This window comes from Gordonia sp. DT219 (assembly GCF_049847065.1).
Lineage (GTDB): Bacteria > Actinomycetota > Actinomycetes > Mycobacteriales > Mycobacteriaceae > Gordonia.
Window position 1 is genome coordinate 1 of sequence record NZ_JBNCNR010000019.1, and the last position, 56,831, is coordinate 56,831.

General features: G+C 67.8%; 52 protein-coding genes and 1 riboswitch (1 of these 53 running past the window's edge). Of the genes, 29 read left to right on the top strand and 23 right to left on the bottom strand.

The features are described from left to right. The first annotated feature begins 517 nt into the window (after positions 1 to 517). The 3 genes from ACPXB3_RS17730 (at position 518) to ACPXB3_RS17740 (ending at position 2,539) form a co-directional block, all read left to right on the top strand. Positions 518 to 760 carry a hypothetical protein gene (locus tag ACPXB3_RS17730; RefSeq protein WP_425706578.1) on the top strand — a complete coding sequence of 81 codons (243 nt, stop codon included), beginning with the start codon at positions 518 to 520 and terminating at the stop codon, positions 758 to 760. Between the two features lie 67 nt (positions 761 to 827). Next, entirely contained in the window at positions 828 to 1,403 is a 576-nt protein-coding gene (locus tag ACPXB3_RS17735) for a phosphatase PAP2 family protein (protein ID WP_425728819.1), read from the top strand. Positions 1,404 to 1,405: 2 nt separating this feature from the next. Beyond that, complete coding sequence (locus ACPXB3_RS17740) at positions 1,406 to 2,539, top strand: FAD-dependent monooxygenase (RefSeq protein WP_425728866.1); 1,134 nt, start codon at positions 1,406 to 1,408, stop codon at positions 2,537 to 2,539. 26 nt (positions 2,540 to 2,565) lie between these two features. Here the strand turns inward: ACPXB3_RS17740 and ACPXB3_RS17745 are convergent, their stop codons facing one another. Further along, positions 2,566 to 4,002 (bottom strand): carotenoid oxygenase family protein, encoded by a 1,437-nt coding sequence (locus tag ACPXB3_RS17745; protein WP_425728826.1) that lies wholly within the window; start codon positions 4,000 to 4,002, stop codon positions 2,566 to 2,568. 73 nt (positions 4,003 to 4,075) lie between these two features. Here ACPXB3_RS17745 and ACPXB3_RS17750 point away from each other — a divergent pair, with 73 nt between their 5' ends. Next, positions 4,076 to 4,630, top strand: coding sequence for a TetR/AcrR family transcriptional regulator (locus tag ACPXB3_RS17750; protein ID WP_425706581.1), 555 nt, complete (start codon positions 4,076 to 4,078; stop codon positions 4,628 to 4,630). Between the two features lie 10 nt (positions 4,631 to 4,640). Here ACPXB3_RS17750 and ACPXB3_RS17755 read toward each other — a convergent pair whose 3' ends face one another. After that, a complete protein-coding gene (locus tag ACPXB3_RS17755; protein WP_425728828.1) occupies positions 4,641 to 5,495 on the bottom strand; it encodes an alpha/beta fold hydrolase in 855 nt (284 codons plus the stop codon). 96 nt (positions 5,496 to 5,591) lie between these two features. On the opposite strand from ACPXB3_RS17755, the gene ACPXB3_RS17760 reads away from it, so the two are divergent. Continuing rightward, positions 5,592 to 6,167: a TetR/AcrR family transcriptional regulator gene (locus ACPXB3_RS17760; protein ID WP_425728830.1), complete on the top strand. Its 576-nt coding sequence runs from the start codon at positions 5,592 to 5,594 to the stop codon at positions 6,165 to 6,167. Positions 6,168 to 6,186: 19 nt separating this feature from the next. On the opposite strand, the gene ACPXB3_RS17765 is transcribed toward ACPXB3_RS17760, so the two are convergent. Then, entirely contained in the window at positions 6,187 to 6,435 is a 249-nt protein-coding gene (locus tag ACPXB3_RS17765) for a DUF2530 domain-containing protein (protein ID WP_425728832.1), read from the bottom strand. 22 nt (positions 6,436 to 6,457) lie between these two features. Here ACPXB3_RS17765 and ACPXB3_RS17770 point away from each other — a divergent pair, with 22 nt between their 5' ends. Further along, positions 6,458 to 7,990, top strand: coding sequence for an NCS2 family permease (locus tag ACPXB3_RS17770; protein WP_425728833.1), 1,533 nt, complete (start codon positions 6,458 to 6,460; stop codon positions 7,988 to 7,990). 97 nt (positions 7,991 to 8,087) lie between these two features. Next, a complete protein-coding gene (locus tag ACPXB3_RS17775; protein ID WP_425706627.1) occupies positions 8,088 to 8,465 on the top strand; it encodes a MarR family transcriptional regulator in 378 nt (125 codons plus the stop codon). A gap of 21 nt (positions 8,466 to 8,486) precedes the next feature. On the opposite strand, the gene ACPXB3_RS17780 is transcribed toward ACPXB3_RS17775, so the two are convergent. Continuing rightward, positions 8,487 to 9,728 carry a GNAT family N-acetyltransferase gene (locus tag ACPXB3_RS17780; protein ID WP_425706586.1) on the bottom strand — a complete coding sequence of 414 codons (1,242 nt, stop codon included), beginning with the start codon at positions 9,726 to 9,728 and terminating at the stop codon, positions 8,487 to 8,489. Between the two features lie 181 nt (positions 9,729 to 9,909). Here ACPXB3_RS17780 and ACPXB3_RS17785 point away from each other — a divergent pair, with 181 nt between their 5' ends. Together ACPXB3_RS17785 and ACPXB3_RS17790 are read left to right on the top strand one after the other, a co-directional pair. After that, the gene (locus tag ACPXB3_RS17785; RefSeq protein WP_425706628.1) at positions 9,910 to 10,764 is read left to right on the top strand and encodes a TrmH family RNA methyltransferase; all 855 of its coding nucleotides are present in this window, start codon (positions 9,910 to 9,912) and stop codon (positions 10,762 to 10,764) included. Next, positions 10,761 to 11,222, top strand: coding sequence for a DUF2537 domain-containing protein (locus tag ACPXB3_RS17790; RefSeq protein WP_425706587.1), 462 nt, complete (start codon positions 10,761 to 10,763; stop codon positions 11,220 to 11,222). The genes ACPXB3_RS17785 and ACPXB3_RS17790 overlap by 4 nt, the downstream gene beginning before the upstream one ends. Positions 11,223 to 11,235: 13 nt before the next feature. Here ACPXB3_RS17790 and ACPXB3_RS17795 read toward each other — a convergent pair whose 3' ends face one another. The 4 genes from ACPXB3_RS17795 to ACPXB3_RS17810 form a co-directional block, all read right to left on the bottom strand. Then, the gene (locus tag ACPXB3_RS17795; RefSeq protein WP_425706588.1) at positions 11,236 to 12,084 is read right to left on the bottom strand and encodes a DUF6928 family protein; all 849 of its coding nucleotides are present in this window, start codon (positions 12,082 to 12,084) and stop codon (positions 11,236 to 11,238) included. An 8-nt stretch (positions 12,085 to 12,092) separates the two neighbouring features. Continuing rightward, a complete protein-coding gene (sepH, locus tag ACPXB3_RS17800; RefSeq protein ID WP_425728835.1) occupies positions 12,093 to 13,130 on the bottom strand; it encodes a septation protein SepH in 1,038 nt (345 codons plus the stop codon). Positions 13,131 to 13,380: 250 nt separating this feature from the next. Beyond that, positions 13,381 to 14,523 carry a phosphoserine transaminase gene (gene serC, locus ACPXB3_RS17805; protein ID WP_425706590.1) on the bottom strand — a complete coding sequence of 381 codons (1,143 nt, stop codon included), beginning with the start codon at positions 14,521 to 14,523 and terminating at the stop codon, positions 13,381 to 13,383. Between the two features lie 157 nt (positions 14,524 to 14,680). Then, complete coding sequence (locus ACPXB3_RS17810) at positions 14,681 to 15,808, bottom strand: citrate synthase 2 (protein WP_425706591.1); 1,128 nt, start codon at positions 15,806 to 15,808, stop codon at positions 14,681 to 14,683. Positions 15,809 to 16,012: 204 nt separating this feature from the next. On the opposite strand from ACPXB3_RS17810, the gene pdxH reads away from it, so the two are divergent. Then, complete coding sequence (gene pdxH, locus ACPXB3_RS17815) at positions 16,013 to 16,708, top strand: pyridoxamine 5'-phosphate oxidase (protein ID WP_425706629.1); 696 nt, start codon at positions 16,013 to 16,015, stop codon at positions 16,706 to 16,708. 41 nt (positions 16,709 to 16,749) lie between these two features. Next, positions 16,750 to 18,018, top strand: a complete 1,269-nt coding sequence (locus ACPXB3_RS17820) for an MFS transporter (protein WP_425706592.1) — start codon at positions 16,750 to 16,752, stop codon at positions 18,016 to 18,018. An 11-nt stretch (positions 18,019 to 18,029) separates the two neighbouring features. Here the strand turns inward: ACPXB3_RS17820 and ACPXB3_RS17825 are convergent, their stop codons facing one another. The 3 genes from ACPXB3_RS17825 to ACPXB3_RS17835 form a co-directional block, all read right to left on the bottom strand. Continuing rightward, complete coding sequence (locus tag ACPXB3_RS17825) at positions 18,030 to 19,058, bottom strand: oxygenase MpaB family protein (RefSeq protein WP_425728837.1); 1,029 nt, start codon at positions 19,056 to 19,058, stop codon at positions 18,030 to 18,032. 146 nt (positions 19,059 to 19,204) lie between these two features. Next, a complete protein-coding gene (locus ACPXB3_RS17830; RefSeq protein ID WP_425728839.1) occupies positions 19,205 to 20,077 on the bottom strand; it encodes a biotin-dependent carboxyltransferase family protein in 873 nt (290 codons plus the stop codon). Continuing rightward, on the bottom strand, positions 20,074 to 20,727 hold the full coding sequence (locus tag ACPXB3_RS17835; protein ID WP_425728840.1) for a 5-oxoprolinase subunit B family protein: 654 nt from the start codon (positions 20,725 to 20,727) through the stop codon (positions 20,074 to 20,076). Before ACPXB3_RS17835 ends, ACPXB3_RS17830 begins: the two co-directional genes overlap by 4 nt. A 124-nt stretch (positions 20,728 to 20,851) precedes the next feature. Between ACPXB3_RS17835 and ACPXB3_RS17840 the strand changes: the two genes are divergently transcribed. The 3 genes from ACPXB3_RS17840 (at position 20,852) to ACPXB3_RS17850 (ending at position 23,643) form a co-directional block, all read left to right on the top strand. After that, complete coding sequence (locus tag ACPXB3_RS17840; RefSeq protein ID WP_425728842.1) at positions 20,852 to 21,796, top strand: carbohydrate kinase family protein; 945 nt, start codon at positions 20,852 to 20,854, stop codon at positions 21,794 to 21,796. A gap of 66 nt (positions 21,797 to 21,862) precedes the next feature. Beyond that, complete coding sequence (locus tag ACPXB3_RS17845; protein WP_425706597.1) at positions 21,863 to 23,185, top strand: citrate synthase; 1,323 nt, start codon at positions 21,863 to 21,865, stop codon at positions 23,183 to 23,185. An 89-nt stretch (positions 23,186 to 23,274) separates the two neighbouring features. Beyond that, entirely contained in the window at positions 23,275 to 23,643 is a 369-nt protein-coding gene (locus tag ACPXB3_RS17850; protein WP_425706598.1) for an FKBP-type peptidyl-prolyl cis-trans isomerase, read from the top strand. Positions 23,644 to 23,728: 85 nt separating this feature from the next. Here the strand turns inward: ACPXB3_RS17850 and ACPXB3_RS17855 are convergent, their stop codons facing one another. Continuing rightward, a complete protein-coding gene (locus tag ACPXB3_RS17855) occupies positions 23,729 to 24,769 on the bottom strand; it encodes an Lrp/AsnC family transcriptional regulator (RefSeq protein WP_425706599.1) in 1,041 nt (346 codons plus the stop codon). Between the two features lie 127 nt (positions 24,770 to 24,896). Here ACPXB3_RS17855 and ACPXB3_RS17860 point away from each other — a divergent pair, with 127 nt between their 5' ends. Continuing rightward, entirely contained in the window at positions 24,897 to 26,357 is a 1,461-nt protein-coding gene (locus tag ACPXB3_RS17860; protein WP_425728844.1) for an MFS transporter, read from the top strand. A 9-nt stretch (positions 26,358 to 26,366) separates the two neighbouring features. Here the strand turns inward: ACPXB3_RS17860 and ACPXB3_RS17865 are convergent, their stop codons facing one another. From ACPXB3_RS17865 to ACPXB3_RS17885, 5 genes are all read right to left on the bottom strand, one after another. Further along, a complete protein-coding gene (locus ACPXB3_RS17865; RefSeq protein WP_425728846.1) occupies positions 26,367 to 27,587 on the bottom strand; it encodes an ABC transporter permease in 1,221 nt (406 codons plus the stop codon). After that, positions 27,584 to 28,495: an ABC transporter ATP-binding protein gene (locus tag ACPXB3_RS17870; RefSeq protein ID WP_425728848.1), complete on the bottom strand. Its 912-nt coding sequence runs from the start codon at positions 28,493 to 28,495 to the stop codon at positions 27,584 to 27,586. The genes ACPXB3_RS17865 and ACPXB3_RS17870 overlap by 4 nt, the downstream gene beginning before the upstream one ends. Then, on the bottom strand, positions 28,492 to 29,136 hold the full coding sequence (locus ACPXB3_RS17875; protein ID WP_425706602.1) for a hypothetical protein: 645 nt from the start codon (positions 29,134 to 29,136) through the stop codon (positions 28,492 to 28,494). Before ACPXB3_RS17875 ends, ACPXB3_RS17870 begins: the two co-directional genes overlap by 4 nt. 52 nt (positions 29,137 to 29,188) lie before the next feature. After that, on the bottom strand, positions 29,189 to 29,485 hold the full coding sequence (locus ACPXB3_RS17880; RefSeq protein WP_425706603.1) for a helix-turn-helix transcriptional regulator: 297 nt from the start codon (positions 29,483 to 29,485) through the stop codon (positions 29,189 to 29,191). An 80-nt stretch (positions 29,486 to 29,565) separates the two neighbouring features. Then, positions 29,566 to 30,714 (bottom strand): NAD(P)-binding domain-containing protein, encoded by a 1,149-nt coding sequence (locus ACPXB3_RS17885; protein WP_425728868.1) that lies wholly within the window; start codon positions 30,712 to 30,714, stop codon positions 29,566 to 29,568. A 126-nt stretch (positions 30,715 to 30,840) separates the two neighbouring features. Here ACPXB3_RS17885 and ACPXB3_RS17890 point away from each other — a divergent pair, with 126 nt between their 5' ends. Together ACPXB3_RS17890 and ACPXB3_RS17895 are read left to right on the top strand one after the other, a co-directional pair. After that, the gene (locus ACPXB3_RS17890; protein ID WP_425706604.1) at positions 30,841 to 31,572 is read left to right on the top strand and encodes an enoyl-CoA hydratase; all 732 of its coding nucleotides are present in this window, start codon (positions 30,841 to 30,843) and stop codon (positions 31,570 to 31,572) included. A 129-nt stretch (positions 31,573 to 31,701) separates the two neighbouring features. Beyond that, positions 31,702 to 33,540 (top strand): purine-cytosine permease family protein, encoded by a 1,839-nt coding sequence (locus tag ACPXB3_RS17895; protein WP_425706605.1) that lies wholly within the window; start codon positions 31,702 to 31,704, stop codon positions 33,538 to 33,540. Here ACPXB3_RS17895 and ACPXB3_RS17900 read toward each other — a convergent pair. The 4 genes from ACPXB3_RS17900 to ACPXB3_RS17915 form a co-directional block, all read right to left on the bottom strand. Next, positions 33,508 to 34,608: an XdhC family protein gene (locus ACPXB3_RS17900; protein ID WP_425706606.1), complete on the bottom strand. Its 1,101-nt coding sequence runs from the start codon at positions 34,606 to 34,608 to the stop codon at positions 33,508 to 33,510. The genes ACPXB3_RS17895 and ACPXB3_RS17900 overlap by 33 nt on opposite strands. 180 nt (positions 34,609 to 34,788) lie before the next feature. Beyond that, positions 34,789 to 36,120, bottom strand: a complete 1,332-nt coding sequence (locus tag ACPXB3_RS17905) for a D-arabinono-1,4-lactone oxidase (protein ID WP_425728850.1) — start codon at positions 36,118 to 36,120, stop codon at positions 34,789 to 34,791. Next, positions 36,117 to 37,379, bottom strand: coding sequence for an alanine racemase (locus ACPXB3_RS17910; RefSeq protein ID WP_425728852.1), 1,263 nt, complete (start codon positions 37,377 to 37,379; stop codon positions 36,117 to 36,119). The genes ACPXB3_RS17905 and ACPXB3_RS17910 overlap by 4 nt, the downstream gene beginning before the upstream one ends. Continuing rightward, complete coding sequence (locus ACPXB3_RS17915; RefSeq protein WP_425706609.1) at positions 37,376 to 38,014, bottom strand: TetR/AcrR family transcriptional regulator; 639 nt, start codon at positions 38,012 to 38,014, stop codon at positions 37,376 to 37,378. Before ACPXB3_RS17915 ends, ACPXB3_RS17910 begins: the two co-directional genes overlap by 4 nt. Before the next feature lie 233 nt (positions 38,015 to 38,247). Here ACPXB3_RS17915 and ACPXB3_RS17920 point away from each other — a divergent pair, with 233 nt between their 5' ends. The 3 genes from ACPXB3_RS17920 to ACPXB3_RS17930 are packed head-to-tail and all read left to right on the top strand — an operon-like array spanning position 38,248 to position 42,271. Next, positions 38,248 to 39,429: an MBL fold metallo-hydrolase gene (locus tag ACPXB3_RS17920; protein WP_425728854.1), complete on the top strand. Its 1,182-nt coding sequence runs from the start codon at positions 38,248 to 38,250 to the stop codon at positions 39,427 to 39,429. Next, positions 39,426 to 41,963: an HAD-IC family P-type ATPase gene (locus ACPXB3_RS17925; RefSeq protein WP_425706611.1), complete on the top strand. Its 2,538-nt coding sequence runs from the start codon at positions 39,426 to 39,428 to the stop codon at positions 41,961 to 41,963. Before ACPXB3_RS17920 ends, ACPXB3_RS17925 begins: the two co-directional genes overlap by 4 nt. Positions 41,964 to 42,007: 44 nt before the next feature. Continuing rightward, entirely contained in the window at positions 42,008 to 42,271 is a 264-nt protein-coding gene (locus ACPXB3_RS17930) for an antitoxin (protein ID WP_425728856.1), read from the top strand. A 15-nt stretch (positions 42,272 to 42,286) separates the two neighbouring features. Here the strand turns inward: ACPXB3_RS17930 and ACPXB3_RS17935 are convergent, their stop codons facing one another. Further along, entirely contained in the window at positions 42,287 to 42,889 is a 603-nt protein-coding gene (locus ACPXB3_RS17935; RefSeq protein WP_425706613.1) for a DNA-3-methyladenine glycosylase, read from the bottom strand. A gap of 21 nt (positions 42,890 to 42,910) precedes the next feature. Here ACPXB3_RS17935 and ACPXB3_RS17940 point away from each other — a divergent pair, with 21 nt between their 5' ends. Together ACPXB3_RS17940 and ACPXB3_RS17945 are read left to right on the top strand one after the other, a co-directional pair. Beyond that, entirely contained in the window at positions 42,911 to 43,348 is a 438-nt protein-coding gene (locus ACPXB3_RS17940) for a type II toxin-antitoxin system Rv0910 family toxin (protein WP_425706614.1), read from the top strand. Positions 43,349 to 43,440: 92 nt separating this feature from the next. Further along, complete coding sequence (locus ACPXB3_RS17945; protein WP_425728858.1) at positions 43,441 to 45,369, top strand: substrate-binding domain-containing protein; 1,929 nt, start codon at positions 43,441 to 43,443, stop codon at positions 45,367 to 45,369. Positions 45,370 to 45,505: 136 nt separating this feature from the next. Here ACPXB3_RS17945 and ACPXB3_RS17950 read toward each other — a convergent pair whose 3' ends face one another. Then, complete coding sequence (locus ACPXB3_RS17950) at positions 45,506 to 47,677, bottom strand: glutamine synthetase III (protein WP_425706616.1); 2,172 nt, start codon at positions 47,675 to 47,677, stop codon at positions 45,506 to 45,508. A gap of 256 nt (positions 47,678 to 47,933) precedes the next feature. Between ACPXB3_RS17950 and ACPXB3_RS17955 the strand changes: the two genes are divergently transcribed. The 7 genes from ACPXB3_RS17955 to ACPXB3_RS17985 all read left to right on the top strand — a co-directional run. After that, entirely contained in the window at positions 47,934 to 48,767 is an 834-nt protein-coding gene (locus ACPXB3_RS17955) for an SDR family NAD(P)-dependent oxidoreductase (RefSeq protein WP_425706631.1), read from the top strand. A gap of 55 nt (positions 48,768 to 48,822) precedes the next feature. After that, positions 48,823 to 48,902: riboswitch (ZMP/ZTP riboswitch) on the top strand. A 19-nt stretch (positions 48,903 to 48,921) separates the two neighbouring features. Further along, positions 48,922 to 50,328, top strand: coding sequence for an NAD(P)/FAD-dependent oxidoreductase (locus ACPXB3_RS17960; protein WP_425706617.1), 1,407 nt, complete (start codon positions 48,922 to 48,924; stop codon positions 50,326 to 50,328). A gap of 403 nt (positions 50,329 to 50,731) precedes the next feature. Further along, the gene (locus tag ACPXB3_RS17965; RefSeq protein ID WP_425706618.1) at positions 50,732 to 51,886 is read left to right on the top strand and encodes an LLM class flavin-dependent oxidoreductase; all 1,155 of its coding nucleotides are present in this window, start codon (positions 50,732 to 50,734) and stop codon (positions 51,884 to 51,886) included. Further along, positions 51,886 to 53,514: an ABC transporter substrate-binding protein gene (locus ACPXB3_RS17970; RefSeq protein ID WP_425728860.1), complete on the top strand. Its 1,629-nt coding sequence runs from the start codon at positions 51,886 to 51,888 to the stop codon at positions 53,512 to 53,514. Before ACPXB3_RS17965 ends, ACPXB3_RS17970 begins: the two co-directional genes overlap by 1 nt. A gap of 5 nt (positions 53,515 to 53,519) precedes the next feature. After that, positions 53,520 to 54,536, top strand: a complete 1,017-nt coding sequence (locus ACPXB3_RS17975; RefSeq protein ID WP_425706620.1) for an ABC transporter permease — start codon at positions 53,520 to 53,522, stop codon at positions 54,534 to 54,536. Next, positions 54,529 to 55,413 carry an ABC transporter permease gene (locus ACPXB3_RS17980; RefSeq protein ID WP_425706621.1) on the top strand — a complete coding sequence of 295 codons (885 nt, stop codon included), beginning with the start codon at positions 54,529 to 54,531 and terminating at the stop codon, positions 55,411 to 55,413. The genes ACPXB3_RS17975 and ACPXB3_RS17980 overlap by 8 nt, the downstream gene beginning before the upstream one ends. Further along, on the top strand, positions 55,410 to 56,831 hold the 5' portion of the coding sequence (locus ACPXB3_RS17985; protein WP_425728862.1) for a dipeptide ABC transporter ATP-binding protein. The gene runs 153 nt beyond the window's last position; the window shows 1,422 of its 1,575 coding nt (coding positions 1-1,422); the start codon lies at positions 55,410 to 55,412; its stop codon lies off the right edge, out of view. The genes ACPXB3_RS17980 and ACPXB3_RS17985 overlap by 4 nt, the downstream gene beginning before the upstream one ends.

Consider the following 56,831-nt stretch of genomic DNA (forward strand, 5'->3'; position numbering starts at 1 on the left):
CGGAAAGAGTGGTGGTGTCGTCGATCATGGATTCCCCCCTGGATGATCTTGCGATAAGTCCAGTGTAGCAGAATATTCGTTCGACGCGCAGGTGTTCGACGATTGATTAACAAGGGCGGCAACCGGTTTCGCCCCACCAGTGAACAGTTGTCCCTGCGGTGCACAATTTCCCCTGCGGTGAACAGCAGCATCACGGCGCCGCCGACCGGCGGGAAATGCGGTTTCCGCCGATGACAAATCTGGCCTTTCCTCACTGACAGAATTCATCTCATGGAACGTCGGCGTCCGTCGTAGGCGGGCGATGGAGGATGTGCCGAGGAAATCCTCATTCGAGGGAAGGAGATCTGTGGGATTGAAGTGCCCGAGGTGAATTCACCAAACCCGATATCGATCCTGATGTCATCTCGGCTCTGCTGGAGAACCCTGCCGGCCGCGTGGTCGATCACCAGTTGGATGAGTGGGATGTCAGGTCGCAGTTGAAAGTCCACAGGCCTATCCCATTGAAGATGGTTACCGGATGACCGCTGATGGACTCGATGCGGGTTTTGGTCCATCGAACAAGATTCTGCTGCCCTGGATCGACAAGGACCGCCCCCCGACGCTCCGTGCTGGCGATCGCCCCTGGTTGATGTCGGCGGCCGGCACGAGGAAGTGGTTCGTGTGCACCGGCATCCGTCGCGGATCGGTGAGTCTCTCCGCGATCACCAACGCCCACGCCACGCCCTGGAGCCGGCAGGTCAAACGAGTCGTTCCGCAGTGACCGGCTGACTTCGAAGGGCCGGTAGAGCCACCGACTTCCCGCCGCACCACCTCGGTAAGGTGGCGCCATGACAGCCACACTCGCCTTCGATCGCCTTCGCGTCGACGACGACGTGACCGGCTGGATGGTCGACGGGCGCACGCAGCCCTGGGTCGGGCTGGCGCACGCGGTGACCTTTCTCGGCAACACGCTCACCCTGACTATCCTGTGCGTCGTCGTGGCAGTCGCGTTACTGGTGCGACGGCGTGTCGACGAGGCAGTATTGCTCGTCGTCGGCTCACTGCTGGGATGGGTGATCATGGTGGCGCTCAAAACCGTCGTCGGTCGCGATCGCCCGCCGCCTTCCGGACGGCTACTGCATATCGAGAGTTTCTCCTTTCCGTCCGGCCACGCCATGATGTCGATGGTTGTGTACTGCCTGCTCGCGGTCGTTGCCTATCGAAGCAGTTCGTGGGTACGCCACCATGATTGGGTGCTGATCGCCGCGCCGCTGCTGTCGATGGCCATCGGGATCACGCGCGTGTATCTCGGGGTGCACTGGGCGACCGATGTTCTCGCCGGCTGGATGTGCGGTGCGCTATGGGTGCTGGTCTGTGTGTGGGCATCGACCCGGATCGCGCTGCGTGGCAAGAAGGCCGGATGACGATGCGAGTTCTGGTTGTGGGAGCGGGCATCGGTGGTCTCGGGCTGGCCGCCGGGTTGACGCGGGCGGGGATCGAGGTCGAGGTCGTCGAGCAGGCCGAGCAGGTCCGCGCGCACGGCTCCGGTGTGACGTTGTTCGCCAACGGATTCGGCGCCCTCGACGCACTCGGGATCGGTGACGACGTACGCACGGCCGCCGGAGCCGCGGGCACGTACTCATCGGGAAGCCGACGCCCGGATGGTTCGTGGCTGATGCGTCTGGGTGGCGCTGCCGAAAACCTGCGGGTGATCGACCGGGCCGAGCTCTACCGGGTCCTGCTCGCGGCGGTCCCGCGTGACTCCGTGCGCACGGCGAGCCGGGTGGTCGGTCTCGGCGACGGTGGGGTCGTGCTCGAGGGCGGCACCGAACTCGCCGCCGATGTGGTCGTCGGCGCCGACGGGCTACGGAGTCGGGTGCGAGCCGACGCATTCGGCGATCCGGGCATCCGCTACGCCGGATACGGCGCCTGGCGGGGGATCACCGAGCATCCGGTACCGATCGACGCGGCCGGCGAGACACTTGGCCGCGGAGCACGTTTCGGCATCGCGCCGCTCGGCGACGGCCGCATCTACTGGTTCGCATGCGTCTCGGTCGCGCCCGCATACCGTGCCGGCGGCCTCGACGAGGTACGTCGACGCTTCGGTGACTGGCATGACCCGATCGGTGCCCTCCTCGACGCCACCGATCCCGCGGCCGTCTCCTACGCGCCGATCGAGGAGCTGGCCCGAAGGCTGCGGACCTTCGCTTCCGGAAGATGTGCCCTACTCGGGGACGCCGCCCACGCGATGACACCCAACCTCGGACAGGGGGCCAATCAGGCTCTCGAGGACGCCGCCGTGCTGAACCACCTCCTGGGCCGCGACCTCGGCAGCGCGCCCGACATCCGGAGCATCACCGCAACACTCGCGCGATACGACGCCCTCCGACGGCCCCGCACGCAGCGCATCGCTCGTCAGGCCCGACTGCTCGGAACCGTGATGCAGTGGCGCCATCCATTTCTCGCGACCGTGCGCGACTCGGCGATCCGGCTGGCGCCCACGGCACTCGCCGACCGGCAGGCACGCAACCTGCAACAGTGGTCGCTGCCCGCGCCGTAACCTCCGACGACGCGACGGCGCCGGACCTACGCCGGACGGAAGGCCCCGTGAAAGGTCATCGGAATGTGGTGGGTGAGGGTGGCGGTGGCGACGGGCCCGTCGTCGGGCCGGTCCGCGCGCAACACCAGCAGCGCCGAGGTGCGTCGCGCCGGCTGATGAAGAACGGTCAACAGCCAGCCGTCGCCCTCGGCCGGCGACGTCGGGTCGGCGACGAAAAGTGGTTCGCAGACAGTGCTTTCGCCATCGGTGCGGTACGCGCGGTGCCTGTCGTCGGCATGGTCGATGGTGGTGATCATGTCGGGATTGCCGCCCGGGCGCGTGGATTGGGCCAGATAGGTGAACCGGTGTGCCGCGGCCGTGCGTCGTTGATCGAGTTGCGGGAACTCGCCGCCGAGGTCGCTGAGTTCCTCGGTGCGAACCGTCTGACGCCGTCGGTCGATCACCAGGCGCGTCAGCGTTCCGCCGAACGCCGGGCCGGGATTGTCGCGATAGTCGCGCAGATGCCCATTCCATCGCGTCCATCCGCCGTCACCGTCATGCGCCACGAGTTCGACGGTCGTTGCGTCGTCGGTGTCGTAGGCGTTGGTCACGTGGAAGTGAAAGAGCGAGTCGTGTTCGACCCTGACGTGCTCGCCCCCGTCGCGTGGTACGAGGACGATCGTGGTGCCGAGGTCCGGCTGGTAGGAGAGCGCGTGATCGAACGGGCGCAGACCGAGGGCGACCGGGATCGGATGCCGGACGACCAGCGGACCGAGTACGAAGACGAGGTACCGGTCGGTGAGCGCGAAGTCGTGGATGAAGCCGAGCCTGGGGATCGGGATCGTCGAGATCGTGGTCAGCCGCCCCTGCGGGGTGAGGCGATAGCACCGGATCATCGGGCGCGGGAAGAAGTCGAGACCGAAGTTGAACACCTCACCGGTGCGGGGATCGGTCTTGGGGTGCGCGGAGAAGGCGCCGAGCCGCTTGAGCGCTCCACCGAACGACTCCGTCCCGTGGGTCGACAGCGTGTCGAGGTCCAGCCGATGTGGCCGGCCGCCCTCCCACAGTGCGTAGAGCTTGTCGTCGTGGATCAGCACGTTGGTGTTGGCCATGTTCTCCGGGAACCGCAACGCATTGGCGAGGGCGCCGCCCGCGCGTTGGGTGCCGAAGCCCTTCGGCGGCAACGAGGTCCGGTTGGAACGCCCATGCGCTTTGGTTTGGACGTATCGGTTGCGGAAGTGCACCCCACGGTCGGTGATGTCGAAGCGTGACACCATGCCGTCGCCGTCGAAGATGTGCTCGATCGGGTGGTTGCCCACCTCGAACCGGCCGGGACCGATCCGGTAGAGGGTGCCGCGCAACTGCTCGGGGATGGCGCCCTCGACGTCACTGACGGCGTAGTCGAACTCGTGGAGCTGGGTATCCCAGGGCGAGGTTCCCGAAATGTTGGAGACAGGGACACCGTCGATCCGTGAGACCCTCATGGCAAAAAGTGTCTCAAACTAGAGTCGCAATACGCAATAGATGTCCGACCATTGGGCGATTAGACTCCTCGTCGTGTCCGGAAGCGATGACGTCCTCGCCGCGGCTCGCCGGGTGGTGGGGCGGGTCGGTGTCGGCGCGCTGACCCTGGCGGCGGTGGCCCGCGAGGCCGGTATCGGCCGGGCGACGCTGTATCGGCGGTTCGCCTCGCGCGACGCGCTCATCGCCGCGCTGGTCACCGCGGAACTCGACGAACTCGAGCGATTGGTGCGCAGCCGACTGCGATTCGCCGACGAGCCGCGTCAGACCGTTCACATGCTCGTTCGGGAAGTGCTCGACCACAATTCGCGAAATGAGGTGCTGGGCGCGGCGCTGCGGATCGATGCCGCGGATCTGCTCGGCTGGCTCATCCGCAGTGGTTCGCAGCCGACCCTCGTCGACGTCGTCACCGAGCGCGCACTGGCCTATATCGTGGATTCGCCTCTGGCCCAGCACCTTCGGCCGAATCCGGAGGCGGCCGTCGAATTCATGGTCGGCGCCATCTACGCCGACCTCCTCTCCCCGGGGAGGTATCTGACCCACGCCCAGCTGGCCACCTACATCACCGACGCCATCTGTGTCGAGCCCTAGCCGGTAGCGATCACGATCGGGTGAGAAACGCCGAGATCTCGCGGCCGACACCTGCCGGGTCGTCGATCGACAACAGCACTGCGGCGCCGGGGATCTCGGCGTAGCGGGCGCCGGGGATCAGCTCGGCGAGCCGGTGGCCGTGTGCCGGCGGCATGACCCGGTTGTCGGGGGACCACAGCACCAGCGCCGCACCGTCGAACCGGGACAATGCCTCGGTGTCGCGAACGAGTTCGGCCGACTCGAAATGTGTTGAGGCATAAGCGGCCAAGTCGTCCGCAATGCCGGGGATGGACAGCGCCGGCTCGGTCCAGTGGCGGGCCAGCTCGTCGGGAATCGGCTGGCGTGTCATCCATCCGAATACCACAGGCAGACGGCGGAGGAGGCGACTGCGGATGTTGCGGGCGGCGAGGGTGAGGCCCCCGGGGAGACGCGCGGCGATCTCGGCCATCTTTCCCGGCAGGCCGGGCGGAAAATTGTCGAATGCCTCGCACGGCAGGATCACCATCGCACCCACCCGCTCGTCCCGGCCGATGGCGGTGAGGAAAAGTCCGCCGCCCCAATCGGAATGGACGAGGGTCGCCTCCTGCAGATCCAGAGCGTCGAGGAAGTCGGCGAGCACGTGCACCAGGCCCGTCAACGAGAGGTCGGCTCCCGGATTCATCGGGATGCGGTGCGCACCGAGCGGCAACACCGGGCGCAGATAGCGCAAGCCCGTCGGCAGGTAGCGCATCACCGGATCCCATAGGCGCTCGTCCATGAAGAGGCCGTGTAACAGGACGACGGGAGCGCCGGCGCCCTCGTCGAGGTATTCGATGATTCCGGCGGAGATCTCTATCCGGCGTCGCCGGGGCGTTGCGGTGGTCATCGGGTCTCCCGTCGACGGACTGGACTTGTGGAGCGAGCGCTGTGGAGTGGATGCTCTAGAGTGCCCACTCTAGAGCAATTGATCTACGCTGGGAAGGTGCGAAACGACGAGCGGATCACGACGGCGATGGGGGAGTCGCTACGACGCAACGGGTATGCCGGCACCGGGATCAAGAACGTCCTCGACGCCGCCGACGCTCCCAACGGCTCGCTGTATCACCACTTCCCGGGCGGCAAGCGTGAGCTGGCGGCGGCCTCGCTGCGACAGATGGCCGCGGTCTACCTCGAACTCGTCGTCGGACTGCTCGCCGTCGAGGGCGAATTGCCCGCCGTCCTCGCCGCGGCGTTCGACGAGGCCGCCGACGCCATGGCGGGCTCCGGCTGGCTCAACCTGTGCCCGGTCGGCACCGTGGCCGGCGAGATCGCCGACGCCGAACCCGGGCTCCGAGAGGTCACCGCCGAGATCTTCATCTCCTGGATCGATGCCGGGACCGCGCTGTTCGTCGCGCGCGGGCTCACCGACGACGACGCGACGACGCTCGCATCAGCGACGATCGGGGCCCTGGAAGGTGCGTTCGTGCTCGCGCGGACGCTGCGCTCGCCGACCCCGGTGCATGCCGCGGGGGCATCGGTGGCCGCACTCGCTGCGACCCTCGTCCGGGTGCGCGCATAGGGCCGACGTCACGGGCGGTTCAGTCGAGCCCGCGTTGTGCGCTCCGCGAGCCGCGGCGCGAAGCGGCCCGCTGGACGAGGAAGATCGCGGTGCCCAGCACCCCGACCCCGAGTCCGGTCAAGCAGACCGCGAGGGTGCGGCCACCGCCCCAGCCCGTCACGCCGACGACGATCGACGCCACCAGCCACGCCAGCATCCCGACGACGATCACCGGTTCGGGTGCGCGCAGCGCTCGCGGGAGTTCTGGTATGGGTGCTGCATCGGACATGCGCTCAGGGTAGCTTTCCCGTGTGCCCAGCGATTCTGCGCCCGACGAGTCCCCGAGCAAACCCACGACCCCACCGACCGGCAGCGGCCCCACCGAGACAGGGCCCACCGAGACAGGGCCCACCAATCCGGTCGACCGGTTCTTCAAGATCAGCGAACGCGGCTCGACATTTGCCCGTGAATTCCGCGGCGGCCTGGTCACCTTCTTCACGATGGCCTACATCGTGGTGCTCAACCCGATCATCATCGGTGGTATCTCCGGGTCGCCGCACAATGCCGACGTACTCGGCCACGTGCTGCCGATCGCGCAGGTCGCCGCGGTCACCGCCCTGGTCGCCGGCGTTATGTCGATCATCTTCGGCCTCGTCGCCAACTATCCGTTCGCGATCGCCGCGGGGCTGGGGGTCAACAGTCTGCTCGCGGTGACGATCGCACCGCAGGTGACGTGGCCCGAGGCCATGGGTCTGGTCGTCGTCGAGGGCATCATCATCGTGGTGCTGGCCGTCACCGGATTCCGGACCGCGGTCTTCAATGCCGTTCCCGCAGAACTGAAAGCGGCGATCGCCGCCGGCATCGGCGCCTTCATCACCTTCGTCGGCTTCGTCGACGCCGGGTTCGTGCGGCGCATCCCCGACGCCGCCGACACCAACGTGCCGGTCCAGCTCGGCAGCGGCAACTCGATCACCAGCGTGCCCACCCTCGTCTTCGTCATCGGCGTGCTGCTGATGGGGGTGCTGGTGGTGCGCAAGGTGCCCGGCGGGCTGCTCATCGGCATCGTCGTGACCGCGGTGGTGTCGGTGATCCTGGAGTCGGTGCTCCATCTCGGTTCGGGGGCCGAGAAGCCCGGCGGGTGGGGGTTGTCGGTGCCGTCGATCCCGCATTCGGCCGGCGGGCTGCCGAACCTGTCGCTCGTCGGCGACGTCGACGTGTTCGGCGCGTTCACCCGCATCGGGGTGCTCGCGGCATGCGTGCTCGTGTTCGCGCTGCTGCTGTCGAACTTCTTCGACGCGATGGGCACGATGACCGGGCTCGGCAAGGAGGCCGGGCTGGCCGATGAGACGGGCAACCTGCCCGACATCGGCAAGGCCCTGGTCGTCGAGGGCACCGGCGCGATCGCCGGTGGTGTCGCATCGGCCTCGTCGAACACGGTGTTCGTGGAATCGGCGTCCGGCGTCGCCGAGGGTGCGCGGACCGGTCTGGCCAACATCGTCACCGGCGTGCTGTTCCTGGTGGCCATGTTCTTCACCCCGGTCTACGAGGTCATCCCGAGCGAGGCCGTCGCCCCGGCACTGGTGATCGTCGGCGGCCTGATGATCGGCCAGGTCCGCAGCATCGACTTCACCAAGTTCGCGATCGCCTTGCCGACATTCCTGACCATCGTCACCATGCCGTTCACCTACTCGATCGCCAACGGCATCGGCGTCGGCTTCATCAGCTGGGTGGTGATGGCCACCGCGGCGGGCAAGGCGCGGTCGGTGCATCCGTTGATGTGGCTGGTCGCGATCGTCTTCGTCGCCTACTTCGCGCGCCAACCCATCTCGGATCTGGTCGGGTGAGCAGCGGCTGCGGCCGCGGGCGATCTATTATTGCGCCGTGGAACCAGTTGATGGCGACAAACAGCTCGCCGGGCCGCTCTCTCTTGCGATCGTCCGGATGGCCCGGCGTCTACGACTGCGTCGCGACAGCGAGCTCGTGTCGTTGACCCAGTTGTCGGCCCTGAACACCCTTTATCAGGAGGGCTCGATGACGCCGGGCGCGCTCGCCGCGGCCGAACGGATCAAGCCACCGTCGATGACGCGGGTGCTCGCCTCGCTGGCCGACCTCGGGATGATCGAACGCGCCGCGCACCCGACAGATGGCCGGCAGGTGATCGTCACCCTCGCTTCGCCCGGAAAGCGGGTGATCACCGACGAGGTGGCCGCCCGTACGGAATGGCTGGACGGCCGGCTCGCGGCGCTGTCGGCGCAGGAGCGCGCCACCCTGAATGCCGCCGTACCCATCCTCGAACGGATCGTGTCGGCCGACGGCTGACGGCAGGGCAGGCCGACCGCTTCAGAAGAATGTGCCGGCGAACGGCGCCCGCGAGGTGGCAAAGGCCTTCGCGACGGCGTCGAGGGTCTCCGGGGTATCGGTCCAGAGCCGCTCCGCGGCCGCGAACTCGTGCGCGCCGATGCCGCCGAGATAGATGCTCGACAAGACCGAGATGCTCAGTCGCACAGTCGGTTGCGCGTCAGTGCGGACAGCGACCGCGGCACCGTTGCGGATCGTGACGGCAAAGGTTCCACCGCGCTCGGCGAACCGGTCGGTCACCTCGATGACCGCATCGAGGTCCGCGCCGAAGCGGCGGGCACCGAGCGCGGCACCGACGTCGAGGATGCGCACCCACATCTTGTCCACGAGCCCGGTCACCTCCACCGAGCGCAGGTCGACCAATTTGCGGGGCAGCGGGTCGTCGACGGGAATCGTCGCGCGCAGCGATGGGATGAGGTCGAGGGAGATCAGGACCCGCCACAGGTCGGTGTGGGCGTCCTCGGTCACCGCGAAGACCTCTTCGACCTCGGCGTGCAACCCGCCGCCGTCGGCGTCCTTGATGATGCGATAGCTCGCGTAGCCGTCATCGTGCAGCAGGTAGTGCAGCCCACTGGCCCCCGGCGAGCGCTCCGAGTCGCGGTCGGCCAGGATGGGCGCCCACCACTGCTCGGTCCGCGGTAATGCACCCGGCCGCGTCGCCGTCCAGCGCCGGTGGATATCGGGGATCGCGGCGGCTATCTCGTCGGCGCCGGCGAACCGTACCCGCGCATGCGCCGGTTGGGCGTGCCGCATCCGCGCCGCGGAGCCGACGGTGATGGTGTGCGCGAAGCACGCGGGGCCGAAGCCGAAGCGCTCGTAGATGGTGCCCTCCGAGGCGGTCAGGATCGCGAAGGTCTGTCCCTCGTCGATCCACTGGCCGGTAAGCTCGGTGAGCATCCGGCGCAGGATGCCGCGCCGGCGATGGGTGGCGGCCACCGACACCCACGACAGTCCGGCCGCGGCGGCGGTGGCGCCGCCGGGCAGGGTCATCGACATGCGGTAGAACATCGACACCCCGACGAGTGGTGCCGAGGGCAGGTCGGTGTCACGCACGACGATGACGTCGGAGTCGGAGACCTTGGCGCGCAAGTCGTTTCGCTCGTCGTCGGCGATGGGGTTGCGCATCGCGAACGCCCGGGCGTCGGCGGCGATGATGTCGTCCCAGTCGTCGTTCGAGGCGCGGCGCAGGCTCAGGTGATCGGTCGTGGTCTCGGGACTGTTCACCCCTCCACGTTGTCATATCGACGCGAACATGGTGATCAGCGGGCCGGATCGGGCGACTGCGGTGCGCGTGCCGGGGCGAGCGCAGTGGCTGCGACGACGGCGGTGTTTGGCAGACTGGGTATTCGTGTCCGATACGCCCGCACCTCCTGCTCCTGCACCCCGTGCCGCGGTGCCGCTACCGGTGCGGGTCGTCGACATCGACGATCCCGCCGATGTGCGCGTCGACGACTTCCGCGATCTCAACTCGGTCGACCGGCGCCCGGATCTGCCGGTTCTGCCGGGTGGCCGGCGCGGCCGCGGCCTCGTCATCGCCGAGGGCGTGCTGGTGGCCCGGCGGATGATCGCGTCGCGATTCGCTCCGCACGCCTTCCTGGGGGTGACGCGGCGACTCGAGGAACTCATCGGTGATGTGCGCCCGGTGCCCGACGACACCACTGCCGATGGAGCCGTCCCGTTCTATCGGGCCACTGCCGAGGTGATGGCCGAGATCATCGGGTTCCACCTCAATCGGGGGGTGCTCGGGGTGGCGCGCCGGGCACCGGTTCTCGGTGTCGACGAGGTACTCGCGAATGCGCGGACCGTGGCGATCCTCGAGGGCGTCAACGACCACGAGAACATCGGCAGCATCTTCCGCAACGCCGCCGGTCTGGGGGTTGACGCGGTGCTGTTCGGCGCGGGATGCGCCGACCCGCTGTATCGCCGCAGCGTGCGCGTGTCGATGGGACACGCGCTGCTGGTGCCCTCGGCCCGTTTCGATCAGTGGCCCGCCGGATTGGACGACGTGCACCGGCATGGGTTCACCACGGTGTCGCTGACACCGGATCCGGACGCAACCGTGCTGGCCGACGCCCTCGACGCCGACCGGGTGGCCTTCCTCGTCGGCGCCGAGGGCCCGGGCCTGGCCAAGGCGACGATGCGGGCCACCCACGTGCAGGCCCGAATCCCGATGAGCCGGGGCACCGATTCGGTCAACGTCGCGACCGCCGCGGCCATCGCCTTCTATGAACGCGTCCGATCAGGCACGATGACACGATGAGCGATCCCGGTGACGACCGGCATTCCCCTGCAGCCACGGCGCCGGCAGCGCACGAGGCACACGGGCCGGCGGAGCCGCCCGCCGAGCCGGCGTCGTGGCAGGCACCGGCGTGGACGCTCTACGTCCCCGAGAGCGAACGGGTGATCGCCGGGTCGGGATCCGGTGTCGACCTGGAGCGATGGCGGCACCACGAACCGACACCGTGGTCGCTGGGCCTGCTCGTCAGTGCGATCGTGATGGCCTTTTGTGCGCTGGTGACGGTCGGCGTGTACAGCCTGGCCGAATCCCTCGCACGCGGCGTGGGGCTGCTCGCCGTGGTCGTTCTGGCCTCCGCGAGTGCTTGGACGCTCTGGATTCTCCGATTCCGCCCGGTGTGGCGCTGGATCGTATGGGGGGCGCTGAGCGGACTGCTCGCCGGCGTGGGATCGGCGATTGCGTTGTTTGCGCTCGGGCAGTGAACCCGGACCGCTCTCAGGACTTGCCGAAGCCGAAGTAGCGGGCGAGTCGTCCGCGCTTGGGCTTCGGTGCGGCGTCCGCCTCGCCTGCGGTATTCGCCGGTGCCGCCGAGCCCGATTGCCCGGGGACACCGTGGCCGGAGATGTCTTGCCCGGCAAGCCCCTGCGCGGCGGCCCCCTGCGCCGACACGGCGTGGTACCGGTCGATGTCGTCGGGCGTCGGCACATAGTCGGCGGGATGGATCGCATATGCGGTGACCGGTATCCGCGCGGGATCGGCGTCGGCCGGTGCCAGCGGATGGGTGAACCGGAAGCCGAGCCACGTGCGGTTGGACTCCTCGGCGAGCTGCTGGGGATGGAATGGCAGCGCCAGCAGATCCGGGCCGACGCCCTCGGCGTAACGCAACGGGTGTTCGCCGCCCCAGAACGGGCCCTCGAACGGGTAGGGGACACCCTCGTCCTCGAGGTAGTCGACCGGCGTCGCCGAGAACGACCGTCGCAGCTCGCCGTCCTCCCAACGGGCAAAGGTGCCGGTGCCGGTGGCCGGATCGGTGTACAGCAGGGTGGTCGCGGCGCTGCGGTGAATCGAGGCGATCGTCCGGGTGAGCTCGCTGGGCCGCCCGGTGGCGAACAACGAGCACGACACCACACTCAACCGCCCGTAATGGCCGGCGTAGACGTGCGGGGTCTCGGCAGTCATCGCCGAGGCGAGGTCGGTGTCGGCCACCGGCAACAAGACACTGTCGCCGTAGATGGCCGACGCGAGCCGCTGGGCTGCGGTGACGTCATTGGCGAGTCCGCCGCGCACCAGGCCGGCCGGATCGTCGGTGTCGATGAACCAGAGTGTTACTGCGCGCGCCGACATCGTCCCCCTCAGCTGTTCGGATGGCTACGGACTCCCAGCAGGACATCCTCCCATGCTGGTACGGGTGGCTTGCGTGACTTCCGGCGACGCGGCGCGTCGACCGGAGTGGGTGGCCGCGGCGCATCATCACGGTCGTCGTCGGTCACCTCGGCGGCGGTGTCCGCCGATCGCTGCGGCTCGGTGTCAGTGTGGGTGTCTGCGGTGTCGGTGTCCGCGGCGTCGGTGTGCTGCCCATCCCCGGCCGGCCCGCGAGAGTCGGTGGTGCTCTCGTCGCCATCGAAGTCCAGCGCGTACGTTCCGTGCTCGTCGAACGGGGCACGCTGCGGGTCGTGCCGGCTGCGCTGCGCCCCGATGATCGAGTCGGCGTCGAGGGTGACCTGTTCGCGGCCCGAGTCGTCGACCGCCGGGCCGGGCACCGGGGCGATCACCGGGGTGGCCACCGGTGTCAGCCGGCGGCGCGGCTCGATCAACTCCGGGTGGGTCAACTCCTCGGCGAGGTCGTCGAGCGGATCGGCGGTCCCGCCGTGCGACCCGGGTTGGTAACGCCAGTGGGCGCGGTGTTCGGTGTGGCCGACCTGCCAGGCGACCTGCACCGCCCAATGTCCGTCCTCGCCCTTCCACGCATCCCAGACCGCCTCGGACGGCGTCTGTCCGAAGGCGACGATTCCTTCGGTGACGACGTCGCCCAGGGTCGATTCGGCGAGACCGTCGTGGCGCAGCGGGTGTGCCTGTGCAGCGAGTTCGGCGGCCCGGCTGCGTTCGAGCAACACCGGGTGCGCGAACCGCTCGACCTTGTCGGTGCTGACGCCGGCGATCGCGGCCACCTCGGCGACGGTGGCGCCGGCGCGGATGCGGGATTGGATCTCGCGAGGCCGCAGCGTGCTGGTCATCTCGATCTCGATCTGACCGAGCCGGGAGAGGTCGCCGCGCGCGGCCGCGCGCAGTCGTTCATCGGCGGGGAGGGTGAATCTCTCACCGGACTCGACGTCCTGGCAGATGACTCGGGAGCCGCCGGCGTCGACGCCGACCACTCGAAGTTCGCGCATCTGCTCCTCCTCCGGTTGACCACGAGTGCGGGCATTGGGCTCAGGTTAGACCACCGAACGCGCGGTATCAGTCGGACACGCGGACCGGGAACGCTCGGCTGTCGCCGAATACGCGCAGTTCAGCCCAGGTGTGGCGGAGGTGACCCATGCGTCGGATGGTGCGGATGGGTTCCACAGTAGCGTGCGTGCGGCCCGGTGTTGCCGGTGGTCGCCGAACGCCGCAACCGGCGCCGGAGGTGGCGCGCGGGTGTCACAGACGCTCGACGATGTAGTCGATGGCGGCAGTGAGCCTGCTGACGTCCTCGGGGTCGATCGCCGGGAACATGCCGATACGGAGCTGGTTGCGGCCCAGCTTGCGGTACGGCTCGGTGTCGACGACGCCGTTGGCGCGCAGCGTCTTGGCGACCGCGGCGGCGTCGATCTCGTCGTCGAAGTCGATGGTGCCCACGACCTGACTGCGCAGCGCCGGATCGGTGACGAACGGTGTCGCGAACTCCGACTTCTCGGCCCACGAGTACAGCCGCGAACTGGAGTCGGCGGTGCGCGAGACACACCAGTCCAGGCCGCCGTTGCCGAGCATCCACTGGATCTGGTTGTCCAGCAACAGAAGTGTGGTCAGTGCGGGGGTGTTGTAGGTCTGGTTCTTGCGGCTGTTGTCGACGGCGGTCGGCAGCGAGAGGAATTCCGGGCACCAGCGGTCGGTGCCGGCGATCTGGTCGATGCGGGCCAGGGCCGCCGGGCTCATCGCTGCGAGCCAGATGCCGCCGTCGGCGGCGAAGCACTTCTGCGGCGCGAAGTAGTAGACGTCGGTGTCGGCGATCTCGACCGGCAGGCCGCCGGCTCCCGAGGTGGCGTCGATGGCGATCAGTGCGTCGTCGGCGCCGTCGGGCCGGCTCACCGGGACCGCCACCCCGGTGGAGGTCTCGTTGTGCGCCCAGCCGATCAGGTCGACGCCGCCGAAGTCGTCGGCGGTCAACGCCGCCGGGTCGGGTGCGGTGCCCGGATCGGTCGAGATCACCACCGGCGAATCCAGGAACGGTGCCTTCTTGGCGACGGTGGCGAACTTCGACGAGAACTCGCCGTAGGTCAGATGCAGCGAACGCCGCTTGATCAGCCCGAATGCGGCCGCGTCCCAGAACGCGGTGGTCCCGCCGTTCGACAGCACCACCTCGTAACCGTCGGGCAGGGCGAACAGCTGCGAGAGTCCTTCGCGCACCGAGCCGACCACGTTCTTGACCGGGGCCTGACGGTGGCTGGTGCCGATCACCGACGAACCGATGTCGACGAGGGACTGGAGCTGCTCCGGGCGGACCTTGGACGGTCCGCAACCGAAACGTCCGTCGGCGGGCAGCAGGTCGGCGGGAATGGTGATCGGGGTGGCGGCGTCGCTCATGGGCGCAATTCTAGGGCTGTGGCCGGGGCCACTCGGTTTCGGCCTGCCCGAGCTCCTGTCCGAGGTACTGATCGGCCCTCGGGTTCGCGCGGTCTGAGTTTGTTCGCGCGGCTGGTCGACCACCCGCGCGAACAAATTGAAGCCGCGTGAACGGTTCTCAGAGACCGGGTTTGACGACGTCGCCCCATCCCTCGACGTCCTCGGGTCGCCGCGGTGCGGGGCCGGTGTACAGCGCGGCCGGCCGGACGAGTTTGCCGAGTCGCTTCTGTTCGAGGATGTGCGCGCACCAGCCGGCGGTGCGGCCGCAGGTGAACATCGCGGGCATCATGTGCGTCGGCACCTCGGCGTAGTCGAGGATGACCGCCGCCCAGAATTCGACGTTGGTCTCGATGGCCCGGTCGGGACGTCGTTCCCGCAGTTCGGTGAGCGCAGCTTGTTCGAGCGCGGCCGCCACCTCATATCGGGGGACGCCCAGTTGCTGCGCGGTGTGGCGCAGCACGCGGGCCCGCGGGTCCTCGGCGCGGTAGACGCGGTGGCCGAAGCCCATCAGCTTCTCCTTGCGGTCCAGGATGCCCTTGACCAGGCCGCGGGCGTCGCCGGTGCGCTCGACCTCGTCGATCATCGGCAGCACCCGCGCCGGTGCGCCACCGTGCAGCGGACCGGACATGGCGCCGATCGCCCCCGAGAGCGCCGCCGCCACGTCGGCTCCGGTGGAGGCGATGACGCGGGCGGTGAAGGTCGACGCGTTCAGTCCGTGTTCGGCCGCGCTCACCCAGTACGCGTCGATCGCGGCGATGTGCTTCGGGTCCGGATCGCCCTTCCATCGGGTCATGAAACGTGCTGTGACGGTGGGACATTCATCGATGATGTGCTGCGGGACGGCGGGCTGATGGATACCGCGGGCCGACTGTGCGACGTAGGACAGCGCCATCACCGATGCCCGGGCGAGGTTCGCGCGGGCGGTCGCGTCGTCGATGTCGAGGAGGGGCTGATATCCCCAGATCGGCGCCAGCATCGCCAGGGCGGCTTGGACGTCGACGCGGACGTCGCCGGTGTGGATGGGCAGTGGGAACGGTTCGGCCGGGGGCAGGCCGTCGCCGAACCGGCCGTCGACCAGCAGGGCCCATACGTCGGCGAAGGTGACCTTGTTCTCGACGAGGTCTTCGATGTCGACGCCGCGGTAGCGCAGGTTGCCGCCGTTCTTGTCGGGCTCGGCGATCTCGGTCGTGAAGGCGAGGACGCCTTCGAGTCCGGGAACGAAGTCGTCGGGGACCTTGATCGTCATGTGTCAGACCACTTTCTCTCCGCACGGCGATGTGCCGAAATCCTGTGGCGATGCCGGGCGAGGCATCCCCACCAGCACTGTAGGACAGTTCTCGGGTCCCGTCATACCGGGGAGTAAGCGTGGGGTGCCCGGAGTAGCGTCGGGTCGGTGAGCGAATCCAGGGACTCCGCGGCGCCCGCGCGGGAGCCGATCGATCTGCCCGGAATGCGCGTCGGGTACGGCGGTGGTATCCCGCCCAATGTCGGCGACGGCGACCGCGCGGCCGGGGCAGACGGCGTTCGTGACAACCTCGACCCGAGCTGGCTGCGCGGCGACCCGCCATGGCTCGACCTTTTCGAGGTGTGGCTGCATGAGGCGCTCGATGCGCGGATTCCCGAGCCCAACGCGATGGTCCTGGGCACCGTCGACCCCCACGGGTTGCCTGCGACGCGGACGGTGCTGTGCAAGGGCGCAGACGCGACCGGGATCGTCTTCTTCACCGGCTACGACTCCGACAAGGGCCGTGATCTCGCCGCCGACCCGTATGCCTCGATCACTTTTCCGTGGATTGCGCTGGAACGGCAGGTGCACTTTCGTGGTGCGGTGACCAAGGTGAGCCCGCAAGAGACCCAAGGCTATTGGTCCAAACGCCCGCGCGGTTCCCAGCTCTCGGCCCTGGCGTCGGAGCAATCGCGTCCGATCGGCAGCCGGACGGAGCTGGAGGAGAAGGCCGCCGACGTCGCGGATCGGTGTGGGGGACTCGACGGCGGTACCCCGGTTCCGGTGCCGCCGCACTGGGGCGGATACCGACTCGCCCCCGACTGCGTCGAGTTCTGGCAGGGCCGTGCCAATCGGCTGCACAACCGGGTGCGGCTGAGGCTGGTCGACGGCGTGTGGGAGGTGGTCCGGCTCCAGCCCTGACCACCGGCGGGGGCGGTGGTGAGAATAGATAAGCTGTTTCGGTGCGTCGTCTACTGGCCGATACCCGTCCACTTTCCAATCCGCATTTCCGGCGGCTGTGGTCGGCCAACATCATCACCGTCATCGGCGCTCAGCTCACCGTCGTCGCCGTACCCGCCCAGATCTACCAGATCACCGGCAGCTCGGCCTATGTCGGATTGACCGGAGTCTTCGGCCTCGTCCCCTTGGTCGTCTTCGGGCTGTGGGGCGGGGCGCTGGCCGATGTCTTCGACCGCCGGATGATCCTCGTCGTCACCACGCTGGGCCTGATCGGCACCAGCGCATTGTTCTGGGTGCAGTCGGCGATGGGCTGGAACAATGTGTGGATCATCTTGTCGCTCTTCACCATTCAGCAGGGGTTTTTCGCGGTCAATCAGCCGGCGCGGACCTCGGTGCTGCCCCGGCTGTTGTCGGCCGGGGAGCTGCCGGCCGCCCTGTCGTTGAACATGACGGTGATACAGGCGGGGGCGATCGCCGGTCCGCTCGTCGGAGGTGCGCTCATACCGGTGCTCGGATACTCGGTGCTGTATCTGATCGACACGATCTTCCTGTTCGCCACCCTGTGGGCGGTGGTACTGCTGCCGACGCTGCGGCCGGAGAGCGAGCATGCACCCAAGGTGGCCGGGCTGCGGTCGGTGATCGACGGCCTGGTGTATCTCGCCGGGCACAAGGTGCTGTTGGCGTCGTTTGTGCTCGACCTGATCGCAATGATCTTCGGTATGCCGCGCGCACTGTTTCCGCAGATGGCGCACGAGAACTTCGGTGGCCCGGTCTCCGGTGGCGTCGCCTTCGCGTTGCTGTTCATCGCGATCTCGGTCGGCGCCGTCGTCGGCGGCGTGTTCTCCGGCTGGGTCAGTCGTGTCGAGCGGCAGGGGTACGCGGTGGTCGTATGCGTCCTGATCTGGGGTGTCGCCATCGCGGCATCCGGTGTCGCCGTGGGTCTGGCGGGCGGGTCGGCGATGCCGTGGCTGCCGGTCGTGTTGGTGCTGCTGATGGTCGGCGGCGCCGCCGACATGGCATCGGCGGCGTTTCGGCAGGCGATCCTGCTGGCCGCCGCCAACGACGAGGTGCGTGGACGTCTGCAGGGTGTGTTCATCATCGTGGTCGCCGGCGGGCCGCGCATCGCCGACGTCGCGCATGGTTCGGCAGCCGCCGTCGTCGGGGTGGCGGCCACCACCGCATTCGGTGGCGTCGCCGTCGTCGTGCTGACACTTCTTGCCGCCCTGGTATTGCCGGCCTTCCTTCGCTACCGCGTCGGCCAGCACGCCTGAACCGGCCGACGTCAGTGCTCGCTGACGCGGCCGGGGATCGTCGCCCGGCGGGCGGCGTGGACGGGGCAGTAATGGATCGGATTGTCGCGCTGCGCCTCGGACGGAAGGTTGCGGGCCGGGGTCTCGACGAGCGGCGCATCGCGTGGCACCCGGCCGTCGATGCGATCCCACGCATCGCGTGAACGCGGATGGCGCCGATAGCGTTTCGGGGTCAGTCGATGCATGACGAGATTGACCGCCTTGCCCAGCAGCCGGAATCGGCGTTCGTCGGCCGCGCTCCACGGAAGGTTCATCATCTCGCGGATCGGCTCGTCGTAGAAGCCGGTGGTCAGCCACACGAAGAAGCGGGCGGTGGGTGGCGCGATGAATCGTCGCCAGATCCCCGCGGGCATGAACGACATGAACGGCGGTGGTGGCAGCGCGCCGATGTCGAGGACGGTACGCACCGACTCGTGATCGCGTAGAACGTTGCGGCACATGTGATCCCAGTACCCGAGAAAGTCCTCATAGGTGTCGGGGACGGGTCGCATCGAGACGCCGTACTGCGCGTACCAGGCCTTGGACTCCTCGAACAACCGGCGTTTCTGTGCCTCGGTCAGCCACGGACCGAAGCGTTCACACAGCCGCACGTTGCCGTACCAGAACGTCGCGTGCGCCCAGTAGAAGACGTCCGGGTCGAGCGCGTGATATCGGGATCCGTCGGGCATGGTGCCCTTGATGGTGAGGTGGTAGTCGCGTACCTGGTGTCCGGTTCCGGCGGCGCCGTCGGTCGCGACCGCGTCGTAGACGACGCCGCCGATGGGATACAGCGAGCGCATCAGTCGTTCCCAGCGTTCCCCGAAGAAGTCGGAGTGATCCCACACCGCCTGACCCAGCTTGGGGTGCATGTTCTGCATCGACCCGGCCCAGAGTCCTTGCAACATACCGGTCCACGTGCCCCAGACCTGCCAGGTCAGCGAGTCCGGGCCCAGCGGCGGGTACTCGGCCGCGCCGGCGTCGACGACGGTCTCGGCAGTAGGGGCGGACGCAACCTGAGTCATGAGACAAAACCGTAGATGCGTCTCACCCAGGGTGTCAAGCAGGGATGGTGTCAAGCAGTCGCAGTGTCAAGCGGGCCGAAGCCGGCCGATCGGTAGACATTGCTCCCGGAATCCGCGATCAATGTCTACCGATTCGGGGCACGACCTCATCGCGACCGGAAGCGGACCCGGTTTCCAGCGATCAGTTGCGCTGCTCGGGAGATCGACGCCGCGGTGAGCACCGCGACGACGGGATAACCGCCGGTGACGGGATGATCGGCGAGGAAGATCACCGGGGCGCCGTTGGGCGGGACCTGTACCGACCCGTGCGCCACCCCTTCTGATCGGAGTTCGCCGACGTCGTCGCGGTGGGCCGGCACCGGGGCCGCGGCGCCGTCGGGACGCAGGAGCCGCACGCCCACCCGATCGGCCTCGGTACTGACCTCCCACTCGCCGACGGCCAGGTCCGCGGCCCGACGGAGACGATCGGCGCGCGGTCCGGCGGTCACCTCGAGTTCGACGACGCCGGTGGGCGTACCGGGCAGCGGCGCATGCGTGATGGCGGGCCACTCACCGGTCTCGCTGCCGATGGCGAGCCGGTCGCCGGCTCGCAGCGGCGCCGGGCCGAGTCCCGAGAGGGTGTCGGTGGCTCGGGAGCCGAGCACCGCAGGCGCATGGACCCCGCCGCGCACCGCCACATAGTTGCGGCAACCCCATGCGGGTGGGCCGAGCGCGAGTTGCGCGCCGGATTCGATGATGATCGCGGCACCCAGACCCACCGGTGCGTCGTCCACGGTGACCGGTGCTCCGGCGCCGGTGACCGCCACCACTGCGCGGTGGTGTGCCCGGATTCGCAGGCCGCCCAACGTCGTTTCGATCGTCGCCGCCGACTCCTGGTTTCCGACAAGGCGATTGGCGAGTGTCATCGACGCCCGGTCGGCCGCTCCCGACTGTGGTACCCCGAGGTGGGCCAGTCCGGGGCGGCCCAGGTCCTGGATCGTCGCGAACGGTCCCGGGGTGATCACCTCGATCACGGTCATCGGGTGCTTTCGACATCGGTGAAGCGCACAAGTGCTCCGGGTGTCAGCAGTGACGGCCGCTGTGAGGTCTCATCCCAGAGTTGGATATCTGTGTGGCCCAGCAGATTCCAGCCCCCCGGGCTCGGCGCGGGATAAACGGCGCTGTACCCGGCGGCGACGGCGACCGCCCCGGCAGGCACCCGCGTGCGCGGTTCGTCGCGACGCCCCGGCCGCAGCAACGGATTGTCCCGGCCGTCGGCGGGCACCAGATATCCGAAACCCGGTGCGAAACCCATGAATTCGACGCGCCACACGGTGTCGGTGTGCGCCACGACGACGTCGTCGGCGGCGAGGCCCAGACGCTGGGCGACCTCAGTCAGGTCTGCGCCGTCGTAGTGGACGGGGATCGTGATCTCGTCGTCGGGCACCGCCGCCGTGTCGCCGGGCCCGGAGGCATCTCGCAATACCCGGTGGATTCCCAACGCGTCCGCACCGAATCCGAGCTCGAACTGGACGAGGACGGTCGTCGCACTCGGGACGATCTCGGTGACGCCACGCAACATTCCCGTTGTGCTCGCGGCCCGCAGTGCCCGCTCGGCCCGACGAACCGCGGGCCGGTCGTCCTCGAAGTCGAGCAGCACCGCATCGGTGCCCGCGGGCAACTCGTTCATATCCGTCGAATCTACCCGTCCACCTACCGGATTGGGCGTCCCGGCGAATGCGTCCGGTATGCGGTGGCACACTGATTCGCGTGACGGCAGGACCGACGTGCGCAGGTGGCCCGGGAATGGGCCGATGAGAGAGATCGTGGTGTGCGGGGAGTCGCTCGTCGACGTGGTGGCGACCGCTGCGCCGAATTCGGACGCCCCGACGCTGCCTGCGTTGCAGCCGGCCCTCGGTGGTGGGCCGTTCAACGTCGCGATCACCCTGGGCCGACTGGGAAGTGCGGTCTCGTTCTGCTCGGCGGTCTCGACCGACGACTACGGCGAGGCGATCGTGTCGGCGTTGCGGCACAGCGGTGTCGGCAGCACGCTGGTGCAGCGGCGCGGTGAGCCCACGTCGCTGGCGCTCGCCACGATCGGTACCGACGGCGTCGCGCACTACTCCTTCTATCTCGAGGGAACCGCGGACCGGCTGGTCACCGACCCGGGGCCGTTCGCGCCGACGGTGTCGGCGGTCTGCTTCGGCACACTCTCGTTGGCTCTCGAACCGGGTGCGAGCGTGTACGAGACCGTGCTGCGCCGATGCCACGCCGAGGGGCGGCTCGTGGTCTGCGACCCCAACATCCGCTCGGCCGTCATCGCCGACCCCGACGCATACCGGCGGCGTTTCGCCTCGTGGATGGAGTCGGTGGACGTCGTGAAATTGTCCGACGAGGACGCTGCCTGGCTGGCTCTCGGTCCGTACGGATCGAGAGCGGCGGACTGGATCGGCGCAGGCGTCACCGCCGTCCTCACAACTGCCGGCGCCGACGGTATTCACGTCACCACCGCCGGCGGCGTCAGCCACGTGCCGGCGCCGCGCGTCACCGTCGCCGACACCATCGGTGCAGGTGACGCCATCATGGGTGCCGTGCTGCATCAACTGGATCACCTGGGTGCGCTGTCGTCGGCGGCCGTCGGTGAACTCGACGCCGACCGCTGGCGCCAGATCGCCGCCTTTGCGGTGTCGGTGGCGGGGATCACGGTGTCCCGTCCGGGTGCCGACCCTCCGTGGGCGAGCGAGCTCGGGGGAGACTAGGTTAGGTTCTCAAGAGCCCGTATGGGCGAAGAGGAAAATCTCGCACCTGAGTAAAGGGGTCCACGAGTGTCCGCGCAGACAGTCCCGACCGACGGCACAACCGATCCGGCTTCGGCAACATTCACATATCCCGGTGGGCAACTCGAGCTCCCGATCCTGAAGGCCACCGAAGGCAGTGATTCGGTCGAGCTGGGTAAGTTCCTGTCCGATACCGGCCTGACGACCTTCGACAGCGGGTTCGTCAATACCGCGGCCACCAAGTCGGCGATCACCTACATCGACGGGGACGCGGGCATCCTGCGTTACCGGGGGATTCCGATCGACCAGCTCGCGGGCAAGTCGAGCTTCCTGGAAGTCAGCTACCTGCTGATCTACGGCGAGTTGCCGACCGCCACCGAACTCGAGGAATTCACCACCAAGATCCAGCGGCATACGCTGCTCCACGAGGATCTCAAGCGTTTCTTCGACGGCTTCCCGCGCAACGCGCATCCGATGCCGGTGCTCTCCAGCGCGGTCAACGCATTGTCTGCGTACTACCAGGACTCGCTGGATCCCAAAGACCCCGAGCAGGTGGAACTGTCGACGATCCGTTTGCTGGCCAAGCTGCCGACGATCGCGGCCTACGCCTACAAGAAGTCGGCCGGCCAGCCGTTCCTCTACCCGGACAACTCGATGAGCCTGGTCGAGAACTTCCTGCGGATGACCTTCGGCTTGCCCGCCGAGCCCTACGAGGTCAACCCCGAGGTGGCCAAGGCGCTCGACATGCTGTTCATCCTGCACGCCGATCACGAGCAGAACTGCTCCACGTCGACGGTGCGCCTCGTCGGATCGAGCCAGGCCAACCTGTTCACGTCCATCTCCGGCGGCATCAACGCGCTCTGGGGTCCGCTGCACGGTGGCGCGAACCAGGCGGTGCTCGAGATGCTCGAGGAGATCAAGAACTCCGGCGGCGACACCAAGGCGTTCATGACGAAGGTCAAGAACAAGGAAGCCGGCGTGAAGCTCATGGGCTTCGGGCACCGCGTGTACAAGAATTACGATCCGCGTGCGGCGATCGTGAAGAAGACCGCCGATCAGATCCTGGCCTCGCTCGGTGTGCAGGACGATCTGCTCGACATCGCCAAGGGCCTCGAAGAGGTCGCGCTGTCCGACGACTACTTCATCGAGCGCAAGCTCTACCCGAACGTCGACTTCTACACCGGCGTCATCTACCGGGCGATGGGCTTCCCGACCCGCATGTTCACCGTGCTGTTCGCGCTCGGCCGACTGCCCGGCTGGATCGCACACTGGCGTGAGATGAGCTCGGATCCCTCCGGCAAGATCGGGCGTCCGCGCCAGCTCTACACCGGCTATACCGAACGTGACTACGTGACACTCGGGGATCGCTGAACGAGGCGACCGAGACATTCGGTACCGACGGCCCCGCACGGGCACCCGATACCGATGACCCTGCACCGACGACTCAAAGGAGAGTCCCGATGACCAGTGCCGAAAAGCCAGAAGTCGAATTCCCCACGGGCCCGGAGCCCACCGAACTCGAGGTCGTCGATCTCATCGAAGGTGACGGCTCGCAGGCGCAACGGGGCGACGTCGTCGACGTGCACTATGTCGGTGTCGATTTCGAATCCGGCGAGGAATTCGACTCGTCGTGGGACCGCGGTCAGTCGGCCCGGTTCCCGCTCGAGCGGCTCATCCCGGGATGGCAGGAAGGAATTCCGGGCATGAAGGTCGGCGGCCGTCGTCGCCTGACCGTCCCACCGAACCTCGCCTACGGGCCGGCCGGTACGGGACACCGCCTTTCGGGCCGCACCCTCGTGTTCGTCATCGATCTGCTGGGCGTCGGCTAGACCCCACTTCCCGCTCACTCATTTGCGTCCCGCTCGACGAGATCGTCGAGCGGGACGCAAATCGTTGAGCGGGAAGCCGCACCACCTAGCGCCGGACTCGCCCCGACGCCGACGGTGGTGCCAGCCGGTCGCCGCGGACGATGGTCCCGGCATTCTTGACCTGTTGCCGTAGCGGCATGATCTCATATCCGGTGATTCCGTCGAGCTCGGCGAGGCTTTGGGTCACAAAGGAATACATGTCGTCGGTGTCGGAGTTCATGATCCGCGCGAAGATGTTGGATCGCCCCGTGATGGCCGCCGCGAACGGGATGCGTGGATGAATGCCCAGGGCTTCTCCGACGGTCCGCAGATGGCGCGGGGTCACCGTCAGCCAGAGTGAGGCGCTGCGCAGACCGATGGCGTCGGTCGCCAGATCGACGTGGAAGTACGCGGCCCCCGATGCGACGAGGTGCTCGACGCGACGGGTCACCTTTCCGGGTGTGCCACCGGTGGCGCGGGCCAGCGTGGAATAGGACAACCGACCGTCTTTTCCCAAGGCGTCCAACAAGATCTGATCCACTACGTCGGTCTTGACGGGTTCGCCGACGGGCGCGGGCTGACAAGAGGTGGCCTCCAGGGCCGCGGTCTGCTCGGCGGTGAGCACGTCGCTCCACATCTCTTGATGCGGATTCGATCCACCGACGAACGTGTGCAGGATCTCCGCCGGTGAGACGTCGAGGATGGGTGCGGCCTTGGGCAGGGCGGCGACGAGGAGTTCGTGGGCATCGGCGTCGGCGGGAACGCGCAGATTGAAGGCCACCTCCCACCCGGCCCCATAGATCGACACCCAGGAGACGTGATCGTCGGCGGCCACCGATCGCGCGATGGCGTCGGTGCCTTCCGGGCGGCACCGGACCCGGACGAACCAGGCGGAGTTCCCTCCGCGATGCGGGTCGGCCGCCATCGTCACGCGCAGGTAGCCTTCGCGGCGCATGCGGCGGTAGCGCCGGGCCACGGTCTGTTCGGCGACACCGAGTACCTCTCCGAGCTCACGGAAGGACACTCGCGGCGAGACCTGCAACGCGCGCACGATTTGTGCATCCAGCTCGTCGAGTGTGGAGGAATTCAATGCTGCTGGACTGCTCATCGTCACGATTCTACGCCCTGGGCGGTCGCGGGAGACTCGACGCAGAAACGGGCTCACACTTGACGCATCCCACCGGCGGGCAACGGCCTCGATCTCCGGTGATGGCATCGAAAGGTACGAAAAAGTCATGGCACGTAAATGGTGGACGTTGGTCGTCGTGTGTGCGGCGACCTTCATGCTGCTCCTCGACGTCACGATCGTGGTCGTCGCACTCCCCGACATCCAGCATGCTCTGGGCGCGAGTTTCAGTCAGCTGCAATGGGTTACCGACGCCTACGCCCTCGCGCTCGCGGCGTTGCTGCTGACGTCGGGATCGATTTCGGACAAATTCGGGAGGCGCCGGGTCTTCTCGATCGGGCTCGTCGTGTTCACGCTCGGCTCGCTGTTGTGCGGCGTGGCGCAGGACCCGACGATGCTGATCGTCTCGCGGGCGTTGCAAGGTGTCGGCGGCGCGATGCTGTTCTCGACGTCGCTCGCGCTCCTTGCCGCGACCTACCACGGACGTGACCGCGGAATCGCGTTCGGCGCCTGGGGCGCGATCTCCGGTATCTCGACGGCCCTGGGGCCGGTGCTCGGCGGTGTGCTCACCACCGGCGTCACCTGGCGCGCGATCTTCCTGGTGAACCTGCCCATCGGGATCGCGGCACTGCTGCTCACGCTGCGCATGGTCGACGAATCGCGCTCGCCGCACGCGCGCCGCATCGACTGGCCGGGCGTGCTCACCTTCACCGCGGGGCTCGTCGCCCTCGTCTACGGCCTCACCGAGGCGGGGCAGCGATCCTGGACCGACTCGCTGGTGGTGGGCTGCTTCATCGCCGCCGCCGTGTTGCTGGCGCTGTTCGTCGTGGTCGAATTGCGTGTGGCGCAACCGATGTTCGATCTCTCGCTGTTGCGGACCCCGACGTTCACCGGCGGGTTGCTGGCGGCGTTCGCCATGAACGGCTCGCTGTTCGCCATGCTGCTCTATGTCGTTGTGTATCTGCAGAACTCGCTGGGCTACTCGGCGATGCAGACCGGTCTGCGGCTGCTGGTGATGTCCGGCTGCACGATGGTGGTGGCGACCGTGGCCGGCCGCGCCTCCGAACGCGTGCCGGTGCGCTGGCTCATCGGCCCCGGGCTGATGCTGGTCGGCGTGGGACTGCTCGTGATGGGCGGACTCGACGCCGGCTCGTCGTGGACGCATCTGATCCCCGGCATGATCGTCGCCGGTATCGGCAGCGGACTGGTCAACCCGCCACTGGCCGCGACGGCGGTCGGTGTGGTGGATGTGCACCGGTCGGGGATGGCGTCGGGTATCAACACGACATTCCGCCAGATCGGCATCGCGGTCGGCATCGCCGTCTACGGTTCGTTGTTCAGCTCGCAGATGTCGTCGTCGATGCATGAGCACCCGGCCGGCGGTCAGCATGCCGCCTACGCCGACGCCCTCAACCTGCTGTTCGTGGTCAGTGGCGCCGTCGCGATCGTCGGCGGTATCGGTGCGCTGGCGCTGATCCGTAGCCGGGACTTCGTCGCGCACGCGCCCGCGCCGGCGAATGAAACCGGCAGTGACGCTGCACAAGTCGGCTCCGTGGCGACCGCATCCTGATGCGTCGGCTCACCGTGCCATCGACAGCGCCTCCGACCACTTCACCCGGCTACCGGTGCGCAGGATCGAACGCTGGTAGATCCGGGCGGCAATCCAGGTGGCGATCGCGCACGCCGCCAGCATGAGTACCAGGGAGACGACGATCTGCACGAAATCGGTGTCACCGGTGGCGATCCGGATCGGCATGAGCACCGCGGAGAACGGCGGAATCCACGTCAGGACTTTGATGAAGGTCGAGTCGAGGGCCTGGACGCCGAAGATGCCCGCGTACATCACGGCCATCGACAGCACGGTCAGCGGCATGATCGTCGAGCCGAGTTCTTCCTGCCGGGACACCAGCGCGCCGGCGGCGGCGTACAGCGTCGCGAAGAAGACGAAGCCGAGCAGGAACCACACCAGTGTCGCGGCGAACATCCCGACCGCGGTGCCCGCGATCGTCAGCATGCCGGTGGCGGCACCGGCTATCAGGGCGGTGGCACCCAGCACAATCACCTGCCCGAGTGCGACCACACCGATGCCTACGATCTTGCCCCACATGAGGTGCAGCGGTGTGACGGTCGCGAGGAGCAACTCGACGATGCGCGACGTCTTCTCCTCGACGACGCCGACGGCGATCATGTTGCCGCCCAGCATGATCGCCATGATCAGCAGCATCGAGCCGACCAGTGCGATGACGATGCGCTGACCCTTGTCGGCGCTGGTCGGCTGAGTCTGCACGGTGGTGATCGCGGGTGCGGGCAGACTTGCCGCGTCGACGCCGCGCTGAGCGAGTACGGCCGCCAGATTCGTCTGCTGGATCGAGGTGGGAAGCACACTCGACAACGACTCCGAGAGGCCGTCCTTGCTGATCAGGGTGTAGGAACCGGTGGGGGTGACGACCACCGCGGCGTCGAGATCGCCGGAGTCGACCCGGGTGCGGGCCTGTTCGGCGGTGTCGACCGACACCACGTCGACCGGTGTCCCAGCGGCCTTTCCGGCCGCTTCGATGCCCGTCGACAGCGAGGTCTGCGGACCGGTCAGGCCCACCCGTTCGGTGTCGGTACCGCCACCGCTGAAGGCTTTCCACACGATCAGGCCGATGACGATCACAGCCATCAGCGCGACGGTGCTGATGAGGAACGACTTGGTGCGGGTGCGGGTGTTGATCTCGCGCTGGGCGATCAGCCGTATCGAGGTCATGGCGCCGGCGCCGGCGCCGGTGTCGGTGGAACTGGGGCTGGGGGAGTTCATGCCGAAACCACCTCTCGGAACATGTCGGTCAGGGACGGGGTGGACGTGGCGAAGCGGTGGACCGGACCGTGGCGCAGCGCGGCGGCGAGAACCTGCTGGTCGTCGACGGCCGCCGGATCGACGCGCAACCGCGTCGTCTGGCCGTAGTGGGTCTCGAGGACACCGGGAATGCCGTCGGCCCAGGCGATCTCGGACCCGGGGCCGGTGACCTCCAGCGTCACCCCACCACGGCGACGCAGGTCGTCGACGCTGCCGAGTGCACGCATACGTCCTTTGGCTACGATGCCGACCCGGTCGCACAGCCGCTGGACGAGGTCGAGCTGGTGGGAGGAGAACACGACGGGAGTGCCCTCGCCCGCCTTTTCTTTGAGGACGTCGCTCATGACGTCGACGGCCACCGGGTCGAGGCCGGAGAACGGCTCGTCGAGAACCAGTACCGCCGGATCGGCGACCAGTGCCGCCGCCAACTGCACGCGTTGCTGGTTGCCCAGCGACAGCTCGCCGATGTTGTCACCGAACCGTTCTGCGACGCCGAGTCGTTCGGTCCAGCGGCGCGCCGACTCGTCGGCATCGGCCGCGCTCATCCCATGCAGGCGGGCCAGGAAGCGCAGCTGGTCACCGACTTTCATCTTCGGGTACAGCCCGCGTTCCTCGGGCATGTATCCGATGCGCCGGCGCGTGGGCAGATCGATGGGCCGATCACCCAGCAGGACCCGGCCCGCGTCGGCGGCGAGCACGCCGAGGATGATCCGCATGGTGGTGGACTTGCCCGCGCCATTGCTGCCGACGAATCCGAAGATCTCACCGGGTTCGACCTGGAAGGTCATGTCATGCAACGCGATCACGTCGCCATAACGTTTGTGCAGGCCGTCGATGATCAATGCTCCGGTCACCGGTGTTCGGCTCATCGGCGCTCTCCTCTCGGGTCGGTGTGGGTCGGGGTGATCGGGGGAGTCGGCGTGGTGGGGTCGTGGCCGAACTCGTCGGCGAAGTCCTCGGGATCGGGGTCGGCCATCCACCACGCGGTGAGCATGGACGGCAGCACCGCGGCGGCGAGCATCAGCGAGATCGTCAGCATCCCCAGCCCATAGATCACCTGGCCGGGAACATGGTCGGGGATCGAGAGCACGATAAGTGCGATGTAGGGCACGAACATCAGCGTGAACAACACGATGAAGGCCAATGACCGCGCCGAATTGCGCTGTGCCAGTTGGATCTCGTCGAGTGCGGTGACCGGCGCGTCGCCGATCGAACCGGTGATGATCCGCAGGGTCCGCTGACAGACGAGCGAGCCGGCCACGCCCACGAGGAAGGGCAGCAAGAACCATGTCGGACTGACAAACGACACCACCGCCCCGGCGAGCAGGATGAGTATGCAGACTGCCTGTGCGACAACAACAGTGCGGTAGCCGCGTCGATTGCGCCAGCGGGTCAGCTGGTGCGCGGTGCGCTGCGCGAACCGGCGGTGCCGATCCCCGCGCCACTGGTCGTACCGACGCCACAGTTCGGGTTTCGCGTCCTCGGGGATCGCCGAATTCGGGTCGTACATCGTGCACCTCCTTCTCGGTGGTTGCTCGCTGAGGCGAGCCGGCGCCGGGCGCTCACTCGGGCCGGCGGCCGGTGCCCTCGCCGTCGGTTCGGCGTGCGTAGAGCTCGGCCGACATCGCCCCGAACTCGGTGCGACTGAACACGGCCTCCACCGGGAGGCCGAAGACATCGCAGATGCGCATCGCGAGGTCGAGGCTCGGATAGTGATCGCCCCGTTCGAGCGCACCCACCGTCTGCACATTGATGTCGACCAGTTCGGCCAGGGCGGCCCGCGTCATCCGCCGTTCGGCGCGCAGGACGCCGATGCGGTTGTAGATCGGGAGCTTGTCACCCCGCCGGACCGGACTCACACAACTAAGTGTTGGGAAAACCCAACAGAATGTCAAGAGAGTTCACCAAACGGTTGCCGAGGAATCGAGCTCTCCAGGGATCAGTGCGTGCCGAGGATCTCGGCCACGTTCCGCGCGGCCTCGCGCCCGGCCCGGTTGGCGCCGATCGTCGACGCCGAGGGCCCGTAGCCGAGGAGCTGCACGCGTGGGTCGGCGGCCACCGTCGTCGCCAACCGCCCGGTCATCGTGATGCCCCCGCCCGGTGCACGCAGATGCAGCGGCGCGAGATGGTCGAGCGCACTGCGGAATCCGGTGTTCCAGAAGATGACGTCGACGTCGAGCTCGGTGCCCGCCGGGGTGTCGGGACCGCCACGGTCCCAGCACACGCCGGTCTCGGTGATGCGGGTGAACATCGGCCGCCAGGCCAGGATGCCGTCGCGCTGGGCGGCGGCGATCGCCGGGGTACGCGAGAGGCCGGTCACCGAGACGACCGACGTCGGCGGCAACCCCGCGCGGACCCGCTCCTCGACGCGCGCGACCGCCGCACGGCCCTCGGCCGGGTTGAACGGACCGGGCCGGAAATACGGTTCGGTCCGCGAACACCAGAAGGTGGTGACGCCCGGCGCCTCGCGCGCGATCTCGATGAGCAGGCCGATCGCCGAGATCCCGGCGCCGACGACGAGTACCCGCTTGCCTGCGAACTCGCCGGGGCCGGTGTAGTCGTGCGTGTGCAACTGCCGGCCACCGAAGTCGGCGATACCCGGGATGTGCGGGATGAACGGCCGGTCCCAGGTGCCCGTTGCGTTGATCAGCGCCCGCGCGGTCACCGCCGAGGCGCGCGGGGAGCAGGGGCCTGCCGTCGGCGCCGCGATGTGCGCCCGGAACCCGTCGCCGTCGTGGTGTACGGAGTTCACGCGCACCGGCCGACGCACCGTCAGCCCGAATTTGTCCTCGTAGCGGCCGAAGTAGTCCGGTACCGCGGTGGCCGCGGGGAACTGGTCGCAGTCGACCCCGAGCGCCTCGACGAGGCCGTATCCGGGCAGATCATGCACATGGTTCGCGCCGGCGAGGGTCAGGGTCGGCCACCGGTATTGCCAGGCGCCGCCGGGATGTGGTGAGCGGTCGAGGACCTGATATCGGCCGCCGAGTCCGAAACGATCGAGGAAGTATGCCGCCGAGAGTCCCGCCTGGCCGCCGCCGATGACGAGGACGTCGGAGTCCGGCCGTACGTTCTCATCGCCCGCTTCGATCGCATCGCCGCCGTCGTCACCACTGTCGGTCCGCACCACGTCAGCCTGTCACGTGGGCGCGGCACGGTGCGTCGGGGTATCCGGGGTCGGACGGCCGCCAGATCATGGCCGGTAGGCTTCCAAGTCATGATTGCGACGAGTGCAGATGGTGCGGTGACGACAATCGAGTTGGATCGTCCCGACAAACGCAATGCCCTCAACGGTGAGGTGATCGAGGCGCTCGGGGCGGCGTTCACCGATGCCGTCGAGTCCGGTGCGCGGGCGATCGTGCTGACCGGTCGTGGCACCGCGTTCTCGGCGGGTGCAGACCTCTCGGGCCCGGTCTACGATCGGGACTTCCTCGATCGGCTCGTCGTCACCTTGGCGCAGATCGAGTCGATCTCGGTGCCGGTGATCGCCGCGGTCAACGGCGCGGCCTTCGGTGCCGGGTTGCAACTGGCCATGGCCGCCGATCTGCGCGTCATGTCCCCCGATGCCCTCGCGGGCATTCCGGCGGCGAAGATCGGTGTGGCGGTGGATGAATGGACGATACGGCGACTCGTGTCACTGGTCGGCGGCGGCCCGGCGCGGGGCATGTTCATCGGCTGCGACAACCTCACGGCCGAGCGCGCCCACGAACTCGGATTCGCCAACCGCGTCGGCGATCTCGCCGACGCGCAGGAGTGGGCCGCGACCATCGCCGAGTTCGCGCCACTCACCCTGGCGCACTACAAAGCCGTCCTCAACGGCGACGGTGCGCGCGATCCGGCGCCCACCGAGCATCGGGCGGCGATGCTGCGTGCCTGGCAGAGCGCGGACCTCGCCGAAGGGCGCGCGGCGCGCGCGGAGAAACGCCGGCCGCGGTTCACCGGAAAGTAGTTGTCGCGCACCCGGGTTCGATATGCCCGATTCGCCGTGCGCGTAACATTCCCGAAACATGCCGAGGTATATGCCAGAAACGTCCACCTCCTAGCGTGATCGCAATCCATTGTCCAAGGAGGGGATTGCGTGTCGAAACGACATCATGGGGTCGATGACCTCACCGAAGAGGTAGGCGCGATAGAGAACGCCGAACACAGCATCATCGCCACCGGCGCCCAGGCGGCGGCCGCTCGTGAGTCCCTCGAGGACTACACGCTGCGTTTCGCGCCACGCAGCTACCGCAAATGGGGTCCGGGTGTGGTGGCGATCTCGGCGCTCGGCGGTATCGCCTACCTGGCCGACTTCGCGATCGGTGCCAACATCGGCATCGCCAACGGGACCGGAAATGCCTTGTGGGGCATCCTGTTCTTCGCCGTCGTGATCGTGCTGACCGGCTACCCGCTGGCCTACTACGCCGCGCGATACAACATCGACCTCGACCTGATCACCCGCGGCAGCGGTTTCGGATACTACGGCTCGGTGCTGACGAACGTGATCTTCGCGTCGTTCACGTTCATCTTCTTTGCCCTCGAGGGTTCGATCATGGCCCAGGGTCTGCAACTGGGTCTGCACATCCCGCTCTGGATCGGGTACCTGATCTCCTCGGTGCTGATCATCCCGCTGGTCATCTACGGCATGAACACGCTCGCCAAGCTGCAGGTGTGGACCACCCCGCTGTGGCTGATCATGATGGTGCTGCCGTTTCTGTACCTGGTCATCAAGCATCCCGCGGCGATCGGTGACTTCTTTGCGTTCAGCGGTGTCGATTCCCACGGCCATGCGCTCGGCAAGGGCGTCAGCTTCGCCGGCACCATGCTCGCGGCCGGTGTGTGTCTGTCGCTGATCGCGCAGATCGCCGAGCAGATCGATTACCTGCGGTTCATGCCGCCCCGGACCCCGGAGAACAAGCGCAAGTGGTGGATCGCCACGCTGACCGCCGGCCCGGGCTGGGTGCTCTTCGGCGCCATCAAGCAGATCGTCGGCCTGTTCCTCGCGGTCTACCTGATCGGTATCAGCATCGACAACGCCGGCATCGCCAACCAGCCGGTGCACCAGTTCGTGGAGATTTATCAAGACTTCCTGCCGCACTGGCTGGCACTGACCCTGGCAGTGATCCTGGTGGTCATCAGCCAGGTGAAGATCAACGTCACCAACGCCTACTCCGGATCGCTGGCCTGGACCAACGCGTTCACCCGGGTCACCAAGACGTACCCGGGCCGACTGGTGTTCCTGTTCTTCAACGTCTTCATCGCGATCGTGCTGATGGAGGCCGACATGTTCAGCTTCCTCAACAATCTGCTGAACTTCTACGCCAACTGCGGTATCGCCTGGATCGCGGTCGTTGCCTCCGACATCGCCATCAACAAGTATCTGCTGGGTATCTCACCCAAGCAGCCCGAATTCCGGCGCGGCATGCTCTACAGCGTGAACCCGGTCGGGTTCGGGTCCCTGCTCGTGGCGGCCGGGGCGTCGATCCTGGTGTACTTCCACGTGTTCGGCGATGCGATCCAGCCGTACTCGCCGCTGGTGGCGCTCGTGCTCGCGGTGGCCATGCCCCCGATCCTGGCGTTGGCCACCAAGGGTAAGTACTACCTGCGCCGCACCGATGACGGCATCGATATCCCGATGTACGACGAACACGGCAACCCGACCGATGTGCGGCTGCTGTGCTGCGTCACCGGCATCGAGTTCGAGCGGCCGGACATGATCGCCTCGGCGGTACCCGGACCGAACGGTGAGAAGCAATACATCTCCTCGCTGGCGCTGTCCTGCGACCGGTCGGGTGAGCATGTCCTTCCCGCACAGGATGATTCGGGACCCACCAGCTCCGGCGCCACCTCCGACATCCCGGTCGGCGCCGATGGAGCGGTCGGGGACAAGACGGTCGGGGAATCAGCCGTGGATGGGGCCACCCCCCAGGGTTAGCGACCTTCCCGAGGCGTCGTGCCGGTCGGCGATCAGTTGCGCGGCGATCGACACGGCGACCTCGGCGGGGGTATGGCCCCCCAGATCCAGGCCGAGTGGCGAGCGCAACCGTGCCAGCGCGTCGTCGCTCACGCCCGCATCCGTCAGGCGTGCGTTCCGGTCGGCGACGGTACGGCGGGAACCCAGCGCCCCGACGAAGCCGATTCGGTTGGTGCCCAGGGCGACCCGCAGCGTGGGGACGTCGAACTTGGTGTCGTGGGTCATCACGCACACGCAGGTCGAGCGATCGGTCCGGCCCTGCGCGATCTCGTCGGCGAGGTAGCGGTCGGGCCATTCGACGATCACCTCGTCGGCGCCGGGCAGCCGTGCCGGGGTGGCGAAGACCGGACGGGCGTCGACGACGCTCACCCGATAGCCCAGCGTCGACCCGAGGGTGGCGAGTGCCCGTACGAAGTCGTTGGCGCCCACCAGGATCAGCCGCGCTCGCGGCGCGAAGGTCTGGACGAACGCACGAGGGCGAGCCTGGCCCGAACCCGGCACATCTGCGGCAGTCGACTCGTCGCAGTCGTCGACGCCGACGATTCCGCTGCGCCCGGTCGCCAGCAGATCGGCGATGTCGGCGTCGAGCCGGTACCAGGGCCGACGGCTCTCTCGGGTGGCCGAATACCAGGCCGGGGCATCCGAGAGGGTGGTGGCCCAGGCGATCGGGGTGCCGTCGTCGATCGCAGCGGCCAGTCGCCGCAGCTCGGGCAGGTGTGTCGCGTCGAGGCGTTCGACGGCGACCTCCATCTCACCGCCACACGTCAGGCCGATCGCGATGCCATCCGGGTCGGCGACGCCGAAATACTCGACGGTCGCGATCCCGTCGGTCAACACCTGCTGCGCGCTCTCGACGATCGCCGATTCGACGCACCCGCCCGAGAGGGAGCCGATCACCTCGCCGTCGGCGGTGATCGCCATCGCCGACCCGACCGACCGCGGCGCCGCGCCGGTCGTCGAGATCACCCGGGCCAGGGCGACGGCACCATGCTCGAGGCGGTGTATCAACGCCGGCAGGACATCACGCATCCCTCCAGTGTCCGACGCGGTGCCCGAAGGCGCCAGTCGAGCGGTGGGGAGAGGACCGGATTCGGCCGATCCAACGATTCAGTGCCGTAGATCGATGTCGCTGGGTGACACCGATCTACGGCACAAGTGAATCTGCGTATCAGCCGCTGGGCTGACCCACGGGGGCCGCGCCGGTGGCGGTCAGGACCCGAGGACCTGCTCGAGGTAGGGATTGGCGAACACCCGGTTCGGGTCGAACTGGTCACGCACCGCGCGGAATTCGTCGAACCGCGGGTACACCGACCGCAAGTACGCGGCGTCGCGGGTGTGTATCTTGCCCCAGTGCGGCCGGCCACCATGGTCGGTCATGATCGCCTCGGCATCGGCGAAATACGCGGCGGCGTCGGTCGGATCGTCGTGGTGATAACGGTGCACCGCGATGTAGCCGCGCGGGCCGCCCGATGCGGTCGAGAGCATCAGATCGTCACCGGCGGCCGCCCGGACCTCGACCGGGAAGCTGATGCGGTAGCGCTTGCGCTCGATCATCTGCCGCAGTTCACGCAGTGCCGACGGGGTGGCTTCCAGTGGAACCGCGTATTCCATCTCGCGGAACCGGACCGTGCGTGACGAGATGAACACGCGGTCGGATCGTTCGGTGTAGGTGCGGGCCGAGAGCACCCGGCCCGAGACCTGACTGATCGTCGGGACGGCTGCGGGCACGCGAGAACCCAACGCGCACAACACTCGATACACGCGGTTGGCGAGGATCTCGTCGTCGACGTAACGGCGTACCCGGCCGGCTCCGGAGGGTGTGGCGAGACCCTCGAGCCGGGTGTTGGTCTTGCCCAGCGCACATCGGGTGTGCGGAAACCAATAGAACTCATGATGGTCTTGTGTCGCAACGCGTTCGGTGAAGCCGTCGATCGCGTCGTCGGCGTCGAGGGGATACTCGTCGGCACGGATGGAGAAGACCGGAACGCACTGGATCGTCAGGTCGACGAGGATGCCGAGTGCGCCGAGGCCCAGCGCCACCGCCGCGAGTCGCGGATCGTCCTCGGCCACCGTGACGATCTCACCGGTACCCGACACCAGGGTGGCGCCGACGATCTGAGTGCTGAGGCCGCCGAAATCCAGTCCGGTGCCATGGGTTCCGGTGGAGGTGGCACCAGAGATCGTCTGCCGGTCCACATCTCCGAGGTTGGCCATCGCCAAACCGTGGGCGCCGAGCAGGTCGGGGATCTCGTAGAGCCGGGTACCCGCACGGAGCGTCACACGCCGCGCGGCCTCGTCGACGCCGATGAGGCCCTGCAACTGCGACATGTCGAGCTGGGTCGCCGGCGCGAGCGCGATCGGGGAGAAACTGTGCCCGGCACCGACCGCCTTCACGGTCGAATTCGCTTGCACCGCACGGCCGACCAGATCGGCGATGTCGTCGGCGCTGCCGGGAGACTCGACGGCGGTCGGCGTACATTGCGCGGTGCCGCCCCAGTTACGCCATGGCCGTGCGGCAGCCGTCCCGTTGGAGACCGTCACAGAAAACACTTCCCCTCTCCGCGGTATGTCGGTACCGCCTCCTCGACCCGCGCGGTGCCGTCGGCATCTCGGGCGATCTTCACCACCTGCGGTGAACGTTCGCACACCTCACCGGATTTGGTGTGCCGGAACCACACCCGGTCACCGATGGACAGCCCTGCGGTGCCGGGGCCGTGCAGCGGTGTCTGTACCTCGCCGGCGGCCTCGGTGCCCACATATCGCAGATCCGCCGGCCACACGGGCCGGGGCAGCCGGTCGGCGGCCGGCGGTCCCGAGGCGATCCAGCCGCCACCCGCGCAGGTGACGTAGCCGGGGGCGGGAATCCGGACGACATCGAGTCCGAACGCGAGTGCCGGTGCCGGCCGAAAATGGTGATAGGTGTCGAAGAGGTGGCCGCCGAAGACGCCGCTGCCCGCGGCGATGTCGGTGACCGAGGAGTCGCGCGCCGTCTGCTCCAGCGAGCCCGTGCCGCCGGCGTTGACGATCTCGAGCGATGCGATCTGGTGCAGCGCGGCGACGATCCGGCCACGGCGGCGGCGGATCTCGGTCATCGACAGACGCTGCATTGCGCCGACTGCGTGATTCTTCATGGCCTTGCCCGGCACGTCGTCACCGACGCCGGCCACTTGCGCCTCATAGGACATGACGCCGACCAGGTCGAAGCCGGGGCGGTCCACGATGTGGCGGGCGAGTGCGAGCGCGCCCTCGCGATCGTGGACGGGCGAGCGGCGCACACCCATGTGTACCCGGCCGCCGAACAGGCGCAGCGAGGCGTCGATGTCGATCGCGACCCGCACACTCGGCCGCGCCTGCGCGCCGGTCACCGCGTCTATCGCGTCGAGATGCTCGGTCGAATCGACGAGCAGAGTGACCCGCGACGTAGCGATCTCGTCGGCCAGAAGATTCGCCAGCGCGGTGGTCCGCACCGTCGGATATCCCATCAGGACGTCGGTGATGCCGGATCGTGTTGCCAGCCAACGGGCTTCGTCGAGGTCGTACGCCAGCACGCCGGCGAACCCGGGGCGTGCGACGAGGTCGGCGATGACAGAACGGACGCGTAGCGACTTCGACGCCAGGCGGATCGGCACGCCCCCCGCGCGGCGCAGCAGATCGGCCACGTTGTGTTCGAGGGCGGCGGAATCGAGAACGAGAGCGGGACTGTCGATGCCGCCGGCGACGACGGCCTCGGTGAATCCGGTCCAGTACCGCTGTGGATCGCGGTCCCATAATCCCGGACCGGCGGCTGCGGTGTCGCTCATGAGGTCCCGCCGGCCGATCCGTCGTCGGCAACGACAAACGACATGACCTGGCGGACAAGGGAATCCATCAGGGTGTCGACAACGTCGTCGTCGGCGGTGCTGAGGTAGATCAGGGTGATCGAGATGAGCGCACCGATCATCGTCGGAGCGATGGAGGTGGCGGGTGCGGTGAACCGCACACCGTATCGGGCCGCTCCTTCGTCGAGGCCGACGGCGGCGACCGCGTAGAGATCCTCGTACATCTTCATGCCGTGCCGCTGCAGTTCGGGATGGTTGTGTGCATATATCCCGAGGGAGATGGTGGCCTGCAGGCGTCCCGGGTCGGCTTTGAGCATCGCGTAGAAGGCCTCGAGCTGGCGGCGCATGTTGGCCTCCATGACCTCCACCGCGGAGCCCGCGAGGGTGTCGTCGGACGCCTGGATCGTGTGCAGCATCTGGGTGATGTCGGTGGGGACGGCTGTCTCCATCACCGCGCACAGCAGAGCCGTACGCGACTCGAAGGCGTAGTGGAAGCTGGCGAGCGGCATGTCGGCGTGGGCGCAGATCCGGCGCGTGGTCGCACCCTCGACGCCGTGGTCGGCGATGACCCGGTAGGCGGCCTCGACGAGCGCCGAGCGCCGATCCGTGACGGACATCCGTGCCAACGAAGAATCACTTCCCGACCGCATGTGAACCGGCACATGCGCGAATTGGTTGCAGACGAGAAGGTTACCAAGCCGTCCGCCGGAATTTCTGCGATACCCGAGCAGCGATACCCGAGCAGCGATACCCGAGCAGCGATACCCGGGCATGGGGGCGCCGACGGTGAATGTGGCACTACCGGCGAGTGCGCGGGTCCCCGTCGGGACGGACCATTACGCTGAGGGACGTGACGATGCCCATCGAATGGACGCCCACCGAAGTGTTCGGGCGGGTCAAGAGCTCGGTCGGGGTGCTCGGTGCGCGTGCCGCCGGCGCGGCCGTCGGATCGCTGGCGTCGGCGGGGCTGCCCGCGGCCCGCGCCATCGGTGCCGATCCCGAGACGATCTGGCGCGAGGTGGCCGGCTCGCCGAACCTGGTCGGCCGCACCTTCGTCAATCCCGAGCCGCCCTCGGCCGGGGTGGCGCCCGACCTGCGGGTTGCGATGGACATGGCCAAACGCCCGGGCCGCCCGACGCATCCGATCCGGGTGGAGCGACCCCGGTTTGCCGATGAGGTCGCAGCCCTCGCGGTGACGTGGCTCGGCCACGCGTCGGCACTCGTCGAGATCGACGGGGTGCGCGTACTCACCGACCCGGTGTTCTCCCAGCGATGTTCCCCGAGCCAGACACTCGGCCCGGCCCGCATGCACCCCGCTCCGGTCGAGGCCGCCGACCTGCCGCCACTCGACGTGGTGCTGATCAGCCACGACCACTACGACCACCTCGACATGGCCACCGTGACCACCATCGCGCGCACCCAGCCGGACGTCGTGTTCGTGACGCCGCTCGGGGTCGGCGCACATCTCCTGGCCTGGGGAGTGCCGGCCGATCGCATCCGCCAAGCCGACCTGTGGGGGAGCGTGGAGGTCACCGGCCGGACCGGTCAGGCACGCTTCACCGTGGGACCGGCCCGGCATTTCTCCGGCCGCATGTTCGACCGTGACCTGACGCAATGGGCGAGTTGGGGAATCGTCGGACCCACTCACCGCGTGTTCTTTTCCGGCGACACCGGGTACAGCGAACGCTTCGAGGACCTGGGTGAGCTGCTCGGCCCCTTCGACCTCACCCTCATCGCGGTGGGCGCCTACGACTCGGTGTGGCCCGACGTCCATGTCGATCCCGAAGAGGCCGTGGCGATCCACCGGATGGTGTCCGGATCGGCGGGCACCGACGCGGTGCTGATCCCGATCCACTGGGGAACCTTCTCGCTGGCCCGCCACTCCTGGGCGGACCCGATCACGCGGCTGCTCCCGAATGCCGGCCGCAACGCCACCACGGTGATGGTTCCGCAGCCCGGCGGCACCATCGACCTGCAACACCGGACCGGGACCGGGCTCACCGACCCGCAGTGGTGGGAAGCGTCGGCATGAGCAAACCCCTTCAGGCCCAGACCCGGCGGCCGGGTCTGACCGCAGACGAGGTTGCCCAGCGCGTCGCCGAGGGTCATGCGAACACGATGCCGAACCGGTCCGGACGCAGCGTCGGCGACATCGTCCGAGCCAACGTCTTCACGCGCATCAATGCCCTTCTCGGGACGCTGTTTCTGATCGTCGCGTTCACCGGATCGTTCATCAACGGGCTGTTCGGCCTGCTCATCGTCGCCAACAGTGGCATCGGCATCATCCAGGAGGTCCGCGCCAAACGCACCCTCGACCGGCTCGCCATCGTCGGGCAGACCCGGCCGCGGGTGCGTCGCGACGGAAAGGTCGACGAGATCCCGCCCGACGAGGTGGTGCTCGACGACATCATCGAGGTCGGTGCCGGTGATCAGATCGTCGTCGACGGTGAGGTCGTCGAGTCGCTGGTCCTCGACGTCGACGAGTCGTTGCTCACCGGCGAGGCCGACCCGATCGACAAGGCCGAGGGCGACAAGATCCTCTCCGGCAGTTTCGTCGTCTCCGGTTCCGGTGCCTACCGGGCCACCAAGGTGGGCGCCGACGCCTACGCCGCCTCGCTGGCCGCCGAGGCGTCGAAGTTCACCCTGGTCTCCTCGGAACTGCGAACCGGTATCGACCAGATCCTCAAGGTCATCACCTGGCTGCTCGTCCCGGCCGGCATCCTGACCATCGTCAATCAGCTGTTCATCAGCGGCAACGGGTTACGCGCGTCGCTGCTGGGCATGGTCGCCGCACTCGTGCCGATGGTTCCCGAGGGACTGGTGCTGATGACCTCGATCGCCTTCGCGGTCGGCGTCGTGCGCCTCGGACGCCGGCAGTGCCTGGTCAACGAGCTGCCGGCGATCGAGGGCCTCGCCCGCGTCAACGTCGTCTGCGCCGACAAGACCGGCACACTCACCGAGAACGGGATGCGCCTGTCGGAGGTGCGCGGCCTCGGGAGCGACAGCGACGGGACCGCCGCGCCGGCCGGTGTCGAGGAGGTGCTGGCCGCGCTCGCCGCCAACGACCGCAGCCCCAACGCCAGCGTGCTCGCGTTGGCCGAGGCCTACCCGAAAGCCCCCGACTGGCACCTGACCGCCCTCGAGCCGTTCACCTCCGCCAAGAAGTGGAGCGGCATGTCGTTCGCCGACGCGTCCGATGCCGAGCAGGGCAACTGGATTCTCGGTGCGCCCGACGTGCTCCTCGACCCGGACTCCGGACCGGCCACCCTGGCCACCGATCTCGGCGAGACGGGGCTGCGGGTGCTGTTGCTCGGACACACCGACGTGCCGGTGGACACCGAACCCGACGACAGTGCGACAGACGCGGCGGCCGGCACGGTGCCGGGCACACTCACCCCGGTGGCCCTGGTCGTCCTCGAACAACGAGTCCGGGACGACGCCCGCGACACCCTCGACTACTTCGCCTCGCAGCACGTCGACGTCAAGGTCATCTCCGGTGACAACGCGCGATCGGTTGGCGCCGTTGCACAATCGCTGGGGCTGGGGTCGCCGGAGACCGCCGTCGACGCGCGCAAGCTGCCCACCGACCTCGACGAACTCGCCGACGCGGTCTCCGACGGCATCGTCTTCGGCCGCGTCCGCCCCGACCAGAAGCGGTCGATGGTTGCGGCGCTGCAATCCCGCGACGACACGGTGGCCATGACCGGCGACGGGGTCAACGACGTCCTCGCACTCAAGGACGCCGACATCGGCGTCGCGATGGGATCGGGTAGCTCGGCTGCCCGCGCGGTGGCCCAGATCGTGTTGCTGGACAACAAGTTCGCCACCCTGCCCTATGTGGTCGGCGAGGGCCGGCGGGTCATCGGGAACATCGAGCGCGTCTCCAATCTGTTCCTCACCAAGACGGTGTACGCGGTGCTGCTCGCCTTGTTCGTCGGGATCGCCGGAATCGCCGGGAAGATCTTCGGATTCACCTCGCTCAGTTACCCGTTCCAGCCGATCCATGTGACCATCTCGGCGTGGTTCACCATCGGGGTCCCGGCCTTCATCCTGTCGCTGGCCCCCAACAACGAGCGGGCCCGCACCGGATTCGTCAAACGTGTTCTCACCCAAGCGGTCCCGAACGGCATCATCGTCGGACTCGCCGCCTTCGTCACCTACGTCATCGTGAATCCCGGCGGTACCGGCGTCAGTCTCGGCGGTGACAGCATCAACCTGGCGCCGCCGCAGACCCAGGCTGCCACCGCCACCCTGATCTGTCTGATCGCGGTCGCGCTCTACGTGCTCGCCGTGGTCGCGCGGCCCTACACGTGGTGGAAAGCGGCGCTGATGGCCGCCTCCGTCGGTGCCTACGTGATCATCTTCGCGTGGCCGTGGACCCAGCACATGTTCAAGCTCGATTCGTCGAACTGGCAGATGAACAGCGTCGCGTTCATCGCGGCCGCATGCGGAATCGCGTGCGTGGAGCTGGTGTCGAGGATTCTGCCGCGCGTGATCGATCGCCGCGCTGCCCGCGAGGCCGATCCGGCGGGCAAACCCTGGCGTGAGGCATGCGAGGCGCCATAGACTCGGGGCCCGTTCTTTCCACAACATCGATCGAGGAGACGGCAATGGATCTGAAGGGATTGGTCGACAAGGCCAAGGCCGCACTGCAGAAGAATCCGAGTCTGATCGACAAGGGCGGAGACGACATCGACAAGGCGACGCACGGCAAGTACGCCGCGCAGGTCGACAAGGCCCAGGATGCGGCCCGCAAGGCCACCGGCGGGGGCGACGCCCAGAATCAGCCCCACGACCAGTCGTTTCAGGATCAGCCGCCCCACGATATTCAGCCACCCCAGAACCAGCCACCCCAACCGCCCCAGAACCCGTAGTACCGGGCGCCGGGATCAGGCCTCGGCCCGCGGATGACGGCGGTGTGCCGACACCGTCGGGTCGCCGGTGATCCAGAACCGCCAAGGCACGTCGGCGTTGCGCCGGACGCCCACGCGTGGGCCGCTGCGCACCGCATCCCGGCCCGACGGGGGTGGCGCGGCCCGCAGGCACACCGGCCGGCCATCGGTGAGGTCGGTTCCCAGGTCGTCCATGGTGATGCCCAGTGCCCGGCAGAGGTTTCCCGGGCCGCGCGCAAGTGCCGCGTCGGCCGCACCCGGCGTGCGTCGCCGGCGCGCGAGCCGCAGCCCGTCGATCACCTCGGCGCCCCGTAGCAACACCGCCGACGCCTGACCGTCCGGCCCGGTCACCACGTTGGCGCAGAAATGGCCGTGGATGCGATACACATACAACCGGTCCGGTGGGCCGTACATGATCGCCGATCGGGGCGTCCGCCGAAAGGCGTGCGACGCCGGGTCGAGGGGGCCGGCATAGGCTTCGACCTCGGTGATCCGCGCGATCACCCCATGACCGACGAGATGCATTCCGAGCAGCGATCGGGCTGCGGCAAGGACCGGGGGATCGCCTTGGTCAGATACTCGTGGTTTGTTCACCGTCATCACAGGTTAGGCTTCGACACCATGGCAAAGACGAGCGACTCCATCGAACTCGAGCTGTCACCCGAGGACACCTGGACCGCGGCGTCGGATCTGTCGCGCTTCGATGAGTGGCTGGTTCTGCATGGCGGGTGGCGCAGCGCGGTCCCGGGCCCGGACGAACTCGGCAAGGGCACCAAGATCACCTCGATCGTGAAGGTCAAGGGCAATCCCGTGCGCATCGACTGGGTCATCGACAAATATGTGACGGGCCGGGAGGTACGTCTCAAGGGGTCGGGCAAGGGCGGGATCAAGGTCAAGTTGGACCTGTCGGTCGGGCCCGGCGGGGCGGGATCGGTGATCACGTTCGCCGTCGACCTCGGTGGACTGCCGATGATCGGGCCGATCGGGATGGCGACCGCAAAGGTCATCCACGGGGATCTGCAGACGTCGCTCGCGACGTTCCAGCAGAAGTTCGGCTGATACGGCCCACCGCGGCCATCACACCGACAGCTATGACCAACCGACAGCGATGAGTACCGACAGGGCACGTCGGCGAGAACGAGGGGGACGACATGGGGCGGCACAACTCTGACTCCGGGAATTCCGGGAACCGGCCGGAACCGAACCGCGGTGACACCGGCCCGCAGCGTGCGGCTTCCGGTGACACCGGTCGTCAGCGTGCATCCAACACCGGCGCATCCAACACCGGCGCATCCAATACCGGTTCGCAACGCGCCGCCACCGGTAACACCGGCCGTCAGCGCGCGGCCACCGGTAACACCGGACCCCAACGCGCGGCCACCGGTGACACCGGCCGTCAGCGCGCGGCCGCGCGCGGTGCCGGCGGCGACGATTTCGGTTTCGAACACCGCAAGGTCCGCTCGGCACGTCGAGGTGCCTGGCTGTGGGGGCTCGGGGCCCTGGTGGTGGTCGCGGCGCTGGTCTCCGGATTCATCCTCTGGCGGGCATTCGGGGGCTCGGGCACCTGCGACGGTGACCGGCAGAGCGTGACCGTCGCGGCCGATCCGACGATCGCCTCGGCGTTGCGTGATGCGGCCGGGTCCGTGTCGGCGGACAGTTGCTACGACTACACGGTCAATTCGGTCGCCGGCGCCGACGTGCCCGGGCAGCTCACCAGCGGCGAGCAGCGCCCCGATCTGTGGGTGCCCGACTCGCAACTGCAGGCGCGCCGGGTGATCACGCAGGTGCGTCAGCAACTCGATCTGACCTCGCCGTCGCTCGCGTCGACCCCGACGATCGTCGTCGGGAAGAATCTCCCGCAATTGACCAGCTGGGAGCAGGTGATGAAGCTGCCCGACCTGCGTGCGGGCAGCCCCGTCGATACCAGCAGTGGTGACGCGCCGATCGTCGGAGCGCTCGCCGAGGTCAATGCGGGCAAGCTCAGCGAGACGCAGCTGCTGCAGGGTATGACCGTCCTCGCGGTACAGCAGAACAACGTGCGCCAGGCAGGCGATAGCGAGGGCACACGGCTGAATCTGGCGAACACCTCCGAGGTACCGGTGGTGACCACCGAACAGCAGTACGTGATGTTCATGCGCACTCATCCGGGATCCCAATTGAAGTTCGCGATCCCCGCCGACGGCACCGTGCTGCTCGACTACCCACTGGTCAACACCGCGGGCTCGTCCCGCCGGGATACCGCCGGTGACGCGGGTAAGGCGCTGGCCGCTGCCATCGCCGGTGACGACGGAAAGCCGTTGGCGCAGGCCGCCTTCCGCAAGCCGGGCGGTCAGCCGGCCGACGTGGATCATCCCTACGGCACCGGTGCGCCGGTGCAGGTGCTCTCGCTGCGCGATCCGGCCCAGGTCGACAAGGCCCTGCGCCAGTGGCAGGTGCTCGGCGTGCCGATCCGCACCCTCGTGGCGCAAGACACGTCCGGCTCGATGCAGACCGCGATCGGTTCGGAGACCCGCGCGCAGCTACTCATCGACGCCTCTCATCAAGGGCTGCAACTCTTTCCGAACAACGCGCAGATCGGGGTCTGGACGTTCAGCACCGACCAAGGACCCAACGGCCAGGACTGGGACCAGATCGCCCCCATCCGTCGCCTCGACGCACCCGCGGCCAACGGCCAGACATACCGCCAGGAAATCGACACCGCGGTACGCAACGGCCTGGCCCCGCAGAAGCTGGGCGGGAACACCGGTCTGTACGACACCACGCTGGCGGCGTTCAAAGAGGTCCAGAACTCTTATGACCCGAACTACTCCAACAGCGTCATCATCATGACCGACGGACAGAACGAGGACCCCGAGAGCATCAGCCTCGACCAACTGCTCGCGCAGCTCAAGAAGCTCGAGGATCCGGCCCGGCCGGTGCTGGTGCTCACGATCGGGATCTCCGAGGACGCCGACACCGACGCGCTGGCCAAGATCGCCGCGGCCACCGGCGGCACCACCTACGTCGCCAAGACCGCCGCCGACATATCGTCGGTGTTCGTCAACGCGATCCAGGCCCGCGTCCAGGCCGCCGGCCGCTGACCGTCACCGACCCGGCTGCACAGCGGATATGGGTCGACTTCGCGAATGTGTGCGCTGTAGGACACACATTCGCGAAGTCGGCCAGCAAACGGGCTGGATTCATCTCGGGTGCATACCGTCGGCGAACCCCGACAGCTCAGAGAATCGTCAGCATCTCGCAGTAGGTGGGCAGCGGCCACAGGTCGTCGGCGACGATCGTCTCGAGTTTGTCCGCGGCGGCACGTACTTCGGTCATCGCCGGGATCAGCGTGGTGAGCGCATATTCCGACTCTGCTTCGACGCTGTCGCCATGGAATCCGCCGATGGACTCTTCGAGCACGTCCATCTTCTTGTTGAGCGATTTGACCGAGGTGGTCATCGTCAGCAGAGCCGGGGTCTCCATGTCGATGCCCGCGGCCTTCAGGCTCGCGGCCGTCGAGGCCAGCTCACCCATGTAGCGGGTCGCTGCCGGCAAGATCATCGTCTTGGCGATCTCGAGGGTCTCCTTGGCCTCCACCAGTAGCGCCAGGGCGTACTGCTCGAGGACGACTTCCTTGCGCGCCTTGAGTTCTCGCTCCGAGAGGATGCCGTACTTGCTCATCAGGGCCTTGATCTCCGGCTTGTCGAACTGGGCCATGGCGTCGACGGTGGTACGCAGATTCAGCAGGCCGCGCGCGGCCGCCTCGGCCTGCCAGGCATCGGAGTAGCCGTCCCCGTTGAACACGACCTGGCCGTGGTCGGTGATGATCTGCTCGAGCAGTTTCTGTACCGCCGAGTCGAATGCGGTGCCCGAGCCGGTCTCCTTCTCGAGGAAGTCGCACACGTGGTCCAGGGATTCGGCCAGCATCGCGTTGATGGCGATCATCGGATCGGCGATCGACTGGTTGGAGCCGGGGGCGCGGAACTCGAATCGGTTGCCGGTGAACGCGAATGGGCTGGTGCGGTTGCGGTCGCCGGCGTCGGCCTTGAGTGGTGGCAGGGTGTCGACGCCGAGCTCGAGGACCCCGGTCGCCTTGCTCTCCTTGGCACCGCCCTTGGCGATCTGGTCGAAGACGTCGGCGAGTTGTTCGCCGAGGAAGATCGAGATGATGGCCGGCGGTGCCTCATTTGCCCCGAGCCGGTGGTCGTTGGAGGCCGACGCGATCGAGGCCCGCAGCAGTCCGCCGAATTTGTGGACGCCGCGGATGATCGCCGCGCAGAACACCAGGAACTGCTCGTTCTCGTGCGGGGTGTCGCCCGGATTCAGCAGGTTGCCCTGGTTGCTGTTGCCCAGCGAGAAGTTGACGTGCTTGCCCGACCCGTTGACGCCGGCGAAGGGCTTCTCGTGCAGGAGACAGACCATCCCGTAGCGTTCGGCCACCCGCTTCATCGTCGTCATCATCAGCTGTTGGTGGTCGTGCGCCAGATTGGACTTCTCGAAGACCGGGGCGAGTTCGAACTGGCCGGGCGCGACCTCATTGTGGCGGGTCTTCGCGGGGATGCCCTGCTTGAACAGCTCGCGGTCGAGTTCGATCATGAAGGCCAGCACCCGGTCGGGGATCGCGCCGAAGTAGTGGTCGTCGAACTCCTGACCCTTGGACGGCTGTGCGCCGAAGAGCGTGCGGTCGGCGGTCATCAGGTCTGGCCGGGCGAAGTAGAAGTGGCGGTCGACCAGGAAGTACTCCTGTTCGGCGCCGGCATAGGAGACGACGGTGTCGACGTCGGTGTGGCCGAACAACGTGAGCAGCCGCATGGCCTGCTTACTCATGGCCTGCTGACTGCGCAGCAGCGGCGTCTTCTTGTCGAGGGCCTCACCGGTCCACGAGATGAAGATCGTGGGGATGCACAGGGTGTTGCCGTTGGGGTTCTCGAGGATGTAGGCCGGGCTGGTGACGTCCCATCCGGTGTAGCCGCGGGCCTCGAAGGTGCCACGCAGGCCGCCGTTGGGAAACGACGATGCGTCGGGCTCGCCCTGCAGCAGCGTCTTGCCCTGGAACTCGGCAAGTGCCCCGTCGGCGCCGTCGGGCTCGAGAAACGAGTCATGTTTCTCGGCGGTGAAGCCGGTGAGCGGATAGAAGACGTGCGCGTAGTGTGAGGCGCCCATCTCGATCGCCCAGTCCTTCATCGCCGAGGCGACGTAGTCGGCGAGCGTCGGATCCAGCGGTGCACCCTTGCCGATGGTGGCCGACACCGCTTTGAACACATGCTTGGGAAGACGCGACTTCATCACCGACAACGTGAAGACGTTGCGGCCGAATGTGTCGGCCAACGGCTCGGGGAAGCCATCGGTTTCCATCTCGTAGGTGGTCACGGCCTCGATGGCCTGACGTCGCGACATGCTGCCACTCATGGGTACTCCTGGGTTCGGTCCCCGACTACCGACGAGTTCCTGCGCGGAGCCGGGGGCGTTGTACGAGCGATACGAAGCTATGAGCGGTTCGTGCCCAGGCCGTTGCGCCGATGTGACGTACGTGAAAACTCGGTTCGCTTTCCTGCGGAGCCCACGATGGCGCCCGATTTTCGCGGGTGACGGGGCCGGACTCGCGCACAGAACCCGACCGAATAAGGTGGGGACCCGATAGCCGAGGGAAGGTCAGATCATGGGTGTGGATGTGAGCGGCGCACTCTTCGACCTGATGCAGCGCCGGTCACTGCTGCCGACGGTGCTAGAGGAGAGGGTCACCGGTCCGGGCCGCGATCTCGCCGGCCTGACCATCGTGGTGACCGGCGCCTCCGCCGGGATCGGCCGCGAGGCCGTGCGAGCGCTTGTCGCCCGGGGCGCGCACCCGGTCGCCGTCGCCCGGCGCGAGGTCGAACTCCGTGCGCTGGCCGAGGAGACCGGCTGTGATTATGCGGTCGCCGATCTCGCCGACGAGGCCGATGTGCGTCGACTCCTCGGTGAACTGGTCGAGCGGGACATCGATGTTCTCGTCAACAACGCGGGCCGCTCGATCCGGCGACCGATCATCGAGTCGACCGATCGTCTACACGACTATCAGCGCACCATGGCGTTGAATTACTTTGCCGCGGTACAACTATCGCTCGGATTGTTGCCGGGGATGGTGGAGCGCGGGTCCGGGCAGATCGTCAACATCTGCACCTGGGGACTGATGGCCGGGACATTTCCCCGCTTCTCGGCCTACGCGGCGTCAAAGGATGCACTTGCGATCTTCGGCCGCAGTCTCAATGCCGAACGGCCGCATCCGGGCGTGTCTGCCACGAATGTCTACTTTCCGCTGGTTCGGACCGAGATGATCACTCCCACAGCAGAATACAACGACCTGCATGCGTTGGATGTGGGCGAGGCGGCGGATTGGATCGTACGTGCGATCACCCACCGCCCCGAGGAGGTGACCCCGGCCGGGCTGCGGACTCTGCTTCCGGTCCTCGACTACCTGTCGCCCGCGCTGGCCGACCGGGTGATGAAGGCCATCACCTGACACGTCGCCGTTCGGTAGCGAGCAGATCCTCGCGCCGGGCGCGATCGTGCGCTAACCTCGACGGTGCGACTGGCGCAGCCGGAATCGACCGGCAAGGAGCACGTTCCCCCGACATCGTCCGCCTGGGTGTCGATCCTCGACGAAGGAACGTGCCATGGCAGAGCCAGATCCACGCGCAATGCAGAATCATCTCGACCCCATCGCCGACGCGCCTTCGGGTCGCCACCACGTGGTGATCATCGGTTCCGGCTTCGGGGGACTGGCTGCCGCGCGCCGGCTCGAGAAGGCCGACGTCGACGTCACCGTGATCGCGCGGACGACCCATCATCTGTTCCAGCCGCTGCTCTATCAGGTGGCCACCGGCCTCATCTCGCAGGGGCAGATCGCGCCGGCCATGCGGGTGGTGCTGCGCAAGCAGCGCAACGTGCAGGTGGTTCTCGGCGACGTCGAGAACATCGACCTCGACCGCCGCACGGTGACCTCGCGGCTGCTGGAGCGGGACAGCGTCACCAACTACGACAGCCTGATCGTCGCGGCGGGTGCCGGCCAATCCTATTTCGGCAACGACCATTTCGCGGAGTTCGCGCCCGGGCTCAAGACCATCGACGATGCGCTGGAGTTGCGCGGACGGATCCTCGGGGCGTTCGAGCAGGCCGAACTGTCCACCGACCCGGACGAGCGTGCCCGATTGCTGACCTTCGTCGTCGTCGGCGCGGGTGCCACCGGCGTCGAGATGGCCGGGCAGATCGCCGAGATGGCCGCCAAGACCCTGCGCGGCACGTTCCGGTCGATCGACCCGACGCAGGCGCGTGTCATCCTGCTCGACGCCGCTACCTCGGTGCTGCCACCGTTCGGCAGCAAACTCGGGAAGCGTGCCGAAAAGCGTTTGCGTGCGCTGGGAGTCGACGTGCAACTCGGTGCGATGGTCGTCGACATGGACTACGACGGCTTGGTCGTCAAGGATGCCGACGGCGCCATCCGGCGCATCGAGAGTCAGTGCAAGGTGTGGTCGGCCGGGGTGTCGGCGAGTCCGCTGGGCGCTCGGCTCGCCGAGCAGAGCGGCGCCGAGATCGACCGCGCCGGCCGGGTGCGAGTGCAGCCCGACCTGTCCCTGCCCGGTCACGCGGAGGTGTTCGTCGTGGGCGACATGATGGCGCTCGACGGGGTCCCCGGGCTCGCACCTGCGGCCAACCAGTCGGCCCGCTACGCAGCCGACGCCATCCTTGCACGTCTGGCCGGGACATACCGCACCCGAAAGCCCTTCGCCTACTGGGACAAAGGGTCGATGGCGACGGTGTCGCGGTTTTCGGCGGTGGCGACCGTACCGATTCCCGGTACCTCGCGACGCATCGAGTTCTCGGGGTTCCTCGCGTGGCTCGGCTGGCTGTTCCTGCACCTGGTCTATCTCGTCGGATTCCGCAATCGCTTCACGACGGTGGTCGACTGGACCTTCGCCTTCACCTCGCGCAGCCGCAACCAACTCGCGGTCACCGAGCAAGAAGTATTCGCCCGCATCGTGATCGACCGGTTGGAGGAGATGGAGGAGCGCGGCGCCGCCTGACGGCGCCGGCAGGTTGGAGCCGAACACGTCGACGCGCTCGGCCGAGATTCACGGCGGTCAGGATCAGCAGCAGGCGAGAACACCGTATGAGCATGAGGTGAGGCTCGCCTAATTCAGAGAAGGCGCGCAACTCGGCCATTCGCGAAGCGTCCGGTGAGATGAATCGATTTCGGCGGCCAGGCAGGGGAGGTGGGCGCCGCCTTTTCCGCACAGTGGTCGAAACTCCGGCCAGCATATCGATGGCGGGAAAGCGGTCGATCGTCGTCACATCCGCGCTGCCTTGCCGCGCGTCGCGAGGCGGCCCTACCGTGAATCGACCATCTGGAGCGACCGAGAGACCCGGCTTGTCGACGTCGCAGCAACCCGTCAGGGTGCTAACGCCGGGATCGATGGGAGATACCCCGTGGGTTTCCATGACCGTGCCCCGTTGTCGGTGCTCGACCTCGCACCGATCAGCGAGGGATCGAATGCTGCTGCCGCGCTGGCGAATGCGATCGACCTCGCCCGGCACGCCGAGCAGTGGGGGTATCGCCGGTACTGGGTGGCCGAACACCACTTCGTGGCCGTCGCCGGCTCGAATCCGGCGGTGCTGATCGGCCAGATCGCCTCGGCCACCCAGAGCATTCGGGTCGGGTCGGCGGCCGTGCAGGTCGGCCAGACCACGGCGGTGTCGGTGGTGGAGCAGTTCGGCCTCCTCGACGCATTCCATCCGGGCCGGATCGACCTGGGTCTCGGCCGATCGGGGCAGCGTCGGGCCGAGGCACTCGGTGCGGCGCAGAAGGGACCGGCGAAGAGTGCACCACCCGCGCCACCCGCGACCCGGCCGCCGAGCCGGACCGTCGACGGCGTGATCATCCCCGAACGCGTCGATGTGACTGCGCTGCTGGCCGATTCGAGGCTTGCCCGCAGCTTCGAGGTGCTCACCCAGCCGGGTGCGCAGCCGCCCGATTTCGCGGATCAGGTCGCCGACATCGCCGCACTGCTCGACGGCACCTATCAGAGCCCGTCCGGGTTGGAGCTGCACGCCGTACCCGGAGAGGGCGCCGACGTCGAACTGTGGATCTTCGGCAGCAGCAAGGGCCAGAGCGCACAGGTGGCCGGCGCCCGTGGGCTGCCGTTCGTCGCGAACTACCACGTGAGCCCGGGGACCACGCTCGAGGCGGTGCAGGCCTACCGCGCTGCATTCCGGCCGTCGGACACGCTGTCGGAGCCCTACGTGGTGGTCTCCGCCGACGTGGTGGTCGCCGAGGACGACGAGACCGCACAGCGCCTCGCGTCCACCTACGGCCACTGGGTGTACAGCATTCGCAGCGGACACGGGGCCATCCCGTATCCCGACCCGCGGACCGCGACCCCGCTGAGCCCCGAGCAGCAGGCATTGGTCGCCGATCGCATCGAGACCCAATTCGTCGGCAGCCCCGATACCGTCGTCGACCGCCTCGCCGCACTCGGAAAGCTCACCGACGCAGACGAACTCGTCATCACCTCGGTCACCTATGACCACCACGACCGACTCCGGTCACACGAACTTCTCGCCAAGAAATGGGGCCTTATCTGATGCGCGTGCGCACCTCCGTCGTCGCCCGGGTCGCGACGGCATCTGTTGCCGCGCTGGCAGTTGCCGGTCTGGCCGCCTGCGGGTCGGGCTCCTCGAGCTCCGACGACGCCGGCCCGCCCGTGTCCGGCGGCACCCTGCGCTACGGCCTGTCCGACGCACCGACCTGCTCGGACCCGGCCCAGAGCGGCACCAACCAGACGATCTATGTGACGCGGCAGATCGTCGACTCGCTCACCGATCAGGTGCCCGGCAGCGGTGAACTCAAGCCGTGGCTCGCGCAGAGCTGGGACGTGAGCCCGGACGCGAAGGTGTTCACCTTCCACCTCAAGCCGAATGTGACCTTCAGCGACGGCACCAAGCTCACCGCCGATTCGGTCAAGAAGAACTTCGACGCCATCGTGAACACGCTCGGCGGGGCGAAGGCGCCGTTGGCCGCAACATATCTCAGCGGCTACACCGGGACGACGGTGGTCGATCCGCTCACCGCCCGGATCGCCTTCTCCGCACCGAATGCCCAATTCCTGCAGTCGACCTCGACGCCGCAGCTCGGCCTGCAATCCGACGCCACCACCGCCCAGTCGGCCGAAGCGCGGTGCCAGGGCACCAATGTCGGCTCGGGGCCCTTCGTCTACAGCGGGTGGCAGCAGGGCCGCTCGGCGGCGCTGCGCAAACGAACCGGCTACGCCTGGGGTTCGGCGGCGTTCAAGCATCAGGGTGAGGCGTACCTCGACGCCATCGACTTCACCGTCGTGCCCGAGTCCGGTGTGCGCACCGGGTCGCTGGGTTCCGGGCAACTCGACGTCATCAGTGACGCCCTGCCCAACGACAAGCAGCAGATCACCGCGGCCGGCGGTTCGGTTCTCACCGCGGTCAACCCGGGCGTCCCGTTCGGATTGCAGCCCAACGTGTCCCGAAGTGCACTGGCCGATGAGCAGGTGCGCCGGGCGTTGTTGCCTGCGATCAACCGCCAAGAACTCGTCGACACCGTCCTCGACAAGGACTTCCACCCGGCCACCGGAGTGCTCGCCGCCAACACCCCCGGCTTCCATGCCGAGACGTCGGCACTGGCCTTCGACGCAGGCAAGGCCAAGCAGATCCTCGACGCGGCCGGCTGGGCCGCCGGCCCGGACGGCATCCGTGCCAAAAACGGTCAGCGGCTGTCGTTCTCGGTGCTCTACAGTCCGGTGTTCGCCGGTAACCAGGCGATCCTGGAACTGTTGCAGCAGCAGCTGAAGAACGTCGGCGTCGAGATGAAGCTGGACGTGGTCCCGGCGGCCGAGGCGACCGTCCGCCAGAACTCCGGCGACTATGACGCGATCTACTACAACGTGACCCGCGCCGACGGCGACATCCTGCGTACCCAGTTCGGGCTGAACGCCCGAAACCTGAACCGGCGCGGCCCGATCCCGGCCCTCGACACCGCCTTGGCAGAGCAGCAGACCACCACCGACATCACCGCCCGCAACGCCGATCTGGCGACCGCACAGACCCAGATCGTCGACCACGGTCTGTTCATCCCCACCATCGAGCTGTCGCAGGCGATCGGTGCGGCCGGCAATGCGCATCAGGTGGCCTTCGACGCGTCGGCACGACTGCAGTTCCACGACACCTGGCTCTCGGGTCGGTGACCGGGATGGTCCGCTATCTCGCGACCCGGATCGCTGCGGCGATCGGGGTGCTGTGGGCCGCCTTCACGGTTGCGTTCATCATCCTGATCCTGTTGCCCTCGGACCCGGTGACGATCGCCACCTCCGGGGATGCGTCCACGCCGGTGGACCCGGCGGCGGTGGCTGCGCTGAAAGCGCGCTACGGGCTTGACCGTTCGATCTGGGAGCAGTACTGGTCGGCGTTGACCGGCGCGCTGCACGGCGACTTCGGGATCTCCATCTCCCAGGGCCGGCCGGTCACCGACGTCATCTTCGACGCGCTGCCGAGCACGGTGGCCCTCACCCTCACCGCGGTCGCACTGGCCGTGGTGCTGGGCGTGGGTCTGGCCGTACTGGCCACGTGGACGCGGTTCTCGGCGTTGCGCCGCATCCTGCTGTCCATACCGTCGCTGGTCGTCGCGCTCCCCACGTTCTGGGTGGGCCTGGTGTTGTTGCAGGTCTTCGCCTTTCGGCTGGCATGGTTCCCGGCGTTCGGTGATACCCGGCCGGGTTCGCTCGTCCTGCCGGCGGTCACCCTCGCGATTCCCTATGCCGGGGTACTCGGACAGGTGCTGGTCACGAGTATGACCGCCACCGACGCCCAGCCGTTCGTGCAGACCGCCACCGCGAAAGGTGCGAGTCGCGGCCGCGTCATCGCTCGCCACATCCTGCGGGTGTCGTCGCTGCCCGCGCTGACGGTCGCGGGTGTCATCGTCGGCAATCTGCTCGGCGGTGCCGTCGTCGTCGAGACCGTGTTCTCGCGGCCCGGTGTCGGCCAGCTGGCGCAGAGTGCCGTTCTCGCCCAGGACATTCCGGTGGTGCTGGCCCTGGTGACGTTCTCCGCTCTCGTCTTCGTCTGCATCAACCTGGCTGTCGACGTCGTCTATCCGTTCCTGGATCCCCGCATTCTCACCGGCCGGTCGCGGGACGGTCGGTCGGCGAACGGCCCGGCGAACGGTCGGGCGGATACCGACGACACCGCTACGGAGTTGACCAATGTCTGAGTCATCCAACACCGGCGTCTCGCCGGCGTCGTGGTCGTGGGCCCCTGGCCGGTTGCGCCCCGGCGTCGTGTGGACGTGGTTGCGCGCCAACATCGCCGTGGCACTCAGTGCGGTCGTGGTACTGCTGGCACTCGGATTCGCCGTGTTCCCAGGGCTGTTCACCAGCCGCGACCCGCTGTTGGCGGTGCCCTCGGAGAAGCTCTCGGCGCCCAGCGCACAGCACTGGTTCGGCACCGACAACCTCGGACGTGACGTGTACGCCCGGTTCGTCCACGGTGCCGGACTGTCGCTGTCCGCGACGATCGGGGCAGTCGCGGTGGCCCTGGTCATCGGCTCGGTGCTCGGCGTGCTCGCCGGTGCCGCGGGACCGGTCGCCGACGGAATCATCATGCGGGCCATCGACGTGATGCTCGCCGTCCCGCAGATTCTGCTGGCACTGGCGATCGTGGCCGCCCTCGGATTCGGGACGACGAAGGTGGCGATCGCCGTCGCGGTGGTGTTGATCGCGAGCTTCGCGCGCGTGATGCGTGCCGAGGTGCTGCGGGTGCGTCACGCGCCCTACGTGGAGGCGGCGCGGGCCTTCGGTGTGCCGACCCCGGTGATCCTGGTCCGCCACGTCCTGCGCAATTCGTATGCGCCCGTACTCGCCTTGGCGGCAGCGGAATTCGGGATGGCGATCCTGCTGATCTCGTCGTTGTCGTTCCTCGGTTTCGGGGCGGCGCCGCCGGCACCCGAATGGGGTTCGCTGATCTCGGAGGGCCGCAACTATCTGGCGACGGCCTGGTGGATGACCACGCTGCCGGGTCTGGCGATCGTCGCGGTCGTACTGGCGGCCCACACCATCGGACACCGCATCTCGGCGGGGGAGGACCGATGAGCCCGGTGCTGGACGTCGCCGACCTGAGCGTGCACTACCGCATGGGCAGAACCGACACCGAGGCCGTCGGTGGCGTCGGCTTCGTGGTGGAGCCGGGCGAGACGGTCGCCGTGGTCGGGGAGTCCGGATCGGGCAAGACATCGGTGGCGCACGCCATCATCGGGCTGCTGCCGCCCTCGGCCCGGACGTCGGGACAGATCAGCCTCGGTGACATGCGGATCGACGGGCTCGCGCCCCGCGCGCTCAACCGTATCCGGGGCGCGCGGATCGGGCTGGTCCCGCAGGACCCGGGAACCGCCCTCAATCCGGTGCAGCGCGTCGGCGACCAGGTGGCCGAGGTGTTGCGGATTCATGGCCGTGCGGCCCGCAAGACCGCCCACATCCACGCGCTGGAGCATCTGACCGATGCCGGACTCGACGACCCGGAACTGCGTTACGCGCAGCTGCCGCACCAACTTTCCGGCGGGCAACGGCAACGCGTGCTGATCGCGATGGCCATGGCATGCGGGCCGGAACTGATCATCGCCGACGAGCCCACCAGCGCACTCGATGTGACGGTGCAACGACGCATCCTCGATCATCTCGAGGCGCAGGCCGCCGACAACGGGTCGTCGATCCTGCTCATCACCCACGACATCGGCGTCGCGGCCGACCGCGCCGATCGGCTGATCGTGATGTCGGGTGGGCGCATCGTCGAAAGCGGGCCCACCGCAGAGATACTCACCGACCCGCAGCACGCCTACACCCGCCGGCTCATCGCCGACGCCCCCGGTCTCGCGTCGGAGACGTTGGCCCCGGCCGGCCCTGCGGACGACGCACCGATCGTGGCACGGGCCGATCACATCTCCCGCACCTTCCGCATCGGCCGGGGCGATCGGCTCACCGCCGTCGGTGATGTGTCGCTGTCGGTGCGGGCGGGCGAGACACTTGCGATCGTCGGCGAGAGCGGGTCGGGAAAGACGACGACCGCACGTATTCTCGCGGGACTCGAGAGCCACGACGCGGGCACGGTCGACGTCGGCGATCGCCGCTCCGACGTCGGCTTCGTCTACCAGAACCCGTTCTCCTCGATGAACCCGAAACTCACGGTCGCACAGATCATCTCCGAACCGATGCGTGGCACGCCCAAGGCGGAGCGTCGCGCTCGCGTGGCCGAACTGCTGGAGGCCGTCGCACTCGATCCCGAGTTCGCGCGGCGACCACCGGCCGCCCTGTCCGGCGGGCAGCGCCAGCGGGTGGCAATCGCCCGCGCGCTGGCGACCACGCCGCGGTTGCTCATCCTCGACGAGCCGGTCTCGGCGCTCGACGTCACCATCCAGGCACAGGTGCTGCGACTGCTCGCCGATCTGCAACGGCGGCAGGGGATCGCCTTGCTGTTCATCTCGCACGACCTCGCCGTCGTCCGCCAGATCAGTCAC

Bases quoted from the DNA above. Each gene is read 5' to 3' on its own strand.
- ACPXB3_RS17730 (WP_425706578.1), top strand. From the start codon at position 518: ATGACCGCTGATGGACTCGATGCGGGTTTTGGTCCATCGAACAAGATT.
- ACPXB3_RS17735 (WP_425728819.1), top strand. From the start codon at position 828: ATGACAGCCACACTCGCCTTCGATCGCCTTCGCGTCGACGACGACGTG.
- ACPXB3_RS17740 (WP_425728866.1), top strand. From the start codon at position 1,406: ATGCGAGTTCTGGTTGTGGGAGCGGGCATCGGTGGTCTCGGGCTGGCC.
- ACPXB3_RS17745 (WP_425728826.1), bottom strand. From the start codon at position 4,002: ATGAGGGTCTCACGGATCGACGGTGTCCCTGTCTCCAACATTTCGGGA.
- ACPXB3_RS17755 (WP_425728828.1), bottom strand. From the start codon at position 5,495: ATGACCACCGCAACGCCCCGGCGACGCCGGATAGAGATCTCCGCCGGA.
- ACPXB3_RS17765 (WP_425728832.1), bottom strand. From the start codon at position 6,435: ATGTCCGATGCAGCACCCATACCAGAACTCCCGCGAGCGCTGCGCGCA.
- ACPXB3_RS17775 (WP_425706627.1), top strand. From the start codon at position 8,088: ATGGCCCGGCGTCTACGACTGCGTCGCGACAGCGAGCTCGTGTCGTTG.
- ACPXB3_RS17790 (WP_425706587.1), top strand. From the start codon at position 10,761: ATGAGCGATCCCGGTGACGACCGGCATTCCCCTGCAGCCACGGCGCCG.
- ACPXB3_RS17795 (WP_425706588.1), bottom strand. From the start codon at position 12,084: ATGTCGGCGCGCGCAGTAACACTCTGGTTCATCGACACCGACGATCCG.
- sepH (WP_425728835.1), bottom strand. From the start codon at position 13,130: ATGCGCGAACTTCGAGTGGTCGGCGTCGACGCCGGCGGCTCCCGAGTC.
- serC (WP_425706590.1), bottom strand. From the start codon at position 14,523: ATGAGCGACGCCGCCACCCCGATCACCATTCCCGCCGACCTGCTGCCC.
- ACPXB3_RS17810 (WP_425706591.1), bottom strand. From the start codon at position 15,808: ATGACGATCAAGGTCCCCGACGACTTCGTTCCCGGACTCGAAGGCGTC.
- pdxH (WP_425706629.1), top strand. From the start codon at position 16,013: ATGCGCGTCGGGTACGGCGGTGGTATCCCGCCCAATGTCGGCGACGGC.
- ACPXB3_RS17825 (WP_425728837.1), bottom strand. From the start codon at position 19,058: ATGACTCAGGTTGCGTCCGCCCCTACTGCCGAGACCGTCGTCGACGCC.
- ACPXB3_RS17830 (WP_425728839.1), bottom strand. From the start codon at position 20,077: ATGACCGTGATCGAGGTGATCACCCCGGGACCGTTCGCGACGATCCAG.
- ACPXB3_RS17835 (WP_425728840.1), bottom strand. From the start codon at position 20,727: ATGAACGAGTTGCCCGCGGGCACCGATGCGGTGCTGCTCGACTTCGAG.
- ACPXB3_RS17840 (WP_425728842.1), top strand. From the start codon at position 20,852: ATGAGAGAGATCGTGGTGTGCGGGGAGTCGCTCGTCGACGTGGTGGCG.
- ACPXB3_RS17850 (WP_425706598.1), top strand. From the start codon at position 23,275: ATGACCAGTGCCGAAAAGCCAGAAGTCGAATTCCCCACGGGCCCGGAG.
- ACPXB3_RS17855 (WP_425706599.1), bottom strand. From the start codon at position 24,769: ATGAGCAGTCCAGCAGCATTGAATTCCTCCACACTCGACGAGCTGGAT.
- ACPXB3_RS17860 (WP_425728844.1), top strand. From the start codon at position 24,897: ATGGCACGTAAATGGTGGACGTTGGTCGTCGTGTGTGCGGCGACCTTC.
- ACPXB3_RS17865 (WP_425728846.1), bottom strand. From the start codon at position 27,587: ATGAACTCCCCCAGCCCCAGTTCCACCGACACCGGCGCCGGCGCCGGC.
- ACPXB3_RS17870 (WP_425728848.1), bottom strand. From the start codon at position 28,495: ATGAGCCGAACACCGGTGACCGGAGCATTGATCATCGACGGCCTGCAC.
- ACPXB3_RS17875 (WP_425706602.1), bottom strand. From the start codon at position 29,136: ATGTACGACCCGAATTCGGCGATCCCCGAGGACGCGAAACCCGAACTG.
- ACPXB3_RS17890 (WP_425706604.1), top strand. From the start codon at position 30,841: ATGATTGCGACGAGTGCAGATGGTGCGGTGACGACAATCGAGTTGGAT.
- ACPXB3_RS17900 (WP_425706606.1), bottom strand. From the start codon at position 34,608: ATGCGTGATGTCCTGCCGGCGTTGATACACCGCCTCGAGCATGGTGCC.
- ACPXB3_RS17910 (WP_425728852.1), bottom strand. From the start codon at position 37,379: ATGAGCGACACCGCAGCCGCCGGTCCGGGATTATGGGACCGCGATCCA.
- ACPXB3_RS17915 (WP_425706609.1), bottom strand. From the start codon at position 38,014: ATGTCCGTCACGGATCGGCGCTCGGCGCTCGTCGAGGCCGCCTACCGG.
- ACPXB3_RS17925 (WP_425706611.1), top strand. From the start codon at position 39,426: ATGAGCAAACCCCTTCAGGCCCAGACCCGGCGGCCGGGTCTGACCGCA.
- ACPXB3_RS17930 (WP_425728856.1), top strand. From the start codon at position 42,008: ATGGATCTGAAGGGATTGGTCGACAAGGCCAAGGCCGCACTGCAGAAG.
- ACPXB3_RS17935 (WP_425706613.1), bottom strand. From the start codon at position 42,889: ATGACGGTGAACAAACCACGAGTATCTGACCAAGGCGATCCCCCGGTC.
- ACPXB3_RS17940 (WP_425706614.1), top strand. From the start codon at position 42,911: ATGGCAAAGACGAGCGACTCCATCGAACTCGAGCTGTCACCCGAGGAC.
- ACPXB3_RS17945 (WP_425728858.1), top strand. From the start codon at position 43,441: ATGGGGCGGCACAACTCTGACTCCGGGAATTCCGGGAACCGGCCGGAA.
- ACPXB3_RS17950 (WP_425706616.1), bottom strand. From the start codon at position 47,677: ATGAGTGGCAGCATGTCGCGACGTCAGGCCATCGAGGCCGTGACCACC.
- ACPXB3_RS17960 (WP_425706617.1), top strand. From the start codon at position 48,922: ATGGCAGAGCCAGATCCACGCGCAATGCAGAATCATCTCGACCCCATC.
- ACPXB3_RS17970 (WP_425728860.1), top strand. From the start codon at position 51,886: ATGCGCGTGCGCACCTCCGTCGTCGCCCGGGTCGCGACGGCATCTGTT.
- ACPXB3_RS17975 (WP_425706620.1), top strand. From the start codon at position 53,520: ATGGTCCGCTATCTCGCGACCCGGATCGCTGCGGCGATCGGGGTGCTG.
- ACPXB3_RS17980 (WP_425706621.1), top strand. From the start codon at position 54,529: ATGTCTGAGTCATCCAACACCGGCGTCTCGCCGGCGTCGTGGTCGTGG.